The sequence below is a fragment of the Marinifilum flexuosum genome (assembly GCF_003610555.1).
Lineage (GTDB): Bacteria > Bacteroidota > Bacteroidia > Bacteroidales > Marinifilaceae > Marinifilum > Marinifilum flexuosum.
In genome coordinates this window covers 229,613-287,283 of record NZ_RAPQ01000012.1, presented here as the reverse complement: position 1 = coordinate 287,283, position 57,671 = coordinate 229,613, and the positions used below count along the sequence as shown (strand labels likewise).

Sequence of the window (57,671 nt, the reverse complement as noted above, 5' to 3'; positions counted from 1 at the left end):
GCATAGATAAAGAATCATACGATAAGATCGTAGAGAGTTTAGGTCGAAACCCTAATTTATTAGAACTACAGATTTATTCTGTTATGTGGTCAGAGAACCTGTCTTACAAAAGTTCTGTTTCATGGATATCCTCGTTGCCTAACAAAGGTGAAAATATTATTTCAGGTGCAAGAGAATCGAGTGCGGGAGTTGTTGATTTAGGGAATGGAGAATATTGTGTATTCAAAATGGGAACACACAATCACCCTTCTGGTATTGATCCATATCAGGGTTCTGCTACATGTGTTGGTGATGTTTGCAGAGACATTGTATCCCTTGGTGCCAAACCGCAAATTATTCTCAATTCGTTACGTTTTGGCGATTCTACTCTTGATAGAACAAAATGGTTGATGAATGAAATCATTAAGGGAATAAATGATTATTCAAATGTTCTCTATATAGAAGATATTGGAAGCGAAATATTTTATAATTCATCATATGATACAAACCCCATTGTAAATGTAATGGTGGCAGGACTTGTTTCAAAAGACAAACTTCTTTTCAATAGAAAACTGGAAGCTGGTCAAGCGTTGTTCATAGCTGGAAACCCAACCGGTTCAGAAGGGGTGTTTGGACAAAATGAGAGTTTTACAATTCCAAAAGGAAATCCGGATCTTGGAAATTCGTTAACCGAAGCTATTCTGAAACTTAACGAACAGGATGCTCTGGTAAGAGTGGAAAATATGGATATGGCAGGTATCATTAATTCATGTGCTGTTATAAGTGCTCATGCCCAAACAGGAATCGATCTTGATTTAAATAAAATACCTCTAAGTCAGAATGGAATTAATCTTGAGGAAGTGTTATTGTCGAGAACACAGGAGCGATTCTTGTTGGTAGCAGACAAGAAGAATACGGCTCTAATTAAGAAAATATTCGAAGATTACAGTGTAGTTTGTGAGGAAATAGGAGCATTAACAAGTAATAAATCCATAAGGTTTTTTGAGAGTTCCAAAATGGTAGCTGAAGTAAATGCAAGAGATTTGGTGATGGGATTTGGATCTCCACAAACAGATCGTAAATTTCATGATTTAGCTCAGGCTGATGCTATAGATTATCTTGAAACCATTCCAGAACCTGATAATTACTGGAAAGTAATTAATAAAATGGTGAACAATCCTAACCTTGTAATTAAGGAGCATCTTCAAAGAAGTATAGAGGACAGAGATAACTCACCATCCGATGCTCAAATCACATTTTTTGGAAATGATAAGAAAGCTGTTTGTTTTACGGTATCTGGTAACTCGGTGTACTCTCTTAATAATGCATACATAGGAGCACAAATTAATATTGCACGTGCTGCTAGGCGAATAGTTTGTTCGGGAGGAAAGCCATTAGCAATAAATGATTGCTTGAACTTTGGAAGTCCGCTTGAGGAGAATGTTTATTCTCAATTTGTGGCAACAATAAAAGGAATCGCAAAAGCAAGTTCTTACTTCGAAACTCCTGTGGTTGGTGGAAATGTAAGTTTTTACAACGAAAGTTCTGTTTTAGGAAAGCGAAAAGCCATAAATCCTACCCCAGTTATTGCCATGATGGGAGCATTGCCGAATAAGGGGAATCATATGTCATATATTTTTAGAAATAAAGGTGAAATGATTTTCTTAATTGGTAAATCAAGAAATGACATATCGGGTTCAGAGTATTTGTGTTCTTATCACCAAAAGTGTCAGGTGGGTATTCCGTTTTTCAATATTGAGGATGAAAAAGCAATTAATGAAACGGTAGCTAAATTAATAGAGACTAAGCTGATTTGTTCTGCTCACAGTGTTGAGCGTGGGGGATTGTTCTTTAATCTAATCGAGTCGTCGATGCCGCTTGGATTAGGTTTTGATATTACTTCGCCTGCCGAAGTTCGTATGGATGCCTTCTTATTTGGCGAAGCTCAGGGTAGAGTTGTAGTTTCAGTATCAATGGAAAATGAAAACGAATTTGTTGACATGATGATGGAAAGTGGTTTGCCATTTTCGACATTAGGACATATCACAAAAGGAGAGTTAAGAATCGATGACATTTCTTATGGCTATATTGAAGAATACAAGAAAATTTACATGAAAAATAACATTATCGGATAGATAATTGTTGAAAATATTAAGATTACAGATAACAAAGAATCATATAATGGTTCTTTGTTTTTCATTCACTATATTTGTGCGATCGTAAATTATTAACGATCGCATTGTTTTTGAAATCTATAAGATCTATTTACTAGATTTCCTCACTATTAACTAGAAAAGAAAGTTCGTGGTAAATCCATACAAAGATTTAGATAAAGGGAAGAAGGCGCAAGTTGCGCAGATGTTCAATAATATTGCAAAGAAATATGATTTTTTAAATCATGTTTTGTCGATGGGAATTGATAAGTTGTGGAGAAAGAAGGCGGTAAAGTTATTGAAACCTTTGCAGCCGAAAATGGTTTTGGATATTGCTACAGGAACTGGTGACTTTGCTTTGGCTAACCTAAAGTTGAATCCTGATAAAGTTGTAGGAATTGATATCTCTACCGAGATGTTGGCTGTAGGGAGAGAAAAAATTGCAAAGAAAAACTTATCGCATAAAATTGAATTATTGGAAGGAGATTCTGAAAATATTCAATTCGAGGATAACACGTTTGATGCAATAACGGTGGCCTTTGGTGTTAGAAATTTTGAAAACCTTGAAAAAGGATTGTCAGAAATGAACCGCGTGGTTCGACCTGGAGGTAAAGTGGTGGTTCTCGAATTTTCAAAACCAAGAAAATTTCCAATTAAACAGATTTATAATTTTTACTTTTTTAGAATTCTTCCATTTTGGGGAAGAATGGTGTCAAAAGATGCTTCGGCATATACCTATTTGCCCGAATCTGTTGATGCTTTCCCGGATGGTGACGATTTTCTAAAGATTTATGAAGCTTGTGGTTTTACCGAAACAAAACAGATAAAATTAAGTTTCGGGATAGCTTCAATTTACATTGGAACTAAACCCATACAATAATTTTATATTTTAGGGGTTATTACTAAAAATAAACGATCCAGATTGAAACGATTACTCTTAATACTGCTCTGTCTTTCCCTTTTTTCTTCTGCTTTTTCACAAAGTAGATATAAGCCTGAAAGCATACTGAATTACCAGAAAGTTGACCAAAAATGGTTGCACTTTGGTTTTACATTGGCCATAAATAATATGGACTTTGCCTTATATAATTCAGGGTTAACAGATGCCAGAGCTGAGCAAGTTGTTTTTTCCCCTGGATTTTCGGTAGGGATTGTTTCTGATTTGCGTTTGCATGAAAATTGGTCCTTAAGATTTTTGCCAGGCCTGGAGTTTGGAGAACGAACCATTAAGTATTCCAACTTGCCACAGGAAGATGTGACGGTTGAATCGGTTTTGGTGAATCTTCCTTTGATGCTTAAATATCGCGCAAAGCGATTGAATAACTATCGACCATATTTAATTGGTGGAGCCAGTTACAAGATTGATGTGCAATCGCAAGATGCTCTCGATCCTGAAAATAATATGCTGATTCGTTTAAATGCTACTGATGTTTATTTGGAGTTGGGTGCTGGTATCGATTTTTATTTGCCATACTTTAAGTTGGCTACCGAATTGAAATTTGCAATAGGTTTACGCGATATCATTAACCATAGCTATGATATTGAGAATCCAGGTTATGAGGCATACACAGATGCCATTCGTGGTATGAACTCAAAAATAGTTACATTATCCTTTCATTTCGAGTAATTTTTTACTCTTGCACTTTTTTACCATTTCACCTTTTTACTTTTTTACATGATTACTGAAATTGATATTGTTCTGAATCCCAAACAAGCTTCTGATGAATCTTTTTATAAGCCTATTCTGGCTCAAAAATTAAATATAAAGGTTGGTAGAATTAATGGAATTCAGATTCTAAGAAAATCTATAGATGCTCGGAGAAGAGATATCAAGATAAATATGAAGTTTCGTGTTGCAGTGGATGAAAAACTTCCTGTGGCTAAAGAATTGATATTTGATTATCCGAATGTAATGGGTAAGAAAAAGGTAATTGTTGTGGGAGCTGGTCCGGCAGGTTTATTTGCAGCTTTACGATTGGTAGAACTAGGATATTGCCCAATTGTTTTGGAGCGAGGTAAAAGTGTTGAAGATCGAAAGAAGGATTTGGGACAGTTGCACCGTACCAGAAATGTTGATCCAGACTCGAACTACTCTTTTGGAGAGGGTGGAGCTGGAACTTTTTCGGATGGCAAGTTGTACACTCGATCTAAAAAGCGCGGAAATCTGAAGAAAATTTTAAATGTGCTTCATTTTCATGGTGCTCAGGATGAGATTTTGTTTGAAGCTCATCCTCACATTGGAACCGATGTTTTGCCTAAGGTAATTGTAAATATTCGTAAGAGTATTATTGCAGCGGGTGGAGAAGTTCACTTTTCATGTAAGGTGACCGATTACTTGATGGATGCCAATAAAATTACAGGTGTGCAAACTCAGGATGGAAAAACTTTCGAGGGAGAAGCCGTGATTCTGGCAACAGGTCATTCGGCTCGCGATGTATACCGAAAATTAAATGAATCAGATATCGATATTGAAGCAAAATCTTTTGCAATGGGCGTTCGTATCGAACATCCACAGGAGTTAATCGACCAAATTCAATATCACAATCCAAACGGAAGAGGCAAGTATTTGCCAGCGGCCACTTACAGTTTTGTACATCAGGTTGAAGGGCGTGGCGTATATTCCTTCTGCATGTGTCCGGGTGGAGTAATTGTTCCGGCGGCAACAGGCGAAAATCAGCAAGTGGTAAACGGAATGTCATCCTCAGGTAGAAATACTGCCTTTGCCAATTCGGGAATGGCCGTTGAAATTCGAACCGAAGATTTAGCGGAATATGAGCAATTCGGTCCCTTGGCTGGATTGCATTTTCAGGAAGATTTGGAGGCACAATCATTTGTAGAAGGAGGTAAGAACCTAACGGCTCCTGCCCAGCGAATGAAAGATTTTGTTGAAGGTAGAAAAAGCGAAAGCCTGCCAAAAACATCCTATCATCCGGGTGTGGTATCTTCCGAAATGCACAAGTGGTTGCCCGAGCACATTGCTTACCGATTGCAAGAAGGCTTTAAGGCATTTGGCAGAAAATCAAGAGGGTTTCTTACCAATAAAGCGGTGATCTTAGGAGTAGAATCGCGTACATCCTCGCCAGTAAGAATTCCAAGAGATCGTGAAACTTTCCAGCACACCAAAATCGAAGGACTATTCCCTTGTGGCGAAGGGGCAGGTTATGCTGGCGGTATTGTATCGGCTGCCATGGATGGCGAACAATGTGCCGATGCGTTTGATAGGTATTACGCCAAGGAATAATCGGTTTTGCACATGGATTTTGCCAACTCCAGCCATCGAGAGCTTTTTGCCAACGGAAATTTCTACTTTCTGCTCGTCGAGAGCATATTGTCAGTGAAAAATTGAGTATCCTGCTTGTCGAGAGCATTTTTGCCAATGGATTTTGCCAACTCCAGCCATCGAGAGCTTATTGCCAATGGATTTTACCAACTCTTTCTGTCGAGAGCATTTTGTCAACAGAATTTTGATATTTTTTTCCGTTGAGGGCGTTTTGCCAGCGAAATTTTACCTTTTAAATTCACAGAGGGCAATTTGCCAATGCTTTTACCCTCAAAAAGAGAAAGGAAAAATTAAAATTCCCCTCTTCTAAACTCCGAGCAAATAATAGCGGTTGCCACCGATACATTCAACGATTCTGATGTTTCCTGATCGGTAGGGAAATTTGGAATGAATAGTTTATTGCTCACCAATTGTCCAACTTCTTCTGATATTCCCTGGCCTTCATTACCCATTACAATAAAACCTTTGCTTTGTAATTCGCACTTGTATATGGTTTCACCTTCCAAAAAAGTTCCATATACAGGAAAGTCCTTTGAATGGTATGTGGAAATCAAATCAGTTAAAGAAGTGTAGGTAACTTTAACTCGGGCAATAGCTCCCATACTGGCCTGTATCACCTTAGGATTGTATACATCTACAGTGTTTTTCGAGCAAAAGATATTCTTAATTCCAAACCAATCGGCAATGCGAATAATGGTTCCCAGGTTGCCCGGATCCTGAACATCATCAAGTAATATAGATAAGGAATTTTTTATGGTGTTTTCATCAATGTCACCAGTTGGAATCCTGAAAACGGCAAGCACCGGAGATGGTGTTTTTAAACTGCTCACCTTTTTCATTAGTTTTTCATCAGTTTCAACACGATTTTCTATCTGATTGAGATGCTCTGTAGTTGGTGCGTTTTTCCAATCAGGGGTATGTACCAGGTATGCAACTTTTATGTTGGTTTGTAGCAGGTCCATTACCAACTTATCGCCTTCGGCAACAAAAAGTTGATGAGAATCTCTATATTTTTTCTTTTGTAAGCTGGATATAAGTTTAATTTGATTTTTCGAAAGCACTGCTAAAAGCTTAAAAGTTAGTAAATCAGACTGTTTGTAATGGTGTTTTCAATGAATGAAAGCAATGCGCGTAATTGTTTCAGATGCATTACTAATTTTTAATTGATATAAGTATCTTTGTTGTAATTTAAACCGATAAATATTCAATTCATTCTTGAAAGCTATTCTAAAATACAAAAGTAGTTATTATTTCCCGATTTTACTTTTCTTTCTGAGTCTCCTACTTGGTGTCAGTTCTTGTTCAACCACTAAGTATGTTGGGGAAGATGAATACCTTTTAAATAAAGTTATTGTTAAAACCGATGACAGGTCAGTACCTACAAGTGATCTTAAAAAGAATATTAAGCAAAAGTCCAATCTAAAAATTCTTGGTACTTGGCGCTTTCATTTAGGACTTTATAATCTGTCTGGTAAGGATAAATCGAAAGGTTTTAACCGATGGCTTAGACGAATTGGAGAAGAGCCTGTAATTTATGAAGATTTTCAGACGAAAAGATCTGTAGCTCAGTTGCAGTTATACATGAAGAAAAAAGGTTATTACAATGCTGTGATAAAAGATTCTGTTGCTTTTAAAAAGAAAAAAGCAAAGGTATATTACACCATAACTGCGAATGAACCTTATCGATACCGTAAGTTATATCACCAACTTGATGAGTTGCCTTATAATTTTTTATCTCCATCGCAAAAATTAAGTGAGATGTCTGATTCTACTTTGGTTCGTGGCTTTGTGAATGAGGATAAAAAAGATACGAAACTTAAGCAGGGAAAAAAAGTAGACTCTGATGTGCTTGGAGAAGAGAGAATGAGGATTTTTAAGATGCTTAAGAACCAGGGATATTTTAATTTCTCGAGAGAGTATATTCATTTTATGATGGATAGTACGAAGAAAGATCATCAAATGGATGTTTTTGTTGGCTTAAAAAAACCATTGAATGAAAAGGCAACCAAAAAGTATCGAATTAATAAAGTTAAAATCCTTACTGAGTATGATCCAAAGCTAATACTGATGAATGATTCAATTTATTTATCGGAACTGGATACTTTGGTGCATAAGAATGTTGAGTTTATCTATAGAAATAAGCTTAAAATAAAACCTGATGTGATTCTATCCTCAATTCTTATAAAAAAAGGGGATTTGTATAATTTGAATTCTGTTTCTCAATCATATAGTAGATTACAGCAATTGAATCAATTTAAGTTTGTGAATATAAACTTTGATGAGGATACAAAGGCAAATGATGATGAATACGGTAATTTGAATTGTGTGATTCAATTGAGTCCGCACAATTTACAATTCTATTCTTTCGAATTGGAAGGGACCAATTCTTCTGGAAACATTGGATTTGCAGGTAATTTGAACTATCAGCATAAAAATTTGTTTGGTGGTGCCGAGGTGCTAGACGTTCAACTTTCTACAGCCAGAGAAAATGTGAAATCAAGTGAGCAAACGAATTTTAGTTCTTCTGAGTATGGTATCGTTTCAAAGTTGAGTATTCCCAAGTTTTTACTCCCATTTTTCGATGCTGAAAAATTCAGAAAATCATACAATCCACGAACCATATTTTCACTTTCCTATAATTTCCAGAAACGTCCCGACTATACCAGAACCATTGCCGATGCAAGTTTTGGGTACTTTTGGAAATCGTCGAAGTATTTACAACATACCTTTAACTTGATTGAGTTGAATTTTGTGGATGTGAAAGATTTAAGTGAGGATTTTTTGAATGATATCGACAATTTGTACATTCAGAACTCTTTTACTGATCACGTTATTGCCACTACAAGATATTCGGTAACTTATAACGATCAGAATATTAATCTCCCAAGAAATTACAATTACTTGAGGTTGAGTGCAGAGGTGGCGGGGAATACTCTGAAAACCATAGATAATATCTTAGGAAGATCAAAAAGAAATGATTACGATTCAGAGGGAAATCTTGAGGGAACTTACCATGACTTTTTAGGAATTAGATACGCACAGTATGTAAAAGGGGATATTGAATATCGATTTAATCAATACATCAACCGTGCGAATAATATGGTATATCGTGTTTTCTTCGGGATTGGTTATCCGTATGGAAATTTAGAGGTGTTGCCATTCGAGAAAAGTTATTTTTCTGGTGGGGCAAATGGAATTAGAGCTTGGCAGGCACGATCACTGGGGCCTGGTTCATATGTTGATGAAGGAGCTACTTATCCAAATAATACTGCCGACCTTAAAATTGAAGCGAATCTTGAATATCGTTTTAAACTATTTTGGGCATTGGAAGGCGCACTATTTCTTGATGCTGGAAACATATGGGCAATCTCAAAAAAGGATGATAGAAAGGGAGCCGATTTTAAATTCGACCGCTTTTATGAAGAAATTGCATTAGGTACAGGCTTTGGTACGCGCGTAGATTTAAACTTTATCCTTTTTCGTTTGGATTTAGGTTTAAAATTGAGAGATCCTTCAAGAGTGGGTAATGAGCGTTGGATTATAGCTAAACGTCCGTTTAAATTTAATCAGTTGACATTCAATATTGGTATTGGATATCCATTTTAAGTTGATTTTTTACGAAAATAAAGTGAACTTTATTTACATTCTTTAAAAATTTTCAATTGCATTCGTTTGCATAATTTTCTTATAGCCAAAACGGTGCAAAATAGATTATTTCTTTTTAACTTCGTGGTAAAATTCGACTTTCCGACGATTTTATAAGAACTATCCGATAAATTATATTATTATGAAACGAGTATTAGATGTTGTTAAACCGGGTGTAGTAACCGGTGATGATGTGCAAAAATTATTTCAGGTTGCTAAGGAAGAAGGTTTTGCAATCCCAGCTGTAAACGTAGTTGGAACTAACTCAATTAATGCTGCATTAGAAGCTGCCAAACAAGTAAATTCACCAATTATCATTCAGTTCTCGAATGGTGGTGCATCTTTCTTCTCAGGTAAAGGAATTAATGCAGAAGGACAAAGCGCTGCGATTATTGGAGCTGTTGCTGGAGCTAAGTATGTTCATGCAATTGCTGAGCATTATGGAATTCCAGTAATTTTACATACTGACCACGCTGCAAAAAAATTATTACCATGGATCGACGGTTTGTTGACTGCTGGTGAAGAGTTTTTTGCTCAAACAGGAAAACCATTGTTTAGCTCACACATGTTAGATTTATCAGAGGAAACTCTTGAAGAAAACATCGAAACTTGTGTAAACTATTTCGAGCGTATGAACAAAATGGGTATGACTATCGAAATTGAATTAGGTTGTACTGGTGGTGAAGAAGATGGTGTTGACAATACAGATATGGATAACTCATTATTGTATACTCAACCTGAAGATGTTGCTTTAGCTTACGAAGCATTATCTAAAGTATCTTCTCGTTTTACAATTGCTGCATCATTTGGTAATGTACACGGTGTTTACAAGCCAGGTAATGTTGTATTGACACCTAAGATTTTGGATAACTCACAGAAGTTTATCTCAGAAAAATATGCTGTAGCTGATAATACTGTTGATTTCGTATTCCACGGTGGATCAGGTTCAACTTTAGAAGAAATTCGTGAGGCAATTTCTTATGGTGTAATTAAAATGAATATCGATACAGATACTCAGTGGGCATTCTGGAACGGAGTACGTGAATTCGAAGCTTCGAAGCACGATTACTTGCAAGGTCAAATCGGTAACCCAGAAGGTGATGATAAGCCAAACAAGAAATTCTACGATCCAAGAAAATGGTTGCGCGAAGGTGAGGTTGCAATGAAAGATCGTTTAGTTATGGCTTTCGAAGACCTAAATGCTGTAGGACGTAACTAGTCTTAAAGATATTATAATCGTAAAGCTCGGATAATTTATCCGGGCTTTTTTGTTTGTACTTGATATAAAAAACAAAAGCATTTAGGAATTAGACCTAATATTTTGCAAATTTGAACTTGCCCTTATTTGTATATCAATAACCTTAAAATTTATCACATGTCTATTAGTAATCCTTCGGGACGCGATGTTTTTTCAAGTAAATTTGGTGTAATTGCAGCAGCCGCAGGATCGGCAGTTGGCCTTGGTAATATTTGGCGATTTCCATATGTAGCTGGAGAAAATGGTGGCGGTGCATTTCTTCTAATATATCTGGCTTTTATAATTGCTATTGGATTGCCTGTAATGTTATCCGAATTATTGATTGGTCGAAAAGCGCAAAAAAATGCATTTGGTTCTTTTCGTAAGCTTGCACCAGAATCAATGTGGTCTTTGGTAGGACTGATGGGAGTAGTTGCAGCTTTTTTAATTCTTGCATTTTATTCAACTATTTCGGGTTGGACTTTGGAATATTTGTATCAAGCAATAAGTAACGGATTTGCCCATGGTGATACCAAGACGATGTTTGATAATTTTAAGCAAGGAACCTTTCGTCCTTTAATGTGGCAAATGATTTTTATGGTCCTAACAGCATGGATTGTTTTCTCAGGTGTTAAAAATGGAATTGAAAAGTATGCAAAAATATTAATGCCTCTGCTATTTGTATTGATACTTGCAATGTGTGTGCGCTCATTATCCTTGCCAGGATCTTCTGCTGGTTTAGATTTCTTATTTAAGCCTGATTTCTCAAAGATATCAATGGGAGTTATCCTAGAAGCATTAGGTCAAGCTGCTTTTTCATTAAGTATTGGCATGGGGGCTCTAATTACTTATGGCTCTTATATCCAAAAACAAAATAATTTGGGGAAAACTGCAGTTCAGGTTACAGTTGCCGATACGATAATTGCAATTTTATCAGGTGTAATGATATTTCCAGCTGTTTTTGCATTAGGTTTTCAGCCTGATTCAGGAGCAGGATTGGTTTTCGAAGTGCTACCAAAATTATTCTTGGAAATGCCTGGAGGGTACTTTTTCTCAATTTTGTTTTTCTTCTTGTTATCTGTTGCTGCATTAACTTCTACCATATCGGTACTTGAAGTGGTTGTTGCATACTTTTCGGAAGAGTTAAATATCTCCAGAAAAAAAGCTACCGTAGTTGGTGCAGCTTCTATTTCTGTATTGGGTGTGTTTGCAACTTTGTCATTTGGAGATTTATCTGGAGTTCATATCTTAGGCCAAAGCATTTTTGGGATAATGGAATATACTGCTGCCAATGTGTTGCTGCCATTGGGTGCTCTATTAATTGTAATTTTTGTAGGTTGGAAGTTAAAACAAGCAATAGTGCGTGAGGAGTTGTCAAATGAAAATACTTTACGTGTGAAATATTTTAAAGTGTTCTTTTTTATAGTGAAATGGTTGGCTCCTATAGCAATAGCGGCTGTGTTTTTAAATGGAATTGGACTTTTAAAACTTGGATAAGATTAATCTTTTTTATAATATTGTTAAGCGTTATTTGTTTTCAAATAACGCTTTTTTAATATGTCGTTAAAAAAGATCATAAAAGAATACTTTTCTTATTCTACATCAGAGAAAAGAGGGTTATTGGTATTGGCCTTAATACTAATAACAGTATTTGTATTGCCGAAAATTCTTAATTCGGATTCTAAGCCAGATTCAGTGCCTAAGAAATATGAAAAGCTTGATAGTATAATGGCTGCGTTGAACAGTAAAGGCAAATTGAATAAGCCTGATTTGTTTTTGTTTGACCCTAATAAGGCTTCGGCTGATGAGTTTAAAAGACTTGGTTTAAGAGATTATCAAACCAGGAACATTTTAAAATATAGAGATAAGGGTGGAGTGTTTAGATCCAAATCTGATTTCCGAAAAATTTATGGTATTAAAGATGATGATTATAATAGATTGAAAGATTATATCAGCATTACTGTTATAATAAAGAAAGAAGAAGTTAGAAGTATTGTAAAAAAAAGAGTTCAATTCGAGTTGTTTGATTTTGATCCCAACACAATAACCAAAGCTGAATGGGAAAGATTGGGAGTGGATGGTAGAATGTCGAATCGTATAATAAAGTATTTATCTACTGGAGCTAGGTTTAAAAGAGCTGATGATATCGGTAAGATTTATGGCTTTGATTCTTTGCTTTTGGTAAGACTAAAACCATTTGTACATATAAAACCTTTAAAAGAGGAAAATGTAAAAATAGAATTGGTTGATTTGAATATGGCAGATACTTCTATTTTGAAAACACTTCCAGGGATTGGAAAAATACTTTCAAATCGAATTGTGAAATATAAAGATATGCTTGGTGGCTACATTTCTAAATCTCAGTTGTTGGAAGTATATGGCATTTCTGAGGAAACATTCCAATTAATTGAGAATCGAGTATGTGTATCGCCTGTTGTATTAAAAAAAATATCAATAAATGATTGTAATGCGAAATCATTAGGAAATCATCCATATATCAGCAGGAGGATGTCTTCAGATATCGTAAAATATAGAGAAAGAGTAGGGAAATTTAGCTCGGTGGGAGATTTAAAAACCAAACATTTATTGACTGATAGTGTTTTTAAAAAAATACAACCTTATTTAAGTCTAGAATAGTAGTTTTTGAATTTGCTTGAGAATAATTCCTTATTTTCTTAACTTTATATTTCCGTAAAAGGTCCTAAAATATTAGAATGGAGATAATTTCATTACTTTTTTCAAAATAAATTTGAATTATAATGATTGAATTAATAAATTTGCGGCTCACTTAGAAAAACATAAATATTAAAGGAGAAAATTATGATTGTTATTCCTATGAAAGAAGGCGAAAACATTGAAAGAGCCTTAAAAAAATTCAAAAGAAAATTTGAAAAGACTGGTGTAATCAAAGAGCTTAGAGGAAGACAGGTTTATAAAAAGCCATCTGTTAAGAGAAGAGAAGAGAAATTGCACGCAATCTACGTTCAAGCAATGCAACAAGCTGAAGATTGATTTTCTGTTGGATTAATTCCTTGATATCTTAATTTTTCGTATCTTGGGTTATCCTATTGGATAAATATCCTGGATGTATGAGTTTTAAGGAATCTTTTCTATCTTATTTACAATACGAAAAACGATATTCTGCACATACAGTTATATCTTATGACTGTGATTTGACTCAGTTTTTTGAATTTTATTCAAGTGCTGAAGATATACAGATTGAAGATATAACATTTAAAGATGTGCGTAGATGGATCGTTTTTTTAATGAACGAAGGTAAGACTTCGCGAACTGTAAATAGGAAGTTATCCTCTTTAAAATCATTTTTTAAATATTTGCTTAGAGAATCAGTGATTGATTCGAATCCGATGGATAGAGTTGTTGGGCCTAAGCAAGGAAAGAAATTACCTGGGTTTGTTGCAGAGCATGCAATGCAGGTGTTAAGAGAAGTGGATTTTGGAGAAGGATTTGAAGGTGTTCGAGATCAATTGGTGATCGAAATGTTTTATCAAACTGGCATGCGATTGTCAGAGTTGATGAATCTAAAAGAGTTAGATTTTGATCGATCAGCATCTTTAGTTAAAGTATTAGGAAAAAGAAATAGAGAAAGAATCATTCCGGTAAGTGAGGGTTTAATGAGACTTCTTGATCAATATTTGGATCAGAGATTTAAAACTTTCGGAAGCTTGGATGGTTTTCTTTTTGTAACTAAAAAGGGGGTGCCTGTTTACGAAAAGTTGTTGTATAGAATCGTTACAAAGCATTTGTCGAAGATTACAACAATGACCAAGCGAAGCCCACACGTTCTGAGACACACATTTGCAACGCATCTATTAAATAATGGTGCAGAATTAAATGCGGTTAAGGAGCTATTAGGGCATTCGAATTTATCGGCAACACAAATTTATACTCATACTACTTTTGAGCGTTTAAATAATATATATAAACAAGCTCATCCGCGAGCATAAATTTTGGAGGATTAGAATATGATTAACATTCAATCGATCGGTTTTGTTGCTGATGTGAAATTGGAAAATTTCATAGAAAATAAGCTTGGAAAAATAATTAAGCTCAATGGCGACATTGCTGGAGCTGAGGTTTTTCTTAGGGTTGAAAAATCTGATATTACCGAAAATAAGGTAGTTGAAATCAATCTTGATATAAAGGGTGCGAATGTATTTGCTAAAAAGCAAAGTAAAACATTTGAAGAGGCTGCTGATCTTGCTGCCGATGCATTGCGAAAGCAAGTTGTGAAACACAAAGAAAAACTAAGAGCAAAATAATTAGAAAAAACACCTGATTATTTTGTGATAAATTTAAAATATTTTTACATTTGCAAACCATTTTTAGGGAAAAGTACGCCTGTTAAATAGATGGTTTGCATTTTTTGCCGATGTAGCTCAGCTGGCTAGAGCAGCTGATTTGTAATCAGCAGGTCGTGGGTTCGAGTCCCTCCATCGGCTCAAAAATATTACATACTGGGGAGATACCAAAGTGGCCAACTGGGGCGGACTGTAACTCCGCTGACTTTCGTCTTCGTAGGTTCGAATCCTGCTCTCCCCACTGGTAAACGAAAAGAAACATTTTTGTTTCTTTTTTTGCGGGAATAGCTCAGTTGATAGAGCATCAGCCTTCCAAGCTGAGGGTCGCGGGTTTGAGTCCCGTTTCCCGCTCAAATACGTTTGCCGTTGTAGCTCAGGGGTAGAGCGCTTCCTTGGTAAGGAAGAGGTCACGAGTTCAAATCTCGTCAATGGCTCAAGAAATTTAAGATATTGTTTTTAATTGTTGTCTAATATTAATTAATATTTGGAGTTATGGCTAAAGAACATTTTGACAGGTCAAAACCACACGTAAATATTGGTACCATTGGTCACGTTGACCACGGTAAAACTACTTTGACTGCCGCTATTACAACTGTATTAGCAAAAAAAGGTTTGTCTGAAGTGAAATCATTCGATTCTATCGATAACGCTCCTGAAGAGAAGGAGAGAGGTATTACTATTAATACTGCTCACGTAGAATACCAAACTGCTAACCGTCACTACGCTCACGTTGACTGTCCAGGTCACGCGGATTACGTGAAGAACATGGTAACTGGTGCTGCTCAGATGGATGGTGCTATTTTGGTTTGTGCTGCAACTGATGGTCCTATGCCACAGACTCGCGAGCATATCCTATTAGCTCGTCAGGTAAACGTTCCTAAAATCGTTGTTTTCTTGAATAAAGTTGACATGGTTGACGATGCAGAGATGCTTGAGTTAGTTGAGATGGAAGTTCGTGAATTGTTGGATTTTTATGAATTCGATGGTGATAACACTCCTATTATTGCTGGTTCTGCTCTAGGTGGATTGAACGGTGAAGCTGAGTGGGAAGATAAAATCATGGAGCTAATGGAAGCAGTTGATACTTGGATTCCACTTCCTCCGCGTGATGTAGATAAGGCTTTCTTGATGCCAGTTGAGGATGTATTCTCTATTACTGGTCGTGGTACTGTTGCTACAGGTCGTATCGAGACTGGTATCGTAAAAACTGGTGAAGAAGTTCAAATTATTGGTCTTGGTGCTGAAGGTATGAAGTCTGTAATTACTGGTGTTGAGATGTTTCGTAAGATTTTGGACGAAGGTCAAGCTGGTGATAACGTTGGTCTATTGTTGAGAGGTGTTGATAAAGCTGCTATCAAGCGTGGTATGGTTATCTGTCACCCTAATACAATTACTCCTCATACTAAGATTAAAGCTGAGGTGTACGTATTGAAAAAAGAAGAAGGTGGACGTCATACTCCATTCCACAATAAATACCGTCCTCAATTCTACATCAGAACTCTTGATGTTACTGGTGAGATTACTCTTCCAGAAGGAGTTGAAATGGTAATGCCAGGTGACAACGTAACTATCAACGTTGAGTTGATTACGCCAGTAGCTTGTGATTTAGGTCTACGTTTCGCTATCCGTGAAGGTGGTAGAACTGTGGGTGCAGGTCAGATTACTGAAATTGTTGACTAATTGCATATTATAAAGATTGATCCGTGAACTCGGATCAATCTTCTTATAGACGGGTGTAGCTCAGTTGGTAGAGCACTGGTCTCCAAAACCAGGTGTCGGGAGTTCGAGTCTCTCCTCCCGTGCAAAGACAAATTGCCTTATGAAACTAAAAATTTATATTGAAGAAGTTTATAAAGAACTGGTTCAGAAAGTATCTTGGCCATCATGGTCTGAACTCCAAAGCAGTGCTATAGTAGTTATGATTGCTTCCACTATTATTGCTCTTGTGATATTCTTAATGGATATGGGGTTTAAGAATATGATGGATTTTATATACAATATGTTACACTAATAATTCCTTTTTAGAAAAAGATGGCTGAAATTCAAAAAAAATGGTATGTTCTTAGGACTGTTGGAGGAAAAGAAAAGAAAGTCAAAGAATATATTGATAGCGAAATTTCCAATCTAGGTCTAACGGAATATGTGTCACAGGTTCTCATTCCTACCGAAAAAGTTTTTCAGGTGCGAAACGGGAAGAAGATTAGCAAGGAAAGAATTTTCTTACCAGGCTATGTTCTAATCGAAGCAGCACTCGTTGGAGAGATTCCTCACATCCTTCGTAATATTACGAACGTGATTGGCTTCCTGGGGGATACGAAAGGCGGCGATCCTACACCTATGCGTATGTCAGAAGTGAACCGCATATTGGGTAAGGTTGATGAATTAGCTGGCAAAGAAGAGGAAATTAATATTCCTTACTATGTTGGCGAAATGGTTAAAGTGACTGATGGACCATTTAATGGTTTTACCGGTGTGATTGAAGAGGTGAATGCTGAGAAGAAAAAGCTGAAAGTAATGGTTAAGATCTTCGGACGTAAAACTCCTCTTGAGTTAAGTTTCATGCAGGTAGAAAAAGAATAATTAAATCCTTTAGAAAAGTAAAGCTATGGCTAAAGAAGTTGCAGGATTAATCAAATTGCAGATCAAAGGTGGTGCTGCAAATCCTTCACCCCCAGTAGGACCTGCGTTGGGTGCTAAAGGGGTTAATATCATGGATTTTTGTAAGCAATTCAATGCAAGAACTCAAGATCAGGCTGGAAAAGTAATCCCTGTTGTGATTACTGTTTATTCTGATAGTTCTTTTGAATTTATTACAAAAACTCCTCCTGTTGCTGTACAAATTTTAGAGGCTGCTAAATTAAAATCAGGTTCTTCTGAACCAAACCGTAAAAAGGTAGGTTCAATTTCTTGGGATCAAGTTCGCGAGATCGCAGAGGGGAAAATGAAAGATTTGAATGCTTTTAAAGTGGAAAGTGCCATGAGTATGGTTGCTGGTACAGCAAGAAGTATGGGTATCACAATTTCAGGTGATAATCCTCTTAATCAATAATTTTAAACACTGCAATTAAAATGGGTAAACTAACGAAAAATAGAAAGTTAGCTTCAGAAAAAGTGGATACTGATAAGCTATATTCTATCGACGAAGCAGCGAAATTGGTTAAGGAGATTACATCTACCAAATTTGATGCCTCAGTGGATATGGATGTTCGCTTAGGAGTTGACCCGAGAAAAGCTAATCAAATGGTACGTGGTGTTGTTACACTACCTCACGGTACTGGTAAACAAGTTCGTGTTTTGGTTCTTTGTACTCCTGATAAGGAAGAAGAAGCAAAAGCTGCAGGTGCTGACTATGTTGGCCTTGACGACTATGTTGCTAAGATCAAAGGTGGTTGGACAGACGTTGACGTAATCATCACCATGCCTACTGTAATGGCGAAAGTTGGTGCACTTGGACGTGTTTTAGGACCTCGCGGTTTGATGCCGAATCCTAAATCAGGTACAGTGACAATGGATATCGCTAAAGCAGTTGCAGAAGTGAAAGCTGGTAAGATTGATTTTAAGGTCGATAAGTACGGTATCATTCACTCTTCAATAGGTAAAGTATCTTTCGAAGCAGATAAAATCATGGATAATGCTAAAGAATTTGTTGGTATTATCAATAAATTGAAACCATCTGCAGCAAAAGGAACTTATATCAAGAGTGTTTACCTGTCAAGCACAATGAGTCTTGGAATTCAAATTGATCCAAGAACACTTGACTAATTAAAAATTTAATCAAGATCTTAGTAATCATGAAAAAGGAACAAAAAATTCAGATTATTGATAGCTTGACGGAAGAGATTAATGCGTCAAACCACTTCTATCTTACTGACATCTCAGAAATGAATGCTGAAGATACTTCGGCACTTAGAAGAGCATGTTTTGAAAAGGATATTAAGTTGGTTGTTGTAAAAAACACCCTTCTTAAAATCGCTTTGGAAAAGGCAGAAGGTGAGTTTGAAGGACTAGACAATGTACTTAAGGGAGCTACTTCTCTTATGCTTACAGAGACTGGTAACCTTCCTGCGAAGCTTATCAAAGAGTTCCGTAAGGAACATGATAAACCTATCCTGAAAGCGGCTTACGTTGAAGAATCGCTTTATATTGGTGATAACGAGCTTGAAGCTCTTACTACCATCAAGTCTAAAGAAGAACTTATTGGAGATATCGTTGCATTGCTTCAATCACCAATCAAGAATGTTGTGTCTTCTTTGGAATCAGGAAAGAATATCCTAGCTGGTGTTGTGAAAACACTTTCAGAAAAAGAGTAATATATTTAGAGTAATTAAATTTTAAAAACTGAAGGAAAAATGGCAGATTTAAAAAAGTTTGCAGAAGAATTAGTTAATTTGACTGTTAAGGAAGTAAATGAATTAGCTGAAATCTTAAAAGAAGAATACGGAATTGAACCAGCTGCTGCTGCTGCAGTTGTTGCTGGACCTGCTGCTGGCGCTGAAGGTGGTGCTGCTGAGCAAACTGAGTTTGACGTAATTCTAACTGCTGCTGGTGGTTCTAAACTAGCTGTAGTGAAATTGGTTAAAGAATTAACTGGTTTAGGTCTTAAAGAAGCTAAGGCTGCAGTAGATGCTGCACCAGCTCCATTGAAAGAAAAAGTTTCTAAAGAAGAAGCTGAAGCACTTAAAGCACAATTAGAAGAAGCTGGAGCTGAAGTTGAGCTTAAATAGAAGCACTAAAACCTATATATAAGGTTATTTGGTTTAGAGTTCCTAACCGGGACTCTAAGCCTTTTTGTTGTTTATTATCGTTTAGGTTCAATTAATTTTAAGTAAATGTCTTCAAATACTATTAGTCAAAGAATTAGTTTTGCTTCTAACAAGAATCAGCTTTCATACCCTGATTTTTTGGAAGTACAATTAAAATCTTTTCAAGACTTTTTTCAACTGGAAACGACTCCAGAGAAAAGAACGAACGAAGGATTATTTAAGGTATTTAGCGAGAATTTCCCAATTACCGATACCAGAAATAATTTCGTGTTGGAGTTTCTCGACTATTTTGTTGATCCGCCCCGTTACACAATCGAAGAATGTATCGAAAGAGGCTTAACTTATAGCGTACCGCTAAAAGCTAAGTTAAAACTTTACTGTACCGATCCTGAACATGAGGATTTCGATACAGTAATTCAGGATGTATACCTAGGAACTGTTCCTTACATGACTGAAAAAGGTACATTCGTAGTTAACGGAGCAGAACGTGTAGTTGTATCTCAGCTTCACCGTTCACCTGGTGTATTCTTTGGACAAAGTGTACACGCAAATGGAACCAAGTTGTATTCTGCCAGAATTATTCCTTTCAAAGGTTCCTGGATCGAGTTTGCTACCGACATCAATAATGTGATGTATGCATATATCGATCGTAAGAAAAAGCTTCCTGTAACAACTTTGCTTCGTGCAATTGGTTACGAAAGTGATAAAGAAATCCTAGAGATTTTTAACCTTGCTGATGAAATCAAGGTTTCTAAAACCGGTTTGAAAAAAATCGTTGGAAGAAAACTTGCCGCTCGTGTTCTTAAGTCATGGATTGAAGACTTCGTAGACGAGGATACTGGCGAGGTAGTATCTATTGAGCGTAATGAGGTGGTTATTGATCGTGAGACAATAATCGAACCAGAACATATAGAAGAAATTCTTGAATCGGGTGCAAAAACTATCTTATTGCACAAAGAGGAACAAAACCTTGCTGATTATGCGATTATTTATAATACGCTTCAGAAAGACCCTTGTAACTCCGAAAAAGAAGCAGTTCTTCACATTTATCGTCAGTTGCGTAACTCTGAGCCACCAGATGAGGCTACAGCTCGCGACGTGATCGATAAGTTATTCTTCTCTGATAAGAGATATGATTTAGGTGATGTTGGTCGTTACCGCCTAAATAAGAAATTAGGTTTGAACACTGATGGTGACACCAAAGTGTTGACCAAAGAAGACATTATTGAAATTATCAAGTACCTAATCAAGCTGTTGAATGCTCGTACTGATGTGGATGATATTGACCACTTGAGTAACCGTCGTGTTCGTACAGTAGGTGAACAACTTTATACTCAGTTCGGAGTAGGTTTGGCACGTATGGCCAGAACCATTCGTGAGAGAATGAACGTTAGAGATAATGAGGTATTTACTCCAATTGATTTGATTAACTCGAAGACGCTTTCTTCTGTTATCAACTCATTCTTTGGAACGAATGCATTGTCTCAGTTCATGGATCAAACCAACCCATTGGCTGAGATTACACACAAACGTAGAATGTCGGCCTTAGGTCCTGGTGGTCTTTCCCGTGAAAGAGCAGGTTTCGAGGTTCGAGATGTACACTACACTCACTACGGACGTTTATGTCCTATTGAGACACCTGAGGGACCAAACATTGGTTTGATTTCTTCTCTTTGTGTGTTTGCTAAAATTAATAATTTAGGTTTCATCGAAACTCCTTATCGTAAGGTTGCTGATGGTGGTGTTGATTTATCTTCTGCAGGTGTTGAATACCTATCAGCTGAAGAGGAAGAAGGATTGACAATTGCTCAGGCAAATGCTCCTTTAAATGATGATGGTAGTTTTGTAAATCCTAAAGCAAAATCTCGTAAAGACGGCGACTTCCCATTCGAGGAAATTGAGAATATTGATTTGATGGACGTAGCTCCTAACCAGATCGCTTCTATTGCTGCATCTTTGATTCCTTTCCTGGAGCATGATGATGCGAACCGTGCTTTGATGGGATCTAACATGATGCGTCAGGCAGTTCCTGTAATCAAACCTGAATCACCTATTGTTGGTACTGGTTTGGAAGGAGATCTTGTTCGTGATTCAAGAACTCAGATTAGTGCTGAAGGTACTGGTGTTGTTGAGTTTGTTGATGCAAATAAAATTGTTATCAAATACGATCAAACTGAGGAAGAAGCATTTGTTAGTTTCGAAGGAGATACCAAGACTTATAATATTCCAAAATATGGAAAAACCAACCAGGGTACTACGATTGACCTGAAACCAATTGTTACAAAAGGACAAAAGGTTGAAGAAGGACAAATTCTTACTCATGGTTATGCAACTCAAGATGGTGAGTTGGCTCTTGGACGTAACTTGAAAGTGGCATTTATGCCTTGGAAAGGTTACAACTACGAGGATGCGATTGTAATTTCAGAACGTATCGTTAAGGATGATGTATTTACATCAGTTCACGTTGATGAATACACTCTTGAAGTTCGTGACACGAAACGTGGTATGGAGGAATTAACTTCTGATATCCCTAACGTTAGTGAAGAAGCAACTCGTAATCTTGATGAAAATGGTTTGATTCGTATTGGTGCGAATGTTGAACCAGGTGATATCTTAATTGGTAAGATTACTCCTAAAGGAGAATCAGATCCATCACCAGAAGAGAAGTTATTGAGAGCGATCTTCGGTGATAAAGCGGGTGATGTTAAAGATGCTTCGTTGAAAGCTTCTCCATCATTACGTGGTGTGATTATCGATAAGAAATTATTCTCTCGTTCTGTTCGCGATCGTAAATCGAAACAATCAGATAAGCCATTAATCCAAAAATTGGATGAAGAATTGGCATCACAAATCACCGCCTTACAAGCTAGATTGGTTGAAAAACTATTCACTCTTGTAAATGGTAAAACTTCGCAAGGAGTTAAAGATTATTTAAGTGTAGATGTTATTCCTAAAGGTGTTAAGTTCACTCAGAAATTGTTAGCTGATATTAATTTCTTGGAAATTAATCCTAACAAGTGGACAACTGATAAGGATAAGAACGAAACAATCAAAAAGCTTTTACACAATTATATTATCAAGTTCAAAGAGCTTGAAAGTATCAATAAGCGTAAAAAATACAATGTAACCATTGGTGATGAAATGCCAGCAGGTATTATTCAAATGGCGAAAGTATATGTAGCTAAGAAACGTAAGCTTCAGATTGGTGATAAAATGGCAGGTCGTCACGGTAATAAAGGTATTGTTTCTCGTGTTGTAAGAGACGAGGATATGCCATTCCTTGAAGATGGAACTACTGTTGATATCTGTTTGAACCCACTGGGTGTACCTTCACGTATGAACTTGGGACAGGTATTTGAAACTGTACTAGGTTGGGCAGGTATGGAGTTAGGATTGAAATTTGCTACTCCAATTTTTGATGGTGCGTCATTGGATGAAATTACAAGTTATACTGATAAAGCAGGTGTTCCTGCATTCGGTAAAGCATATCTTCACGATGGTGGAACAGGTGAGCGTTTCGACCAGCCTGCAACGGTAGGTGTGATCTATATGCTGAAACTTGGTCACATGGTTGATGATAAGATGCACGCACGTTCTATTGGACCATACTCACTTATTACTCAGCAACCACTTGGTGGTAAGGCTCAGTTTGGTGGTCAGCGTTTTGGAGAGATGGAGGTTTGGGCACTTGAGGCATTTGGTGCTGCTCATATTCTTCAGGAAATCCTAACCGTTAAGTCGGATGACGTTGTAGGTCGTGCTAAAGCTTACGAATCTATCGTTAAAGGTGATCCAATGCCAAATCCGGGTATTCCGGAATCTCTAAACGTGTTACTACACGAATTAAGAGGTCTTGGCTTGAGCGTAAAGTTAATTTAAGCCTTATATTATAAAGTGAATGTTCGAATTTTCGATCATTCACTTTTATAGAATAATATTGTTAATTTCCTAATTTTCAACATATGGCATTCAGAAGAGATAAACAAGTAAAGAGCAATTTTACAAAAATCTCTATCAGTCTTGCTTCTCCAGAAGAAATTCTTGAAAGATCAAGTGGAGAGGTTTTAAAGCCTGAAACCATCAATTATCGTACTTATAAGCCGGAACGCGATGGATTATTCTGTGAAAGAATTTTCGGTCCCGTTAAAGATTATGAGTGTCATTGTGGTAAGTACAAGCGTATCCGTTATCGTGGTATTGTTTGTGACCGTTGTGGTGTTGAAGTAACAGAAAAAAAGGTTAGACGCGAAAGAATGGGACACATTCAGTTGGTTGTTCCTGTTGCGCACATCTGGTACTTCAAATCATTACCAAACAAAATTGGTTATCTTTTAGGATTACCTACCAAAAAGCTTGACACAATTATTTATTACGAAAGATACGTGGTAATTAATCCAGGTGTTAAATCAGCTGATGGTATTAAATATTTAGATTTTCTAACGGAAGAAGAATACTTGGATATTCTTGACGAACTTCCAATGGAAAATCAATTTTTGGATGATGATGATCCAAATAAGTTTATTGCTCAAATGGGAGCGGAAGCTTTGTATAGCTTGTTAGGTCGTTTAGATCTTGATTCATTATCATACGATTTACGTCACAAAGCAAATACAGAAACTTCTCAGCAACGTAAAAATGAAGCATTGAAGCGTTTGCAGGTAGTTGAAGCTTTCCGTGAGTCACAAGGAGTAAACAATCCGGAATGGATGATTGTTAAAGTTGTTCCTGTGATTCCACCAGAACTTCGTCCATTGGTACCATTGGATGGTGGACGTTTTGCAACTTCAGACTTGAACGATTTGTACCGAAGAGTAATTATTCGTAACAATCGTCTGAAAAGATTAATTGAAATCAAAGCTCCGGAAGTAATCTTACGTAACGAGAAACGTATGCTTCAGGAAGCGGTTGATTCATTATTCGATAACTCACGTAAATCTAATGCGGTTAAGACAGAAAATAACCGTCCTTTAAAATCTCTTTCAGACTCATTGAAAGGTAAGCAAGGTCGTTTCCGTCAAAACTTGTTGGGTAAGCGTGTTGACTATTCAGCTCGTTCGGTAATTGTTGTAGGACCAGACTTGCAAATGCATGAATGTGGTCTTCCAAAAGACATGGCAGCGGAATTGTACAAGCCTTTCGTAATCCGTAAACTGATTGAGAGAGGTATTGTAAAAACTGTAAAATCAGCTAAGAAAATTGTAGATAGAAAAGATCCTGTAGTTTGGGATATCTTGGAAAATGTACTGAAAGGACATCCGGTTCTTCTTAACCGTGCTCCTACTCTTCACCGTTTGGGTATTCAGGCATTCCAACCTAAGCTAATTGAGGGTAAAGCAATTCGTCTACATCCACTTGCTTGTACTGGGTTTAACGCCGACTTTGATGGTGACCAGATGGCGGTTCACTTGCCACTTGGTAACGAAGCAGTATTAGAGGCTCAAATGTTAATGTTGTGTTCTCACAATATTTTGAACCCTGCTAATGGTGCACCAGTTACAGTTCCTTCTCAGGATATGGTATTGGGTCTTTACTACATTACCAAACCTAGAAAAGGAAGCAAAGGGGAAGGATTAACTTTCTATTCTGCAGAAGAGGCTATGATTGCTTTCAATGAGAAAGCTGTAGATCTTCACTCTGTAATTAAAGTGAAAGTTAAAGATTTAAATGAAAATGATGAATTGGTAGATACTATTGTTGAGACTACTATTGGTCGTATCATTTTGAATCAATTTACTCCTGAAGGAGCTGGATTTATTAATCAGTTGATTACTAAAAAAGCACTTCGTGATATTATTGGATATGTATTCAAGAAATGTGGGGTTGATGCCTGTGCGAAATTCTTGGATGATATCAAGTCCTTAGGATACCGTAAGGCATTCGAAGGTGGTCTTTCGTTTAACTTGTCAGACGTTATTGTTCCGGCAGAGAAAGAAGATCTTGTAGCTGAAGGTTATGCTCAGGTTGAGGAAGTGTTGAATAATTATAACATGGGTTTCATTACCAATAATGAAAGGTATAACCAGATTATTGATATTTGGACGCATGTTAACGCTAATTTGACGCAAACATTGATGAACCAGTTAATTGCCGACAATCAAGGTTTTAACTCGGTTTACATGATGCTTGATTCTGGAGCTCGTGGTTCTAGGGAGCAGATTCGTCAGTTGGGTGGTATGCGTGGTTTGATGGCTAAGCCTCAAAAATCAGGTGCTACCGGTGGTCAGATTATTGAAAATCCGATTCTTTCGAACTTTAAGGAAGGTCTTTCTGTACTTGAGTACTTTATTTCTACTCACGGTGCGCGTAAAGGTCTTGCGGATACGGCATTGAAAACTGCGGATGCGGGTTATCTTACTCGTCGTTTGGTTGATGTTGCTCAGGATGTTATCATTAATGAGAGAGACTGTGGAACGTTAAGAGGTTTAACTGCTACAGCGATTAAGAATCAGGAGGAAGTTGTTGCATCTCTAAGTGAAAGAATTCTTGGTAGAACTACTGTACACGATGTATATCATCCAATTTCAGGTGAATTAATCGTGAAGTCAGGGGTTGAGATTACAGAAGAGATTGCTCAAACAATTGAAAACTCTCCGATTGAACGTGTTGAGATTCGTTCAGTACTTACTTGTGAGTCTAAACAAGGGGTTTGTGCTAAATGTTACGGACGTAACCTTGCAACAGGTAAGGCTGTTCAGAAAGGTGAAGCAGTTGGTGTTATTGCAGCTCAGTCAATTGGAGAGCCGGGTACACAGCTTACACTTCGTACCTTCCACGTAGGGGGTACTGCGGGTAACGTTTCTGCTGAAAACTCTGTTGAATCGAAATACGATGGTTACGCTGAATTCGAAGAATTAAGAACTGTAGAGCATACTCCAGAAGAAGGAGATAAGCATGATGTTGTAATTGGTCGTTTGGCTGAATTACGTATTATCGATAAAAACACCAACATTACTTTGACTACTCATACAATTCCTTACGGATCTAAATTGTATATCAAGGATGGTCAAGATGTTAAGAAAGGTGACTTGATTTGTGAATGGGATCCATACAATGCTATGATCGTTACTGAATTCTCAGGTAAGGTTACTTTCGATAACTTAATTGAAGGTGTTACTTTTAAAGAAGAATCGGATGAAGCTACTGGTTTTGCTGAGAAAGTAGTTGTAGAATCTAAGGACAAGACAAAGAACCCAAGTGTTAAGATTTTAAACTCAAGCGGTGAGGTATTAAAATCTTATAACTTACCAGTAGGAGCTCACATTTCCGTTAACGAAGGAGAGATGGTTGTTGCTGGTCAGTCTGTTGTTAAAATTCCTAGAGCTCTTGGTAAGGCAGGTGATATCACCGGGGGTCTTCCACGTGTTACTGAGTTGTTCGAGGCTCGTAATCCATCTAACCCAGCTGTTGTTTCTGAGATTGATGGTGAGGTTACGTTTGGTAAAATTAAGCGTGGTAACCGCGAGATTGTTGTTACAACCAAAACAGGAGATGTTAAGAAGTACTTGGTACCTCTTTCAAAACAAATCCTTGTTCAGGAGAACGATTATGTAAGAGCGGGTACTCCATTATCAGAAGGTGCTACAACTCCAGCTGATATTCTATCGATTAAAGGTCCTACAAAAGTTCAGGAATATATTGTGAACGAAGTACAGGATGTATACCGTATGCAGGGTGTGAAGATTAACGATAAACACTTTGAAATTATCGTTCGTCAGATGATGCGTAAGGTAGTTATTGCTGATCCAGGAGATACTAAGTTCTTGGAGAAACAAGTAATCGACAAGATGGAATTCATGCGTGAAAACGATGAGATTTTCGGTAAGAAAGTTATTGTTGATGCAGGAGATTCAGATGAGTTGAAAGCTGGACAGATTGTAACAGCAAGAAAACTTAGAGATATTAATTCTATCTTGAGACGTCGTGATGTGAAATTGGTTGAAGCTCGTGAGGCTATCGCTGCAACTTCTACTCAGATTTTGCAAGGTATTACAAGAGCTGCTCTTCAAACTAAGAGTTTCATTTCTGCTGCATCGTTCCAGGAGACTACTAAAGTGTTGAATGAAGCTGCAATTAGCGGTAAAATGGACAAATTAGAAGGTCTGAAAGAGAACGTTATTTGTGGTCACTTGATTCCTGCAGGTACAGGTTTAAGAGAATACAAAGATGTTGTAGTAGGAGCGAAAGAAGAGTACGAAAAGCTTCTTGACAATAAATCAGAATTCTAAATATAGGACTCTAAATATTGAAGGGTGTTTCCATTGGAAACACCCTTTTTTATTGTTTAGAATTAGCAGCACATTCAAAATTAATTTCCTAATTTTACCAGAGTAGATAAGAAATTAATAAAAATAGATACATTATGAGTGATAAGAAGCCTTCAGGACAAATAGATATTCAATTAACAGAAGAAGTGGCACAGGGAACTTATTCTAATTTAGCTGTAATTACACATTCGAGCTCTGAATTTGTGGTGGACTTTGTTAGAGTTATGCCAGGAGTACCTAAAGCTGATGTAAAATCAAGAATTATTTTGACCCCTGAACATGCAAAACGTCTTCTATTGGCATTGCAAGATAATATTCACAAGTTTGAGAGTATGCATGGCCCAATTAAAAATGTGGATGAAAACCATGGACCACAAGGACCAGTGATTCCTATGAATTTTGGCCCTACTGGGCAGGCATAAAAAAAGGAAGTATTTAGCTTCCTTTTTTTATATTTCAGATAGTTTTAATACTGAATGTTTTGCACTTCTTTTATGAGCTGCAACAAGAAACCATGAAAAAACTAGCAATGCGATAATAATGCCTACTGCGTAACCTATACTAGTATCAATTGCTAACCCTCCGTTTTTATTAGGGGCAACTAATATAAACGTAGCGCAAATGGCTGTCATAAATGTTGCAGGTAAACTAATGATGAAATGATTTTTCTTTTTCTCTACCAAATACATGGACGCTGTCCAAAGCATTACCATGGATAACAATTGATTAAAAAGACCAAGGAATTTCCAGATGGTACCAAAGCTTAGCTGAGAAAGTATAAATCCCAATACAAAAAGCGGAATGGATACGAGCAATCTACTCTTCAAAGATTTTTGCTCTAACTTAAAGAAATCAGCAATCATCAATCGAGCACTTCTAAAGGCGGTGTCTCCTGTTGTAATAGGGCAGGCAATTACACCAACAATGGCGAAAATTGCTCCAACTTGCCCTAGCCAGGAGTTACAAATCTCGTTTACAACCCAAGCCGGATTACGTCCAGAGGCAATTGTATTATTTAAATCTGTTGCTGTTCCAAAATAGTTCATTGCAGCGGTAGCCCAAATAATTGCTACAATTCCTTCAGCAATCATGGCACCAAAAAACACAGGACGACCATAGCTTTCTTTACGCATGCATCGTGCCATCATAGGTGATTGGGTAGAATGAAATCCAGAAATGGCCCCACAGGATATTACAATAAACATCATTGGATACAAGATGTTTTGAGTAGGATTGATATGCATATTTTTTAACTGGTCAACAGATAGCTCATTTAGGTGAAAACTGCCATTGAAACCATTGTATAGCATGATGCCCGCTATACTAAATGCCATAATTAATAATGCAGCTCCAAAAATTGGATAAATCTTACCTATAATTTTATTGATTGGCAGTAAAGTTGCGATTAAATAATATCCAAAGATCCCATAAAGCCAATAGTGCAAACCTCCACCAGTTAAATCTTTTAATAATCCTGCCGGTCCAGTTACAAATGCTACACCAACCATTATTAATAATGAAAATGTAATGACTGCCAGAATTACTTTGGCGATTATTCCTAAATATTTCCCAACAATTTCGGGTAAGCTTGCACCATCGTTTCTAATGGATAACATTCCCGAAAAATAATCATGTACCGCTCCCATAAAAATACAGCCAAAAACAATCCAGATGTAAGCAACAGGGCCATACATAGCACCTAGTATTGCTCCAAAAATGGGACCTAGGCCTGCAATATTTAAGAACTGAATGGTGAACATTTTCCAGGTTGGCATTGGAATGAAATCTACACCATCTTCAAGTCGAACTGCTGGAGTTTTAATTTTATCATTGGCTCCAAAGAAGCGTTCTATAAATTTTCCATAAATAAAGTATCCAATTACTAATGCAGCAATTGCAGTTAAGAATGTAATCATAGCTCAATTCAATTTGAAATCAAAATTAGCGTTTTTTAATAAATGGTATTATGAAACGAACATGTAAATTTTAATCTTAAAAATTACACACAGGGTAATGATTAAAATTTCTTGAGAGTTCCATGTGACAACTAAAAGGTAATTTAGACACATGAAATAGCTATCTTCTAATAAAGGGAGCATTTATTAGAAGAGTTTATCTATTATTAATAAACGATTTATTTCTTTATTAAAGACTCGCTTATTTTGAATTTGCCAATTAATCTTAGGTGGGTTTTCATCAATAATCACTAATAAATATTTGTGTTATAATGGGCTGTGATCATGTAGTATAATAGAGGATTAGCAAGTCTTTTATAAATCATTTTTCGAATGTAATTAAGATTTGTTTTAAATATTCGAATCTTTATATTTGCTAAGCTCTGAATTTTACAAATTCAAGTGTAAAAAGAGCAAACCTGAATATAGAAATAATAATTAGTGATTAGTTGATTTACTTAGATACAGAATAAGGAGTGATTATTTTATTTTGGGGTATCTCAATAAATTAACGTCAAAACTGATGTAAAAACACATATAGAATGAAAGGTTTAAAAATTGTTGTTCTTGCGAAGCAGGTTCCTGACACCAGAAATGTTGGGAAGGATGCTATGAAAGCGGATGGAACTGTGAACAGAGCGGCTTTGCCGGCAATCTTCAACCCTGAAGATTTGAATGCATTGGAACAAGCATTACGTTTAAAAGATAAGTACGAAGGCACAGAAGTTACTCTATTAACCATGGGACCAGGTAGAGCTGCGGAAATTATTCGTGAAGGTCTATACCGCGGAGCCGACAATGGTATCCTTTTGTCTGACCGCGCATTTGCTGGTTCTGACACATTGGCTACTTCATACGCTTTGTCATGTACCCTTAAGAAAATGGGTAAAATTGATATTATTATTGCTGGTCGTCAGGCAATTGACGGTGATACTGCTCAGGTAGGTCCTCAAGTTGCTGAAAAACTAGGATTTCCACAAATTACTTATGCAGAAGATATTGTATCAGCTGAAAAAGGTAATGTTGTTGTAAAACGTCGTTTAGAGCGTGGTGTCGAAACCGTTGAAGGTAAAATGCCAATGGTTGTTACAGTTAATGCTTCTGCTCCTGAATGTCGTCCTCGTAATGCGAAGTTTGTAATGAAATACAAGCATGCAAGAGCAGTTTCTGAAATGCAAAATGCAACAGAAGACTATATTGCATTACACAGCAATCGCCCATACCTAAATATTGGCGAGTGGAGTGTAAATGATATCGATACGAATTCGGAAGAACTTGGTTTAACAGGGTCTCCTACAAAAGTGAAATCTATCGAAAACGTAGTTTTCCAAGCTAAAGAGGCAAAGGTTCTTGAGCCAACCGATGCTGATATGGGTGAGTTAATGAAAGAATTAATTGCTAACCACACTATTGGATAAATCAGTTATCAGTTACCAGTTGTCAGTTATCAGTTATAATTTTCACTGTTTACTGCTTACTGTTTACTGTTCACTGAAAAAGTGAAATTTAAAAAGATTATACCGTGAATAACGTATTTGTATATTGCGAAATAGAAGAAGGTCAGGTTGCAGATGTGAGTCTTGAACTTCTTACAAAAGGTAGAAAGTTAGCTGACGATTTAAAATGTGAGTTAGAAACTATCGTAATCGGACATGAATTAAAAGGTGTGGAAAAGCAAGTTATGCCTTTCGGTGTTGACAAGGTGTGGGTTGCTGATGATAAGCGCTTGTATCCTTATACAACCCTTCCTCACACTTCAATCCTTGTAAAATTATTCGAAGAAGAAAAACCACAAATCGCTTTGATGGGTGCAACAAGCATTGGTCGTGATTTGGGACCTCGTGTTTCTTCTGCTCTTCACTCTGGTCTTACAGCTGACTGTACTAGTCTTGTAATTGGTGACCACGAAGACAAGAAAAACAAGAAAGAGTATAAAGACTTGTTGTATCAGATTCGTCCTGCATTTGGTGGTAACATTGTTGCAACCATTATTAACCCTGATTGTCGCCCACAGATGGCAACTGTTCGCGAGGGTGTGATGAAGAAGGAAATTGTTTCTGATGCATACAAAGGAAAAGTTAAAAATATCGATGTAGAAAAATATGTGAAGCCAGAAGACTTTGTAATTAAAGTAATTGAGCGTCACATGGAGAAGTCAAAAGTTAATATCAAAAACGCTGGTATTATTGTAGCTGGTGGTTACGGTGTAGGTTCAAAAGCGAACTTTAATTTGTTAACAGAATTGGCAGAAGTTATTGGTGGTGAAGTAGGTGCTTCGCGTGCTGCTGTTGATGCTGGTTTTGCTTCTCATGAGCGTCAAATTGGTCAAACAGGTGTTACTGTACGTCCTAAGTTGTATATCGCTTGCGGTATCTCAGGTCAGATTCAGCACACTGCAGGTATGGAAGAATCAGCAATGGTAATTGCGATCAATACCGATAAGAATGCACCAATCAACGCTTTCGCTGATTACGTAATTACTGGTGATATTGCAGAAGTATTACCTAAGATGATTAAGCAATACAAAGAAAATACGAAGTAATCCGTATTTCTGTTAGCTTGAATTATTAACACAAAAACATCAAAAGAAATGGCTAATTTCTATAGAGATAATGAGGATATGAAGTTCCACTTGGAGCATCCTTTAATGAAAAAAATTGTTGCACTTAAAGAGCGCAACTTCGAAGATAAAGACAAGTACGATTACGCTCCTCTTGATTTTGAGGATGCAATGGATTCTTACGATCGTACTTTAGAGATTGTTGGTGAAATTTGTGGTGACATTATCGGTCCAAACGCTGAAGGTGTTGACCAAGAAGGCCCACAGGTTGTAAATGATCGTGTAATCTACGCTAAAGGTACTGCTGAAAACCACGAAGCTTTAACTAAAGCTGGTTTAATTGGTATGTCTCTACCACGTGAATATGATGGGTTGAATTTCCCAATTGTACCTTACGTAATGGCTGCTGAATTGGTATCTCGTGCCGATGGTGGTTTTGCTAACATCTGGGGACTTCAGGATTGTGCTGAAACTATCCACGAATTTGCATCTAAAGAGCAAAAAGAGAATTACTTGCCTCGCTTTGCTAAAGGTGCTACTGCTGCAATGGATTTGACTGAGCCAGATGCTGGTTCTGACCTTCAGGCTGTACAGTTGAAAGCCACTTACAACAAAGAAGAAGATCAGTGGTATTTGAACGGTGTGAAGCGTTTCATTACCAACGGTGATGGTGATGTTTCATTGGTTTTGGCTCGTTCAGAAGAAGGAACTACTGATGGTCGTGGTCTTTCTATGTTCATCTACGACAAGAAACACATGGCTGTTAAAGTTCGTCGTATCGAGCACAAAATGGGTATTATTGGTTCTCCAACTTGTGAGTTGGTATTTACTAATGCTCCTGCTGAATTGGTTGGTTCTCGTAAAATGGGATTGATCAAATATGTAATGTCATTAATGAACGGTGCACGTTTAGGTGTAGGTGCTCAGTCGGTAGGTATTGCTGAAGCAGCTTATCGCGAAGGTTTGGCTTACGCTAAGGAACGTCGTCAGTTTGGTAAAGCAATTATCGAATTCCCTGCGGTTTATGAAATGCTTACTAACATGGAGGCTAAGTTGAATGCTTCTCGTTCGGTATTATATGAAACATCTCGTTTTGTTGATGTTTACAAATCATATTTCCACATTTCTCAGGATCGTTCTTTAGATAAAGAAGAGAGAATGGATATGAAAAAATATCAGAAATTAGCTGATGTATTTACTCCATTATTGAAGTTATTTGCTTCGGAATTCTGTAACGAGATTGCTTACGATTCATTGCAAGTTCACGCTGGTTCGGGTTATATGAAAGATTACCCAATTGAGCGTTTGGTTCGTGATGCTCGTATTACCAATATCTATGAAGGAACTACTCAGTTACAGGTTGTTGCTGCTATTCGTGGGGTAACTACTGGTGCATATTTAGGTCAAATCAAAGAGTACGAAGCTTCTGATTTGAACCCTCAGTATGAGTACCTAAGAACTACTTTAAAAGCGATGACAGCTAAGTACGAAGAAGCTGTAGCAAAAGTAAATGAAATTAATGCTACTGCTGATCACAATGATTTCCTTGATTTCCATGCTCGTCGTTTGGTTGAAATGGCTGGTTACATTGTCATGGGATACTTGTTGTTGACTGATACTACAAGAAATGATAAATACCATGCATCATGTGAAGTATTCGTTAAAATGGGTAAAGCAAAAGTTGCTTCTTACCTTGAATACATCATGTCTTCAGAATTGAAAGATCTAGGTATTTTTAAAAAATAAGTAAGCTTTGTGCTTATTGATATAAAGAGGCTCCCTTTTGGGAGCCTCTTTTTGTGTTAATTCAATGTTAACTTGAATTAATGATTTTTTAAAACTCCAAGTCTTGTTACTTGTTAGAAAGAGCTTAGTTTTGCTGCTGTTATTAAGAAAATATGTCGACACAATTTCAATAAAGTTACATGCTGCAAAAAAACGATGTAGTCTTTAACTTGTTGAGATTATTTATTCTAAATCTAATATTAGTATTTATTATTTTTAGAATGCTAATCGATAAATTAAACAATCATTTTACTAAATCTCAAAATGAAAAAACACTATCTACTCTTTTTCTGTTGTTTACTAATGGCAGGAAGTCTATTTGCACAGGATGCATCAAAGCTAAATTTAGGTGTTAATAAAGGATCTCTTCAACTTGCTAGCGAAGATGGAAACTTTAAATTTGGAATGGGAGGACGCGTTTACATGGATGCCGCAGCCTATTTCGATGATAAGACTGATTTGGGATCAGGATCGGAAGTAAGAGATATTCGTTTATTGATGAAAGCCGACCTCTGGAAAAAATGGAATGCAAAAATTAATATTGGCTTTGCCGATGGAGCGGTTTCGCTTAAAGATGTTTGGTTGATGTATAAAATCAACAAGAACAGTTTTGTTAGAGCAGGACATTTTTTGGAACCTTTTGGAATTGAGCAAACCGAAAGTTCGAAAACAACCAAGTTTATGCATGCTGCCAGTACAATTGAAGCTTTTCGTCCGGGAAGAAATTTAGGATTCTCTTATGCTACTTGGAGTAAGAAAATATTTTGGGAAGCTGGTTTGTTTGGAAGCGATACCAATAACAAAACTGAAGGTGATGAAGGATATGGCTTAACCTCTCGAATTGCATTTGCACCAGTTCAAACAGATGGTGGATTGTTTCATATTGGTATGTCTGGAATTTATAGAACTGCCAATTCAACAGGATTTAATGATCAAGGTGAAGAAAATCCAAAATCGATTCGTTATCGTTCAAGAGCTGCAACACATATTGAGAAACGCCGATTTATTGATGCGAAAGTTGCGAATGCTGAAAGCCAGTGTAAATTAGGATTTGAAATGATTGCAGCTACAGGTCCGATTTCAATTCAAGGAGAATATATTTCTGCTAAGGTGAATCGAAAGTCAAATTTCGAAGATTATTCTGCGAAAGGTTTCTATACACAAGTCGGATGGCTTGTAAAAGGTGGCAACTACAAATACAAAATGAAATCAGCTCGTTTGGCAAAACCAGGTCCAGGTTCGGTGGAACTTTTGGCGCGTTACAATCAAACCGATTTAAACGATAGCGATGCTTTGATAATGGGAGGTAAGCAAAAGGATATTACTGTTGGTGGTACCTGGTATGTAAATCACAACATATTGGTAAAATTCCACTTTACGAATGTTGACTTGGATGAGAATTCTCTAAATGGAGAAGAAAATTTCAACATGATTCAAACCCGTTTACAGTTTTCGTTCTAAGGAGATAAAACTCGTATAATTGATAGCAGCAATGTAAAAGGATTCACATTTACATTGCTGCTATTTTTTTATGCGGCATTGATCGTGTTTATACCCTATCTACTAACAATCCATAAATAACCGGAACTGTATGACTGCTAATTTATTCTTAGATTGGATATCTTGGAAATGCAAGGCGGTCAACCTAATTGTAGAATTGCAATCTTGGAAGTACTAAGCGATCAAGCTAATTGTAGAATTGCACTATTAGAAGAGCAAGGTGGTCCCCAATTGTAGAATTGGATTATTGAAAGTCCAAACCAGGGAGTTAAAGCACATAGTGAAGACAAGTATTATAATTATATTTGTTGCATGGATAAATCGCAAGCCGAAGAAGAAAAAGAATTTATTAAAAGGATTTTTATTGATGAAATAGGACGACTTCAAAAGGAAGGATTCTATTTCTTTTCGTTTATCATTATGGGACAAGCCATTGAAGCCTTAGGATGCTTTATGGATAACAAGCCATTAAAAGCTCGTGCCCAATCATCAAAACGATTTTCAAAATCATTAAATATCCTTATGGGGAATGAATATAGGGCTGTGAATAAAGATCATTGGTTGTACGATAAGTTGAGAAACCAGCTAACACATTCTTTTGTGCCAAGTAAATCTTTGTTGCTTTGCTCAAGAGCCGATCAGCCTGAAGAGGCAGATCATCTTGATTTTTTAGATGACAGATTGGTTTTGGTTGCCGAGGATATGTATGAAGATTTAGTGAAAGGATGCGAAAAGCTATTTAAAATGATTGATAAAGGAAAAGTGCCTTTAAAGAAAATTGCTGCATCGCCCGAGGAATTGGGCCTTAAATAATACTATGAGTAAGATTAACAAAGTTGTAATTCTGGGAGCAGGAAATTTGGCAACACAATTGGCCATTGCATTACACGATGCAAGTGTGAATATCATGCAGGTATATAGCAGAACCATGCAATCGGCTTCAATTTTGGCCGAGAAAGTTAACTCTACTGCGCTAAGTGATGTAAAGAATCTGGTTGTAAATGCCGATTTGTACATTTTTGCATTAAGCGATAAGGCTTTGCAGCCGGTATTAGATCAAATGCCAATACCAATTGGTGATGTTGTACATACTGCAGGAAGTATTCCAATGGATATTTTTGATGATTACACCGAATGTTACGGTGTGTTTTATCCACTACAAACATTTTCAAAAAATCGGAAAGTTGATTTTTCAAGCATTCCCATTTGTATAGAATCCAATAATTTGGGTTTGCAAGAGGATTTGATGGAGCTGGCAGAAAGAATTTCGACTAATATTCACCTGATTGATTCTGAGCAAAGAAAGCAATTGCATTTGTCGGCAGTATTTACCTGCAATTTTGCCAATCACATGTACAGTATTGGGCAAAAGCTGTTGGCAGAGAAGGATGTGGATTTTGATTTGTTGAAACCACTCATCAAGGAAACTGCAGAAAAGGTACAGGAGCTTGATCCGGTATCTGCTCAAACCGGACCTGCCATCCGATTCGACAAAGAAATAATGACAAAACACGAGAATGAGCTAAAAGATTTACCTGATTTTCAAAAAATATATAGATTTGTCAGTGAAAGCATTTTTACGATGCATTCAGAAAAGAAATAGAACAATTTACACACATAAAATATGGCTTTTTTTAAGGAAGATTTAATGAAAGTAAAGGCTTTCATTTTTGATGTTGATGGAGTGCTTTCAACCGAATCGATTGTGATTGATTCCAATGGTGAAATGTTGCGTACAGCAAACACTAAGGATGGTTATGCTATTCAGTATGCAATAAAGAAAGGCTATCCTGTAGCCATTATTACCGGTGGTTTTTCCGATGCTGTTGAAAAGCGTTACCAAGGTTTGGGAATGACCGATATTTATATGGCTTCAAAGAACAAAATGAAAGATTTCGAAGATTTCATTTCAAAACATGATTTAGATCCGGACCATATCATGTATATGGGCGATGACTTGCCTGATTTTGAGGTGATGAAGAGAATTGGGGTTCCTACTTGTCCTGCAAATGCAGTTGAGCAAATTAAAGCAATATCAAATTACATTTCAGATAAAGATGGAGGATATGGATGTGTGCGCGATGTAATTGAGCAGGTGTTAAGAGCTCACTCAAAGTGGTACGAATCTGATACAAATATACAAAGCATCTAAAACAATTAAGAATTAGTAATTATCAATGAATAATACCTTGAGTATAATAATGGATAGTTACAAATGAGATATTGATTCGGTAAATAGCTAAAATCATGAGTAATTTTTTGAAACTAATTCGTTTTCCAAATCTGCTAATTATAGCATTGGTTCAGTATGTAATGCGCTATTTTATTATAGAACCAATTTTGGGGATTAATAGAATTAAGCTACAGTTTTCCGATGTTGATTTTGCCATTTTGGTTTTGGCAACTGTTACTATGGCGGCGGCCGGTTATATTATTAACGATTATTTTGATACAAAGGCTGATCGTTTTAACAAGAAAGATGTAATCGTAGGAAGAAAGATTACCAGAAGAATTGCTTTGGCAATGCATCAGGTATTAACTGGCATTTCAATTTTGCTTGGCGGATATGTATCTTACAGTGTAGGACATTGGCAGTTCGTGTTCATATTTTTTATGGCTGGGGGTTTGCTTTGGTTTTATTCAACTTCGTACAAGTATTACTTTTTGTTGGGAAGTATCCTTATGGCAATGGTTGTTGCAACGGTACCCTTACTGGTTGTAATTTATGAAATACCACCTTTGAATAAAACTTATGCTGATGTTTTGCTGGCTTCTAAAACCAACTTTAATTACTTGATGTATTGGGTTGGAGCATTTTCATTTTTTGCCTTTTTTGGAGTGTTGATTGGTCAATTTATCCGAGATATGCTTTCCTTAAAAGGAGATCGGGAAATAAAAAGAAAAAGTTTGCCTGCAGTAATTGGTTTAAAATGGACAAAAGTGATTATTGTAGCATTGATATTATTCTTATCAGTATCAGTTTTTGGTGTTTGGTATCAATTCTTAAATGCTCCTGTGGATAAAATTACACCATGGTATTTTGGGATACTGATCATTTTACCACTGATTTTATTAGCATATCGAGTAGCTAAATTTAAAGAAGGAGAACTTTTTAAACTAGGTAAATTTTTACTTCGATTCGCATTTCTGGCAGGGATATCTTATGCCTTTGTTGTCAATTATATTGTTGAAAAATTATAATGATTAGTTATGGAATCAATTCATAATTCATCACTTATAACTCATAATTATTAGAACCATGTTGAATAATCTTAAAGATTATCATTTAATACTTGCATCTCAATCTCCGCGTAGACATCAAATGTTAAAGGAGTTGGGATTAGAATTTGAAATCAGGACAAAAGATGTTGATGAGGTGTATCCTGAAGCATTGTCTCCTGAAGAAATTCCTGTTTACTTGGCTGAATTAAAGGCCTCCGCATTCGAATCTGATTTTACAAACAATGAATTGGTAATTACGGCAGACACCATTGTATGTATTGATGATTGGATTCTGGGAAAACCTAAAGATAGAGAAGATGCATTTAAGATGTTGAGTGCATTATCAGGAAGATCACATCAGGTGATTAGTGGAGTTTGCTTAAAAAGTAAAGAGAAAAAAGTGAGTTTTGCCACTACTTCCAATGTTCACTTTAAAGAGTTGTCAATACAAGAAATAGATTATTACATCGATAATTATAAACCTTTCGATAAAGCTGGAGCCTATGGCATTCAGGAATGGATTGGTTTTATTGGCATTGATGGGATCGAAGGATCCTATTTTAATGTTGTTGGTTTGCCAATTCAACGATTGTATGAAGAGTTATCAAAATTTTAAACAACTATACTAAAACATAGACCATTATGAGGAAAATTAGTTTGCTTCTATTATCAGCATTATTGCTTATTGGAAGCACTGTGAAAGCAGATGAGGGAATGTGGATTCCTATGCTTTTAAAGAAGTATAATATTGAAGATATGCAGAAAGCTGGTTTCAAGCTAACTGCTGAAGATATTTATGACATTAACCAGGCTTGTTTAAAAGATGCTGTGGTTGGCCTTGGGAGAGAGGGAAGACCTTTCCGTCACTTCTGTACTGGTGAATTGGTTTCAGACCAAGGTTTGATGATCACCAACCACCACTGTGGATATGGTGCAATCCAATCGCACTCAACTCTTGAGCATGACTATTTGAAAGATGGTTTCTGGGCCATGAGTCGTGAAGAGGAATTGGCTAATGAAGGAATTACAGCTTCGTTTTTAATTCGCATGGCTGATGTTACAGCAAAGGTATTGGATGGTGTAACTGATAGCATGAAAGAATCTGATCGTCAAAAGCTAATTGAAAAACACATTAAAACTATTGTGGAAAAGGCTGAAAAAGATACTCACTACAGAGCAAGTGTGAAAGCTTATTTCAACGGTAATCAGTATTTTATGGCAGTATACGAAATCTTTAAAGATGTACGTTTGGTAGGAGCTCCTCCTTCAGCAATTGGTAAGTTTGGTGGTGATACTGACAACTGGATGTGGCCTCGTCATACTGGTGACTTTTCAATGTTCAGAATCTATGCAGGAAAAGACAATAAGCCTGCTTCATTTTCGAAAGATAATGTGCCTTTACAACCTAAGCAGTCATTCAAAATTTCATTAAAAGGAGTGAATCAGGATGATTTTACTATGGTTTTTGGATACCCGGGAACAACGACAGAATACCTGACATCTTATGCCTTAAAAATGATGACAGAGGTTGATAATCCTCATAAAATTAAAATCAGAACCAAGAAATTGGATTTGATGCGCGCGGATATGGATGCTTCGCCAATGGTTAGAATTCAATATTCGGCTAAATATGCTGGTGTTGCAAATTCTTGGAAAAGATGGCAAGGCGAGATTAAAGGATTAAAGCGATTGAATGCAATTGAGAAGAAAGAGATTCTTGAGAAGAAATTTGAAGAGTGGGCAAACTCTACTCCTGAATTTAAGAAGAGATATGCAGGTATTCTGGCTAAAATGAAAGCTTATTACAACGAAGTAACTCCACTTAGTTTGGCTAGGGATTATGCAATTGAAGCAGGATTAAGAGGAGCTGAAACTGTTGGTTTAGCTGGTAAATTCAAAACATTATCAACTCTTAAGAAAGAAGATGCTGCTAAAGCTCAACCTGAATTAGAAAAACTGAAAAAGGAAAGCGCAAAATTCTTTAAGAACTTTAACCTTCCAACGGAGAAGAAATTATTGGCAGCAACTTTAAAGATGTATAGCGACAATTTATCCGATGAGTTTTTACCTGAGGAGATAAAGAATATCAAGAAAAAATACAAAGGAGATTTTAAGGCTTATGCAGAAAAGGCTTTCGCAAAATCGATATTCGCCAGTCAACCTAAATTGGATCAGTTTATTGAGAATTATAAAGTTTCTCAAGCTAAAAAATTAAGCAAGGATCCATTGTTTGTGTTATCAAATAGCATCTCGTTTTTCTATGGCTCTAAAATAGCACCTGATTACAATAAAATCATGGATCAGATTGATAAGCTACAGCGTACTTATATGGCTGGTTTAATGAAAATGCAACCTGAAAAGGTATTCTACGCTGATGCCAATTCAACTTTCAGAGTTCACTATGGTAAAGTTTCTGGTTACAAACCAAGAAATGCCGTAAGCTATTCTCACTACACAACTTTGGAAGGAATCATCGAGAAAGATAATCCTGAAATTTTTGATTACGATGTACCTCAGAAATTAATAGATCTTTATGATTCAAAAGATTTTGGTGATTATGCGAATGCCAAAGGTGAAATGCCTGTTTGTTTTGCAGCTACCAATCACACTACAGGAGGTAACTCAGGTAGTCCGGTTCTGAATGCAAATGGAGAGTTGATCGGATTGAATTTCGACCGCGCATGGGAAGGTGTGATGTCTGATTTAATGTACGATCCTGAGATTTGTAGAAATGTATCTCTTGATATTAGATATGTTCTGTTTATTGTAGATAAATTTGCGGGAGCAGGTTATTTGCTTGATGAAATGAACATTGTAAAATAAAGCAAGATTTTAAGTGTAAAAAAGGAATTACCGATTGAGTAATTCCTTTTTTTTTGTTTGATAATTAAACAGACATGAAAAGAAAACTAAAGTTGATGTTGTTTGTCTGTTTGTAATAATTAACTATAAAGTTAATATTCTATTTTAGAAATTACGAATCTTGTTTATAGATTATTGGTTGGTAAATTTTATCTTCTTCTCACTTATTTTCTAACTAATTGCATGGTAGATAGTAATCCTTTAATGGATTAATAAAAAGAATTGGGTTTCTTTTTTTGCGCAGGAATGTTTTGATCTCGTTGGGGCCAAAATATTTATTTAGTAATCCATCATTTTTTTGAGATAGGAGAACCATTAAATCAGAATGGAACTGTTCTGAAAATGAATAGGCGTCTTGCCTCAACCAGTTACTACTTCTCTCTGATTTAACAATTTTATAATCAAACTTGAATTGCTCATACATTCTCTTTGTGAAAATTAGTGTAGCTTTAATTTTTCGTTGAGCTGATTCAGCCTTGTGATTGGCAACAAATAAATGAATTACTGCTTGATTAAAGCGTCCAAAATAACTTGCCCAAATCATTTTTTCTTTTGTTTCTCTTTTAAAATCAACTGGTACAGTTATATTTTGGTAATTACACTTTACCTCGCTTTTTTCTCCTAGTAGTATGCTTGGGATTTTAGCCTTGTATAGATATTTGAAAACTTCATTCCTTTTAAAAGTTGAAAGTTTACCTTTTGCAAACTCAGTAACTATAAAAATAGCTTCCAGTTGTTTTATTGTGTTATTAGGTTCAAGCGCCAAGTTTCCTAATGATATTTCTTTGTAAGCTATGTTTTCCGTATTCAGTTCATCGATTAAACTTATTGGTAGCTTTTTATCGGAAGTGTTTTTAGAAATTTGGGTAAATGCTATCTCTGTTTTAAATATGGATGCTAGCTTAAATGCATGCACTATGGCTTTTCTGATATAATTTTGATCTTGAATTAAGACCAATATATGTTGTGTTTTTCTTCCCATTAATTAAAGAAATAATTTGCTAATTAAGCCAAATGTTTTCTGATATCTGACGAATATACTTAAAAAAAACTCCTTCTTAATAATAACAAGCTAACAGTTTAATCTTAATTTCTAAATATGTTTTGAAAATTAAGACTTAAAAACACGATCGTATTTTTATTTAGAATTGATAGTTTATAGGGTATTATTTAGACTAATTATGTATTTGATTAAAATAAATCTATTCCTTTAAATATCATTTATTAATATACCTCAAATTCTTATCTTAGTGCCATTAAGAAAGATTGAAAAGATAAACATAACTTAATACTGCAGTAATGGTGAAAGTGGCAGATATGGTTGATAGACTTAATGCACGTGTTATTTGTGGAAGCAGTGATATGGATCAAGAAATTCAATTTGGATTTGCTTCGGATTTAATGAGTGACGTACTAACATTAGATACAGAAAATCTTCTTTTAATAACGGGTTTAAATAATCTGCAGACCATTCGTACATCTGAAATGTCTGATATATCTTTCATTTTATTTGTAAGAGATAAGAAAGCGACAGAGGAAATGAAAGAATTGGCATGTGAGAATGAGATTACTTTAATCGAATGTGGACATTCAATGTTCAGAGCTTGTTCAATTTTAAATGAGATAGGTTTACAACCTGTATATTAATAGACGGGAATGGAATTTAAGTTTGCAATAGAGGGTGGTAATTTTTCTAAAGCAGGATCAGCTTCAAGTGAAGTGAAAAAAATCCTTAAACAGCTAAATGTAAATCCTAAGATTATAAAGAGAACAGTTGTTTCATTGTATGAGGCGGAAGTTAATGTTGTAGCTCATGCATTTGAAGGCAATATGAACGTGGATATCGACACTGACAAGATTGTCGTAAAGATTGAAGATAAAGGTCCAGGAATTCCAGATATTGATCAGGCCATGCAAGAAGGATATTCTACAGCTTCTCCACAGGTAAGAGAAATGGGGTTCGGTGCCGGAATGGGATTGCCAAACATCAAACGTAATTCTGATCAAATGAATATTACTAGCAAGGTTGATGTTGGTACAGAGCTTGAAATCATAAATTATTTCGGATAGAATAATGGAGCAGATTCATTTTTATCACGCATTAAAAGTAGTTGATGAAGTGTGTATGGGATGTACACACTGTATGAACGTATGCCCAACTGCTGCTATTCGTGTAAAAAATGGTACTGCTGATATTAATAAAAATGCTTGTGTTGATTGTGGTGAATGTTTGAAAGCTTGTCCTGTTAATGCGATTATTGTGGAGCAGGATGACTTTACTCAAATATTCAACTACAAACAGAGAGTAGCTCTTTTGCCTACTGTTTTATTGGGGCAATTTCCAGATGACGTTTCTGAGGTTCAAATCTACAATGAAATCAAAGACCTTGGATTTACGCATGTTTATGAGGTGGATGGTGCTGTTGATGTATTGATTGATTCTACTAAAAAATTTATGCACAAGCATCATCAGGAGAGACCTTTTATATCTAGCTTTTGTCCAGCAATTGTTAGATTGATACAGGTTAAATTTCCAGCTCTTGTGGATAATATCATTCAGTTAAAACCTGTAATTGATATTTCAGCTCAGTTTTATCGCAAGAAACTACAAGATAAAGGATATGCCCAGAAAGAAATAGGGATTTTTTACGTGACTCCTTGTGCTGCAAAAATTGCAGCGGTAAAAAGTCCTGTAGGAGAGGAGAAATCTTTAATAGATGGAGTTATTAATATGGATTTCATCTACAATAAGGTTCTGCTTAGTATTAAGAATAGTAAGAAGGAAACAAAAAAATACCCGGAAAATATACATATGTCTCGAAGAAGCATTGGTTGGACGCTAACAGCGGGTGAGGCATCAAGGTATTCAGGAAGGTGTTTGGCTATTGATGAGATACATAATGTAATTGAGGTTTTGGAAAAGTTGGAGAACGAAGAAATAACCGATGTGGACTTTTTGGAACTTCGAGCATGTGATCACTCTTGTGCAGGAGGAGTACTAGCTGCCGAGAATCGTTTTCTTGCAATTGAACGCTTGAGAAAACGTGCTGCTTGGTATCATAGAAACAAGCCTATGATTATGCCGGAAAGAGAAATTGATTTGTATAAAACATACCTTCAGGAGAATATTGGAATAAATAAAGTGGAACCACGATCGATTTTAAGTTTAGATTCGGATATGATGGTTGCCATGAAGAAGATGAAGAAAATCAATCGTATTATGAAAGTTCTTCCCGGAATCGATTGTGGAGCTTGTGGGGCACCACGCTGTCAGGCTTTGGCGAAAGATGTGGTTCAGGGAAAGGCTAAGATGACACAATGTGTTTTTCTTCAAAAGATGTTAACCAAAGAAGGTTTAATATCTCCTCAGGAATCATTTGATATTTCAGAAGACACTTGGGGGAAAAGCAGGTTTGAAAAAAAGAATTTAAACGATCATTAATACCATGATAGTACAAGATATAGTTGAAAAGTTAGGACTGAAAGTTTGTTCAGGAGCAAATGGATTGAATCGTGAAATAGAAGGAGGTTACACTTCGGATTTGTTAAGCGATGTTATGGGAAATGCAGATGAAAACCATGTTTGGGTGACATTGCAAACTCACAAGAATATCATGGCAATTGCTTCTTTAAAAGAATTGGCAGCCATTGTTTTGGTAAAAGGTTATGAACCAGAAGCAGATGCTGCAGAACAAAGTAATGAGGAAGGAATTCCAATTCTTTCTTCAGAGGAGGAAGCTTTTGAGCTAACAGGAAAACTATATGAAATCATAAATCAGGCAAAATAGAATGAGAAAGTACCGGGCAGATTTGCATACGCATACTGTTTTATCTCCCTGTGGAGACTTGGAGATGAGCCCGGTTAATATTGTTCAAAAAGCCAGTGAACGTGGAATTGACATATTGGGAATAACGGACCACAATTCGACCTTGCATGCACCGCTAATTAAAGAATTGGCTGCAAAGGAAGGAATTATGGTCTTGATGGGAGCAGAGGTAACCACCAAGGAAGAGGTACATTGTTTGTGCTTTTTTGAGGATGAGGTAAAACTTTCTGAATTTCAGAAATACTTAGATCAGCACTTACCAAAAATACCTAATGATGAAAATAAATTTGGATATCAGGTGGTAGTAAATGAGAAAGAAGAAATTGTTGATGAGGTAGAATGTCTCTTGATTTCAGGGTTGAGTCAGAGTATTGAAGAAATTGAAAGAAAAGTTCATGATTTAGAAGGATTATTTATTCCTGCTCATATCAATAAAATGATGAACAGTATCATAAGTCAATTAGGGTTTTTACCTGCCGATTTGAACGTTGATGCATTGGAACTCTCTCATCATATAACAAAAGAAGAGTTCTTAAAAAAGAATAAGTATTTGAGCAAATACAACTTTATTACAAGTTCGGATGCTCATTATATTGAAAATATAGGCAATACGTGGACTAATTTTTTTATGGAAGAATTAAGTTTTTGTGAAGTAAGGAAAGCGTTGAGATCAGAAAAAGGCCGAAAAGTAGAGATTGAAAAATGAAAGATTTGTCGATGCATATTATGGATATCATCCAGAATTCAGTGAGAGCTGAAGCATCTTTGGTTGAATTGAAAATTACAGAAAGTATGAAAGAAGACTTGTTTTCAATCTCAATTAAAGACAATGGCTTTGGAATGTCTGAAGAGATGCTGGCAAAGGCGATTGATCCATTTTTTACAACCAGAACCACACGAAAGGTTGGGTTGGGCCTGCCTTTGCTAAAGCAAAATGCGGAAATGACAGGAGGAAGGATGGAAATCAGTTCGAAAGAAGGTGTTGGGACTGAATTGGAAGCAACTTTTTCTCACAAACACCTTGATCGTCCTACATTAGGAGATATAGCGGGAACAATGGTTTTGTTGGTAGGAGCGAATCCGGAAATGGATTTTATTTATACGCATATTACCGATGAGGGTGAATATATTTTTGATACGAAAGAAGTAAAGGAAGTTTTGGACGATATGCCGGTTTCAGATCCGAATATCATGCAATACTTAAAGGAAATGATTAAAGAGAACCTAAACACAATATTATATAGATAATTAAATTCTAACCTTTAATAATTTGAGATTATGGCAAAAGTTAAATCCCTTGCAGATCTGAAGAAGATAAAAGAAGAGCTGCATGCAAAGATGGATCTTAGGGAGAAGAGCAACGATCCGGAAGCTCAGGTGCAAATTAAAGTTGGTATGGCAACTTGTGGAATTGCATCAGGAGCAAAAGAGGTAATGGAGTTTCTAATTGAAGCTACAGCCAAAAGAGGTATTAATTCTATTGTTACGCAGACAGGTTGTATGGGATACTGCTATGCAGAACCAACAATTGAAGTAACAATGCCAGGTAAAGAACCTGTTGTTTTTGGAGATGTTGATCTTAAGAAAGCTGATGAAGTTATTGAAAAGTACATCAAGCAGGGTGAATTAGTAGACGGCATTATTCCTGTTAACTACAAAACTATTGACAACAACTAACAAAAGAAAACGCAATTATGGAAAAGTATAAAATGCATATTCTTATTTGTGGAGGTACAGGATGTCGTGCATCTGCAAGTGAGGCTATTCAAAATAATCTACAGGATGCTCTAAAAGCTAAAGGGCTTGAAGAAGAAGTTCAGGTAGTAATGACAGGTTGCTTTGGATTTTGTGAAAAAGGACCGATTGTAAAAATTCTTCCTGATAATACCTTCTATATTGAAGTGAAGCCTGAAGATGCAGAAGAAATTATCGAAGAGCATATTATTAAAGGACGTAAAGTAATGCGTTTACTTTATACCGATCCTGAAAAGAAGGAAGTTGTTAGTGACTCTAAGCATATGGGATTCTATAAAAAGCAGATTCGTATTGCATTGCGTAACTGTGGTTTTATTAATCCTGAAAATATCGATGAATATATTGCTACTGAAGGATACGCAGCTCTTGGAAAGTGTTTAACTGAGATGACTCCACAGTCAGTAATCAATGAAATTAAGGACTCTGGACTTCGCGGACGAGGAGGTGGAGGTTTCCCAACAGGTTTGAAGTGGGAATTTGCTTCTAAAAACGATGCTGATCAGAAATATGTAGTTTGTAATGCTGATGAGGGAGATCCAGGAGCATTTATGGACCGTTCTATCCTTGAGGGAGATCCACACTCAGTACTAGAGGCAATGGCTATTTGTGGTTACACAATGGGTGCTGATAAAGGTGTGATCTATATCCGTGCTGAGTATCCACTGGCAATTGAACGTTTGAAAGTGGCTATCGCTCAAGCTAGAGAATATGGTTTGTTAGGTAATGATATTCTTGGTTCTGGTTTCAACTTTGATGTTGAAATGCGTTATGGAGCTGGAGCTTTCGTATGTGGTGAGGAGACTGCATTGATTCACTCTATGGAAGGTCTTCGTGGTGAGCCTACTGTTAAGCCTCCATTCCCAGCGGAATCTGGTTATAATGGAAAGCCTACAAACGTAAACAACGTTGAAACTTTTGCTAACATTCCTGTTATTATTAATAAGGGTGCTGGTTGGTTCAACAAAATTGGTACAGAAAAATCAACTGGTACTAAAGTATTTGCTTTGGCAGGTAAGATTAATAACGTAGGTTTGATCGAGGTGCCAATGGGAACTACTCTTCGTGAAGTAATTTACGAAATTGGTGGTGGTATCAAAGATGGTAAGAAATTCAAGGCTGTTCAAACAGGTGGTCCATCAGGTGGATGTCTGACTGAAAAACACTTGGATACACCAATTGATTTTGATAACCTTCTTGCTGTTGGTTCTATGATGGGATCAGGTGGTATGATTGTAATGGACGAAGATGACTGTATGGTTTCTGTTGCAAAATTCTACCTTGACTTTACTGTTGAAGAATCATGTGGTAAGTGTACTCCATGTCGTGTAGGTAACAAGCGTTTATACGAATTATTGGATAAAATTACCGAAGGTAAAGGTACCAAGGAAGATCTTGATTTATTGAGAAACTTAAGTACTGTAATTAAAGATACTTCTCTTTGTGGTTTAGGACAGACATCACCAAATCCTGTTCTTTCTACAATTGAAAACTTCTACGATGAATACATTGCTCACGTTGAGGAACATAAGTGTCCATCAGGTCAGTGTAAGGCATTAATGCAATATGTAATTGATCCTGAACTTTGTGTTGGATGTACTCTTTGTGCTCGCAACTGTCCGGTTGATTGTATTGCCGGAGATCGTAAGGAAGCTCACATTATCGATACAGCTAAGTGTATCAAGTGTGGTGCTTGTATGGAGAAATGTAAGTTTAATGCGATTAGCATTCAGTAAGGAGGATCTTAAAATGGAAAAAATGATCAAATTAACCATTGATAATAAACAAATAGAAGTACCTCAGGGAACTACTATTTATGAAGCAGCAAAGGAGTTAGGAATTGAAATTCCAACGCTTTGTTATATGCACTTGGGTGATATGGGCATTGAACACAAGCCTGGCGGATGTCGAATTTGTGTTGTTGAGGTAGAAGGACGTCGTAACTTGGCACCTTCTTGTAACTCAAAATGTGAGGAAGGAATGGTTATTCATACTCACAACATGAGAGTGTTAAATGCTCGTAAAACTGTAATGGAGTTGATGCTTTCTGATCACCCATTTGATTGTTTGGTTTGTGCAAAATCAGGAAATTGTGATTTGCAAACCATGGCGCACCAGTTTGGCGTACGCGAATTACACTACAAAGGTGAACAGTCAACTTATAAAGTAGATTACTCTCCATCTATTATCCGTGATATGGATAAGTGTATCATGTGTCGTCGTTGTGAAACAATGTGTAATGATGTACAAACTGTAGGAGCTCTTTCTGCAGTAAACAGAGGTTTTGAATCTGTTGTAGCTCCAGCTTTCGAAATGGATTTAGAGAAATCAACTTGTACTTATTGCGGTCAGTGTGTAGCTGTATGTCCTACAGGTGCATTAACTGAGAAAGATCACACGAATCAATTGATTAGAGATCTTGCTGATCCTAAGAAAACTGTTGTTGTACAAACAGCTCCTGCTGTACGTGCTGCTTTGGGTGAAGAGTTTGGAATGGAAGCTGGTACTTTGGTTACCGGTAAAATGGTTTCTGCATTACGCAGATTAGGTTTCAATAGCGTATTCGATACTGATTTTGCTGCCGATCTTACAATTATGGAGGAAGGTACTGAGTTGCTTGAGCGCTTGCAGAAACACCTTGATGGAGATAAGGATGTTAAACTTCCTATCTTAACTTCATGTTGTCCAGGTTGGGTGAACTTTTTCGAGCACCACTTCCCAGATATGAAGGATATTCCTTCAACAGCTCGTTCTCCACAGCAAATGTTTGGCCCTATTGCTAAAACTTATCTTGCAGATAAGATGGGTGTGAAGCGTGAGGATATGATTGTTGTATCAATTATGCCTTGTTTGGCTAAAAAGTATGAGTGTCAGCGTGACGAGTTTAAAGTAGATGGTGATCCTGATGTAAACTATTCAATTTCTACTCGTGAGTTAGCGAATTTGATTAAGCAAGCTAATATGGATTTAACAACTCTTCCAGAAGAAGATTTTGATAATCCACTTGGTGAATCAACTGGTGCTGGTGTAATCTTCGGTGCTACAGGTGGTGTAATCGAAGCTGCTGCTCGTACTGCTTACGAAGTTTATACAGGAAAAACTCTTGAAAAGGTTGATTTCGATGCATTGCGTGGTATGGAAGGTATCCGTAGCGCAACTGTAGATTTCGATGGTCTTCCAATTAACATTGGTATTGCTCATGGTTTAGGTAATGCACGTAAACTTCTTGAAGATATCAGAGATGGTAAATCACAATATCATGCAATTGAAATTATGGCTTGTCCTGGTGGTTGTATTGGTGGTGGTGGTCAGCCATTACACCATGGCGATTCTTCAATTTTGAAGAAACGTGCAGCTGCTCTTTATCGCGAAGATGAAGGAAAAGCAATCCGTAAGTCACACGAGAATCCATACATTATTAAATTGTATGAAGAATTCTTGGGTAAACCATGTAGTGAATTATCTCATAAGTTGTTACATACTCATTACTTCGATAAGAGTAATGAAATCGAGATTGAATAAATTATTTTGAACCATCAGGATTTGAAATCCAACAATATAAGGAGTTTATATTATGGCAAAAATTAAATTAGCAAAATCCAAAGTGGATAAGCTTGTGGAGATTTGCAAATCATTTAATAATGAAGGAAGCGAGTTGATTAATGTGCTTCATAAGGCTCAGGAGACTTTTGGTTACCTGCCTGCAGAAGTTCAGGAAATCATTGCTCGTGAATTGAATGTAGCTGTTGCTCACGTTTATGGTGTTGTAACATTCTACTCATTCTTTTCAATGGTACCTAAAGGAGAATTCCCAATCTCAATCTGTATGGGAACTGCTTGTTATGTAAGAGGTGCCGAAAAAGTATTGGAAGAATTCAAGCGTCAGCTTGATGTGCCAGTGGGAGAAACCACAGAGGATGGTAAATTCTCTATTAGTTGCTTGCGTTGTGTAGGAGCTTGTGGTTTAGCGCCAGTTGTTACTATCGGCGAGCGTGTTTATGGACGTGTTGCTGCTGGTGATGTAGCAGATATCATCAAAGAGTATCAATCGTAAATATCTGATTTGATATAAAATTAAACCCTCCGGTAGTTTTGCCGGAGGGTTTTTTGTTAACGTTTATTAACAAGTAAAAGTTAAAACTTGTTAAATAAATTATAAATTAACATCAATATATTAGATTTTTTCTGTGCTATTCTTGTTTTAAGCAGCTAAACTTTATTGTAATTAGGTCTACTATAAAGTTACTTAAATGCTTTTAAATGATAGAAGTTTTATGACAAACTTGTATTTGCTCAGTAATCTCAAGTTTCTTCATATTAAGTTATAAAAAAAAAGCCGTTTCAAATTCGAAACGGCTTTTGAGATTATAAGATTAATTTCTAGTTATCCTTATCGTCTTCATCCATTGTAGGATTGAATTCCCACATGTCATCATAGTAAGTTCCAGTACCAACAACTGTACCAGTAGTAATAAAACCTCTATTGTTTAATGTAAATGCAACAGCATCCTCTCTTGAATACACTTCAGGGCTTTCAAGTGCTGTTTTTTCATCCCACTCATCTCTAGTTGGGTTATACTCCCATACTTCTCTTGATAAGCCAGAATTTCTACCAGTTGCAATATAACCTTTGCCATTGATTACAAATGAAACAGCTTGTGAACGTTGTACATCTTCCCAACGGTTGTCATCATCAAGATCTTCTTTTCTGGTCCATCCATTAAATGTGTTGGTAACTTTTGCAGGATCGTATTCCCAAACATATTTCATGCTGTTTTCTCCTGAAACGATATATGCTTTGTCATCGATAACAAATGCAGTGGAGTTTTTAGCTTTTTCTCCATCATATGCAATTTTAGTCCAACTTCCATCAAATTTATAGAAGTCTTTTAAGTTTGTTCGATCTTCACCTTCTTGAAATCCGTAACCAGTACCAACATATCCAATACCATTAATTGTAAAAGCAATAGCACCTTGTCTTGCTGATGGTCCACCAGTCATATCAACAGCAGTGGAATTCCATGTGTCTGTAGATGGGTCAAATTCGTAAAAATCACCTAGCCTTTCATCATCATCATCTACTCCAAGACCAACATATACTTTTCCGTTAGCTTCGAAAGCTACAGCTTCTCTTCTTGCTGCTCCAGGGAAATCACTCTGAACTTTACTCCATCCATCTTGAAGGCTGTACTTGTAAAACGTCTTTAATGCGTCTTTTCCATCATAACCTGTACCAACGTAAGCGTAATCACCAATTACGAAGCTTACTGCACCGCTTCTAGCACGTCCTTCAAATGAAGAACTTTTAATCCAGTTACCCACTAAATCATTATCGCTACCACAGCTGGTAAAAAACAGAGATAATGCAAATAATACTATTAATAGTCGTTGTTTCATTTGTTATGATTTTATCAATTAATTTTTAATTTCTTACTAGTGTTTAAAACATCCTAAATTATGTAGACGACAAATATAAAATAAAAATCCATAAGTTCATTTTCAGATAGTAAAAATAAGCGGTATTTAACAAATTTTACCAATTAAAGAATAAATTCGATAGTCTCAATATTTTATTTATATTTGTGCGTTATCCAAAAATATGACAAAGGTTGATAATTAATCATAAGTTGCAATTCACTCCTTAAGTTATATGATTAATATTTTAAATTATGAGAATGAGAACAAACCAAGTATTTTTATTGCTGTTAACATTAAGTTTTTTTGTTGGTTGTAACTCTAACAACTTTGAAGAACATCAGATAGGTGATAACCTTATTGATGAAAGTTCAGAAGTTGTTCTTATTGATAGTCTTACGATAAAAAGTTCAACTGTAATCTTGGATTCTGTGATTACATCAAGATTCAGTAATGCTATCCTTGGGAGATATCAAGATGAATTTCTTGGTGATGTAAAATCGGAGTATTACGGCGTGCTGGACTTTAAAGGAGGGTTTCCCAAGCCTGTTAAAAAAGTGGATAATGTATCTGTAAAGGTTCCTATAAGATTTGACTCATTGGTTTTTATGGCATATCCTAATAAGGAATATTTTGGCGATACATTAAAGGTACAGCGTTTGATAATTAATAGATTAACCGAAAATATCAAGTTGCCAGATAATGAGAACTTCTTTTATGCTCATTCTAAATTCGATTATAATGAAACACCTTTATTGGATACAGAATTCTTCCTCAATCCAGTCAAGCAATCTGATTTTGATGATGTGATAGATTCTCACGGTAAAAATCAAGAGATCGATTATTATGGAGAATATTATGGTAAAGGAATTTATATAAAAATGGATGACGAAGAAGCAATTTCATTGGGGGAGGAAATTGTAGAATTAGTAAATGCAGAAAGTGATACAGTTGTAGAGCCAAAACATTGGCACAAATACATTAAGGGGTTGGTTATTCGTTCAGGGGATAATAATAGTGTAATGTGGAAAGTTCCAATTGGAGATAATAAAGTGCGATTAAGATTATATTATAGTGAAACGGACTATGAAGAGGCTGGTAGGCAAAAGTTTCATGACTTTCCTATTGTACTAGCTGGAACAGATGAAAGTTGGACTTTTACAAACTATTTATCCGATAGGTCGTCTACTCCACAGCAATTGGATAAATTGGAAGAGCAAAAAAATGATTTAGAATCTGATGAAACAGATAATTTAACCTTTATACAAGGTGGTGTGGGGCTGTATACTAAAATTAATATTCCTTACATAGAAAATCTAAAAACACTTGGTATAACGGGAGGAGTTTTAAGGGCAGAGTTGAGAATGTATCCGAAGAATAATAGCTTTGATGATGAATTATTTCCTTTGCCGCCTGCAATAGATGGTCAAACGAACTTGTTGTTATACAATACAAATGAAGATAATGAGTTCAAATCAACTTTACCAGGATCGAATAATACGCCTTTGAGTTTTGTTCTTATGAAGAATTATCAAAATAAGAACGAGACATATTATACGGCTGATTTAACTTCTTATGTGAATAATATTCTCGTAAACGGTAAAGAATATGAAGATGCTATTTTGATTGGATTTCCATTGGAGAGTGTTGGTAATACTTATGATCGTTTAATTATTGAAGATGATCCAAGTTCGGATTTTAGAATTAGATTGAAGGTTACATACGTAATTCAACGATAAATAAAAGAGTTAAGAAAAATATTTACAAAATATATATGGCTAGATTGATGAAAAGCTTAAAATCTGTTGGTAAAATCTGCTTTTTGATAGTAATTGGATTGATCTATGTGTCCTCTGATCTGTCAGCACAAAATAACACAAGTTCTCCGTATTCTTATTATGGCTATGGAGAATTGATGACTCAAGATATTATTAACCCTGCAGGGTTAGCAAGTCTATCATATAGTGATGGAGGTGTTCTAAATATAAATAATCCAGCTGCACTTTCTCAGTTAGATAGTTTGAAGTTTATATTTCAATTTGGAATGACTGCTAAATTTAGTAAGCTAAAGCAGGGGAATGATGATGATACTTTTAATGACTTAAATTTTTCGAAATTAGCATTTGGTTTTAGGGCGGCACCTGGTTATGGTGTAGCAGTTTCATTAGTTCCATATACAAGTTTAGGTTATGATATTACTAATATAGAATATGTAGAAGGAGGATCAGACTATATAATTCGTTCCTTAAAAGGAACCGGAGGCCTAAATCAATTAGTATTGTCAAATGGTTTTAGAATTACGAAGAACTTGTCTTTAGGCGTAAATGGGATTTATATATTTGGAAATAATAGTCGAGATGAGTCAATCATTCCTAGAGGAGGTGGTGCTTCAACTTACTTAAATAGCTCAAAATTAATATCAACTGGATTGAATTTTAATGTTGGTGCACAATATCAATTCAATTTTGTGGATAACTCTATTATTTTGGGAATGAAATATCAACCTAAGGTAGGGGTTAGAGCTAAAAGAGAAGTTGAAGTGGTGAATTTGGGTGTAATAAAATACAATGATACTGATCGTGGAAGATATGATGTTCCTGAGGTTTATAGTGTATCTTTAGGGATGAAAAAAGGTAAACAACTTTGGGTGGGAGCCGATTATCTGCTAGAAAAATGGAGCGAAACTAAAAAATTCGAGAAGGAGAATCAATTGGTTGATCGTAATAAGTTTTCACTTGCAACCATATATAAAGCAAATGATGGTTATGCAACCAAGTTCTTCAAGAAGTTAACCTATCGTTTCGGTGCATTTTATGATACTGGCTACATGAGAGTGCGAGATGAACGAATCAAAACAAAAGGATTTAGTTTTGGTGTAGGTATGCCATTGGCAAGAGGAAAAGGAATGATTAATATGTCATTTGAATTTGGACAAATGGGCTTAACTGCCAATAATCTGGTGAGAGAAGATTATGGACGAATTAATATTGAATTGAACTTGTTCGAAAATTGGTTTATAAAGAGAAAATATCATTAATAACATATCAGATATAAAAATAAAACCCTTGGAGAAGCCAAGGGTTTTTTTTGTGTTTGAATTTTAAATAGAAAATTTGGACCTCAAACTCCAATTTGTAATCATTTCAAAATAATAATGATTAATTTTGTGCTGAAAACTAACAAAATACTATACAACTCAAATGTTGTTTAGCACTTGAGTTGAAGATATACAGCGAATAACATGAAAATGATCTACAAACCTCAAGAGTATCGGATTAAAGATGAGAGGATGAAACCTTTTATCGATGAATCTGAAATTTGGGAAATGCTTGAAGAAGCTGACGCATCTAAGGAAAATGTTCGTCGAATTATTAAAAAGTCACTTGATAAGAATCGACTGAGTTTACAGGAGACTGCGGCTCTTTTGAAAACTGAAGATCCTGAATTAATTGAGGAAATTAAAGAAGGTGCTCGTACCTTAAAGGAGAGAGTTTATGGTGATAGAATAGTAATTTTTGCTCCTTTGTACATTGGAAATAAGTGTACCAATAATTGTACTTATTGTGGGTTTAGAGCATCTAATAAAAAGCAAAAAAGAACTACTCTTTCACATGACCAGATTATTAGCGATGTAAAGGCATTGGAAGATAATGGGCAGAAGCGTTTGATATTGGTGTATGGTGAACATCCAATGTATGATGCGGATTTTATTGCGGATTCCGTGAAAACGGTTTATAAGGTGAAATCTGGCAACGGTGAAATTCGTCGTGTGAATATTAATGCTGCTCCTTTGGATATAGAAGGATATAAGAAAGTGAAAGAAGCTGGAATTGGGACTTATCAGATATTCCAGGAAACATATAACAGAGAGGCTTATTCGCGTTACCATATCAGTGGTAAGAAGGCAGATTTTGATTGGAGACTTACAGGTTTGGATCGTGCACAAGAGGCATTAATTGATGATGTCGGAATTGGTGCCTTGTTTGGACTTTTCGATTGGAAATTTGATGTGATGGGCTTGGTTCGCCATGTAAATCACTTCGAGGCGTGTTACAATGTTGGTCCACATACTATTTCATTTCCTAGAATTAAAGCAGCTTCGGATTCTACGATTGATCCAAAATTTGAAGTAAGTGATGGAGATTTCATTCGTTTGGTTGCAATTTTAAGGCTGGCGGTCCCATACACAGGATTAATTTTAACAGCTCGTGAAACTCAAGAGATTCGTGAAGAAGTAATCCGACTAGGAGTATCGCAAATTGATGCAGGTACCAATATCCAATTGGGAGGGTATAGCGAGGAATCCAGAGAAGAGCAGAAGTTAGATCATGAACAATTCGAGATTGGTGATACCAGAAGTCTTGGAGAAGTAATTGATGAGCTTTTAGACAAGCAATACTTGCCATCATTCTGTACGGCTTGTTATCGTAAGGGAAGAACAGGTGAACATTTTATGGAATTTTCTGTTCCTGGCTTTATCAAGAGATATTGTACTCAGAATGCAATTCTTACTCTTGCTGAATATCTGGAAGATTACGGTACTCCTGAAATGAAAGAAAAAGGATATAAGTTAATCGAACTAAAGAAGAAAGAGCTAAAAGATACCCAAAAAGTTGAGCAGCTTGAGGAGCGTCTCGAACTTGTTAAAAAAGGGGAGCGTGACCTTTATTTCTAATTGTTTCATTGGGTTTTGAGTTTATAAACTAGTGCTTTTTTCGTAACTTATTAAGGCACTATTCTCTAATTCAAAATTCAGTAACGATGATTAAATCAACAATTCGAATTTTTGGGATTCTTATCCGGGATAAGGATAAAGAAGAAGGTTGTGTTCAAGAAATTCTGGCTCGATATGTTAACTCGATAAAAACCAGGTTAGGTATTTATGAGGTTGAGCATGCAGAAAGTCACCCTTATGGTCTGATCTTAATTCAGGTAATTGGCTCAGAAAAAGATATGGATCGGTTCGAAAAAGAAATTTACGCAATTGAAGGTGTTGAGATTCAACACATGTTTTTTGAACCTTAATCTAAAAGAAAATGTCCGACAATTGTCGGACATTTTCTTTTAGATGGCTTTTTCCAAATCAATATAAAAGTTCGCTCCTTTTCCAGGTTCACTTTCGCACCAAACTTTTCCTTTCATTGCTTCCA

General features: G+C 36.2%; 50 protein-coding genes and 5 tRNA genes (2 of these 55 running past the window's edge). 50 read left to right on the top strand and 5 right to left on the bottom strand.

Annotated elements, in window-relative coordinates; translation table 11 throughout:
* From BXY64_RS19360 to BXY64_RS19345, 4 genes are all read left to right on the top strand, one after another.
* Nucleotides 1-2,114: the 3' portion of an AIR synthase related protein gene (locus BXY64_RS19360; protein ID WP_120241615.1), read on the top strand. Its footprint begins 43 nt before the window's first position; only the last 2,114 of its 2,157 coding nucleotides appear in the window; its start codon lies beyond the left edge, outside the window; the stop codon is at nt 2,112-2,114.
* A gap of 169 nt (nt 2,115-2,283) precedes the next feature.
* Complete coding sequence (ubiE, locus tag BXY64_RS19355; RefSeq protein ID WP_211334554.1) at nt 2,284-3,012, top strand: bifunctional demethylmenaquinone methyltransferase/2-methoxy-6-polyprenyl-1,4-benzoquinol methylase UbiE; 729 nt, start codon at nt 2,284-2,286, stop codon at nt 3,010-3,012.
* Nucleotides 3,013-3,054: 42 nt separating this feature from the next.
* On the top strand, nt 3,055-3,759 hold the full coding sequence (porT, locus tag BXY64_RS19350) for a type IX secretion/gliding motility protein PorT/SprT (RefSeq protein WP_170150713.1): 705 nt from the start codon (nt 3,055-3,057) through the stop codon (nt 3,757-3,759).
* A 48-nt stretch (nt 3,760-3,807) separates the two neighbouring features.
* On the top strand, nt 3,808-5,373 hold the full coding sequence (locus BXY64_RS19345; RefSeq protein ID WP_120241613.1) for an NAD(P)/FAD-dependent oxidoreductase: 1,566 nt from the start codon (nt 3,808-3,810) through the stop codon (nt 5,371-5,373).
* 329 nt (nt 5,374-5,702) lie between these two features.
* Here the strand turns inward: BXY64_RS19345 and BXY64_RS19340 are convergent, their stop codons facing one another.
* Complete coding sequence (locus tag BXY64_RS19340; protein ID WP_120241612.1) at nt 5,703-6,473, bottom strand: TrmH family RNA methyltransferase; 771 nt, start codon at nt 6,471-6,473, stop codon at nt 5,703-5,705.
* A gap of 154 nt (nt 6,474-6,627) precedes the next feature.
* Here BXY64_RS19340 and tamL point away from each other — a divergent pair, with 154 nt between their 5' ends.
* From tamL to BXY64_RS19230, 22 genes are all read left to right on the top strand, one after another.
* On the top strand, nt 6,628-9,018 hold the full coding sequence (gene tamL / locus BXY64_RS19335) for a translocation and assembly module lipoprotein TamL (RefSeq protein WP_120241611.1): 2,391 nt from the start codon (nt 6,628-6,630) through the stop codon (nt 9,016-9,018).
* Between the two features lie 181 nt (nt 9,019-9,199).
* Nucleotides 9,200-10,276, top strand: coding sequence for a class II fructose-bisphosphate aldolase (fbaA, locus tag BXY64_RS19330; RefSeq protein ID WP_120241610.1), 1,077 nt, complete (start codon nt 9,200-9,202; stop codon nt 10,274-10,276).
* 156 nt (nt 10,277-10,432) lie between these two features.
* Nucleotides 10,433-11,791 (top strand): sodium-dependent transporter, encoded by a 1,359-nt coding sequence (locus tag BXY64_RS19325; protein WP_120241609.1) that lies wholly within the window; start codon nt 10,433-10,435, stop codon nt 11,789-11,791.
* Nucleotides 11,792-11,851: 60 nt separating this feature from the next.
* The gene (locus BXY64_RS19320) at nt 11,852-12,931 is read left to right on the top strand and encodes a helix-hairpin-helix domain-containing protein (protein WP_120241608.1); all 1,080 of its coding nucleotides are present in this window, start codon (nt 11,852-11,854) and stop codon (nt 12,929-12,931) included.
* A 183-nt stretch (nt 12,932-13,114) separates the two neighbouring features.
* The gene (rpsU, locus tag BXY64_RS19315; RefSeq protein WP_120241607.1) at nt 13,115-13,306 is read left to right on the top strand and encodes a 30S ribosomal protein S21; all 192 of its coding nucleotides are present in this window, start codon (nt 13,115-13,117) and stop codon (nt 13,304-13,306) included.
* A 77-nt stretch (nt 13,307-13,383) separates the two neighbouring features.
* Nucleotides 13,384-14,262 (top strand): tyrosine-type recombinase/integrase, encoded by an 879-nt coding sequence (locus BXY64_RS19310; RefSeq protein ID WP_120241606.1) that lies wholly within the window; start codon nt 13,384-13,386, stop codon nt 14,260-14,262.
* Nucleotides 14,263-14,280: 18 nt separating this feature from the next.
* The gene (gene hpf, locus BXY64_RS19305) at nt 14,281-14,577 is read left to right on the top strand and encodes a ribosome hibernation-promoting factor, HPF/YfiA family (protein ID WP_120241605.1); all 297 of its coding nucleotides are present in this window, start codon (nt 14,281-14,283) and stop codon (nt 14,575-14,577) included.
* 106 nt (nt 14,578-14,683) lie between these two features.
* Nucleotides 14,684-14,757 (top strand) — tRNA-Thr (locus BXY64_RS19300).
* A gap of 17 nt (nt 14,758-14,774) precedes the next feature.
* Nucleotides 14,775-14,857 (top strand) — tRNA-Tyr (locus BXY64_RS19295).
* Between the two features lie 37 nt (nt 14,858-14,894).
* Nucleotides 14,895-14,967 (top strand) — tRNA-Gly (locus BXY64_RS19290).
* Between the two features lie 11 nt (nt 14,968-14,978).
* Nucleotides 14,979-15,050, top strand: a tRNA-Thr gene (locus BXY64_RS19285).
* A 58-nt stretch (nt 15,051-15,108) separates the two neighbouring features.
* Nucleotides 15,109-16,296 carry an elongation factor Tu gene (gene tuf, locus BXY64_RS19280; RefSeq protein WP_120241604.1) on the top strand — a complete coding sequence of 396 codons (1,188 nt, stop codon included), beginning with the start codon at nt 15,109-15,111 and terminating at the stop codon, nt 16,294-16,296.
* A gap of 49 nt (nt 16,297-16,345) precedes the next feature.
* Nucleotides 16,346-16,418 (top strand) — tRNA-Trp (locus BXY64_RS19275).
* Nucleotides 16,419-16,435: 17 nt separating this feature from the next.
* Nucleotides 16,436-16,627, top strand: a complete 192-nt coding sequence (gene secE, locus BXY64_RS19270; RefSeq protein WP_120241603.1) for a preprotein translocase subunit SecE — start codon at nt 16,436-16,438, stop codon at nt 16,625-16,627.
* Between the two features lie 20 nt (nt 16,628-16,647).
* On the top strand, nt 16,648-17,196 hold the full coding sequence (nusG, locus tag BXY64_RS19265; protein WP_110360379.1) for a transcription termination/antitermination protein NusG: 549 nt from the start codon (nt 16,648-16,650) through the stop codon (nt 17,194-17,196).
* Between the two features lie 25 nt (nt 17,197-17,221).
* Nucleotides 17,222-17,665, top strand: a complete 444-nt coding sequence (gene rplK, locus BXY64_RS19260; RefSeq protein ID WP_054716163.1) for a 50S ribosomal protein L11 — start codon at nt 17,222-17,224, stop codon at nt 17,663-17,665.
* Nucleotides 17,666-17,685: 20 nt separating this feature from the next.
* On the top strand, nt 17,686-18,378 hold the full coding sequence (gene rplA / locus BXY64_RS19255; protein ID WP_120241602.1) for a 50S ribosomal protein L1: 693 nt from the start codon (nt 17,686-17,688) through the stop codon (nt 18,376-18,378).
* Nucleotides 18,379-18,407: 29 nt separating this feature from the next.
* On the top strand, nt 18,408-18,926 hold the full coding sequence (rplJ, locus tag BXY64_RS19250) for a 50S ribosomal protein L10 (protein WP_120241601.1): 519 nt from the start codon (nt 18,408-18,410) through the stop codon (nt 18,924-18,926).
* A 39-nt stretch (nt 18,927-18,965) separates the two neighbouring features.
* Nucleotides 18,966-19,340 carry a 50S ribosomal protein L7/L12 gene (gene rplL, locus BXY64_RS19245; protein ID WP_120241600.1) on the top strand — a complete coding sequence of 125 codons (375 nt, stop codon included), beginning with the start codon at nt 18,966-18,968 and terminating at the stop codon, nt 19,338-19,340.
* Between the two features lie 105 nt (nt 19,341-19,445).
* The gene (gene rpoB / locus BXY64_RS19240; RefSeq protein ID WP_120241599.1) at nt 19,446-23,258 is read left to right on the top strand and encodes a DNA-directed RNA polymerase subunit beta; all 3,813 of its coding nucleotides are present in this window, start codon (nt 19,446-19,448) and stop codon (nt 23,256-23,258) included.
* Nucleotides 23,259-23,341: 83 nt separating this feature from the next.
* The gene (gene rpoC, locus BXY64_RS19235; RefSeq protein WP_120241598.1) at nt 23,342-27,604 is read left to right on the top strand and encodes a DNA-directed RNA polymerase subunit beta'; all 4,263 of its coding nucleotides are present in this window, start codon (nt 23,342-23,344) and stop codon (nt 27,602-27,604) included.
* A 134-nt stretch (nt 27,605-27,738) separates the two neighbouring features.
* Nucleotides 27,739-28,065 carry a DUF3467 domain-containing protein gene (locus BXY64_RS19230; protein WP_120241597.1) on the top strand — a complete coding sequence of 109 codons (327 nt, stop codon included), beginning with the start codon at nt 27,739-27,741 and terminating at the stop codon, nt 28,063-28,065.
* Nucleotides 28,066-28,092: 27 nt separating this feature from the next.
* Here the strand turns inward: BXY64_RS19230 and BXY64_RS19225 are convergent, their stop codons facing one another.
* Nucleotides 28,093-29,559 carry a carbon starvation CstA family protein gene (locus BXY64_RS19225; RefSeq protein ID WP_120241596.1) on the bottom strand — a complete coding sequence of 489 codons (1,467 nt, stop codon included), beginning with the start codon at nt 29,557-29,559 and terminating at the stop codon, nt 28,093-28,095.
* Nucleotides 29,560-30,140: 581 nt separating this feature from the next.
* Here BXY64_RS19225 and BXY64_RS19220 point away from each other — a divergent pair.
* The 10 genes from BXY64_RS19220 (at nt 30,141) to BXY64_RS19170 (ending at nt 41,488) form a co-directional block, all read left to right on the top strand.
* Entirely contained in the window at nt 30,141-31,016 is an 876-nt protein-coding gene (locus BXY64_RS19220; protein ID WP_120241595.1) for an electron transfer flavoprotein subunit beta/FixA family protein, read from the top strand.
* A gap of 104 nt (nt 31,017-31,120) precedes the next feature.
* The gene (locus BXY64_RS19215) at nt 31,121-32,140 is read left to right on the top strand and encodes an electron transfer flavoprotein subunit alpha/FixB family protein (protein WP_120241594.1); all 1,020 of its coding nucleotides are present in this window, start codon (nt 31,121-31,123) and stop codon (nt 32,138-32,140) included.
* 48 nt (nt 32,141-32,188) lie between these two features.
* A complete protein-coding gene (locus tag BXY64_RS19210) occupies nt 32,189-33,904 on the top strand; it encodes an acyl-CoA dehydrogenase family protein (protein ID WP_120241593.1) in 1,716 nt (571 codons plus the stop codon).
* Nucleotides 33,905-34,207: 303 nt separating this feature from the next.
* On the top strand, nt 34,208-35,404 hold the full coding sequence (locus BXY64_RS19200; RefSeq protein ID WP_120241591.1) for an OprO/OprP family phosphate-selective porin: 1,197 nt from the start codon (nt 34,208-34,210) through the stop codon (nt 35,402-35,404).
* A 351-nt stretch (nt 35,405-35,755) separates the two neighbouring features.
* Complete coding sequence (locus BXY64_RS19195; RefSeq protein WP_120241590.1) at nt 35,756-36,256, top strand: hypothetical protein; 501 nt, start codon at nt 35,756-35,758, stop codon at nt 36,254-36,256.
* Nucleotides 36,257-36,260: 4 nt separating this feature from the next.
* Entirely contained in the window at nt 36,261-37,046 is a 786-nt protein-coding gene (locus tag BXY64_RS19190; RefSeq protein WP_120241589.1) for a Rossmann-like and DUF2520 domain-containing protein, read from the top strand.
* Between the two features lie 21 nt (nt 37,047-37,067).
* Entirely contained in the window at nt 37,068-37,595 is a 528-nt protein-coding gene (locus BXY64_RS19185; protein ID WP_120241588.1) for a KdsC family phosphatase, read from the top strand.
* Nucleotides 37,596-37,690: 95 nt separating this feature from the next.
* The gene (locus BXY64_RS19180) at nt 37,691-38,644 is read left to right on the top strand and encodes a UbiA family prenyltransferase (protein WP_120241587.1); all 954 of its coding nucleotides are present in this window, start codon (nt 37,691-37,693) and stop codon (nt 38,642-38,644) included.
* Between the two features lie 58 nt (nt 38,645-38,702).
* A complete protein-coding gene (locus BXY64_RS19175) occupies nt 38,703-39,281 on the top strand; it encodes a Maf-like protein (protein WP_120241586.1) in 579 nt (192 codons plus the stop codon).
* A 26-nt stretch (nt 39,282-39,307) separates the two neighbouring features.
* Nucleotides 39,308-41,488, top strand: coding sequence for a S46 family peptidase (locus BXY64_RS19170; protein WP_120241585.1), 2,181 nt, complete (start codon nt 39,308-39,310; stop codon nt 41,486-41,488).
* Nucleotides 41,489-41,702: 214 nt separating this feature from the next.
* Here BXY64_RS19170 and BXY64_RS19165 read toward each other — a convergent pair whose 3' ends face one another.
* A complete protein-coding gene (locus BXY64_RS19165) occupies nt 41,703-42,509 on the bottom strand; it encodes a hypothetical protein (protein ID WP_120241584.1) in 807 nt (268 codons plus the stop codon).
* Nucleotides 42,510-42,826: 317 nt separating this feature from the next.
* Here BXY64_RS19165 and BXY64_RS19160 point away from each other — a divergent pair, with 317 nt between their 5' ends.
* The 10 genes from BXY64_RS19160 to BXY64_RS19115 are packed head-to-tail and all read left to right on the top strand — an operon-like array spanning nt 42,827 to nt 51,160.
* Nucleotides 42,827-43,174 (top strand): hypothetical protein, encoded by a 348-nt coding sequence (locus BXY64_RS19160; RefSeq protein ID WP_170150712.1) that lies wholly within the window; start codon nt 42,827-42,829, stop codon nt 43,172-43,174.
* Nucleotides 43,175-43,183: 9 nt separating this feature from the next.
* Nucleotides 43,184-43,597: an ATP-binding protein gene (locus tag BXY64_RS19155; RefSeq protein ID WP_120241583.1), complete on the top strand. Its 414-nt coding sequence runs from the start codon at nt 43,184-43,186 to the stop codon at nt 43,595-43,597.
* Nucleotides 43,598-43,601: 4 nt separating this feature from the next.
* A complete protein-coding gene (locus tag BXY64_RS19150) occupies nt 43,602-44,969 on the top strand; it encodes a [Fe-Fe] hydrogenase large subunit C-terminal domain-containing protein (protein WP_120241582.1) in 1,368 nt (455 codons plus the stop codon).
* Between the two features lie 4 nt (nt 44,970-44,973).
* The gene (locus BXY64_RS19145; RefSeq protein ID WP_120241581.1) at nt 44,974-45,315 is read left to right on the top strand and encodes a DRTGG domain-containing protein; all 342 of its coding nucleotides are present in this window, start codon (nt 44,974-44,976) and stop codon (nt 45,313-45,315) included.
* Nucleotide 45,316: 1 nt separating this feature from the next.
* A complete protein-coding gene (locus tag BXY64_RS19140; RefSeq protein ID WP_120241580.1) occupies nt 45,317-46,060 on the top strand; it encodes a PHP domain-containing protein in 744 nt (247 codons plus the stop codon).
* Nucleotides 46,057-46,602, top strand: coding sequence for an ATP-binding protein (locus BXY64_RS19135; RefSeq protein ID WP_120241579.1), 546 nt, complete (start codon nt 46,057-46,059; stop codon nt 46,600-46,602). Before BXY64_RS19140 ends, BXY64_RS19135 begins: the two co-directional genes overlap by 4 nt.
* A gap of 30 nt (nt 46,603-46,632) precedes the next feature.
* On the top strand, nt 46,633-47,031 hold the full coding sequence (locus BXY64_RS19130; RefSeq protein WP_110360354.1) for a (2Fe-2S) ferredoxin domain-containing protein: 399 nt from the start codon (nt 46,633-46,635) through the stop codon (nt 47,029-47,031).
* 17 nt (nt 47,032-47,048) lie between these two features.
* Complete coding sequence (locus BXY64_RS19125; protein ID WP_120241578.1) at nt 47,049-48,842, top strand: NADH-quinone oxidoreductase subunit NuoF; 1,794 nt, start codon at nt 47,049-47,051, stop codon at nt 48,840-48,842.
* A gap of 22 nt (nt 48,843-48,864) precedes the next feature.
* A complete protein-coding gene (locus BXY64_RS19120) occupies nt 48,865-50,628 on the top strand; it encodes an NADH-dependent [FeFe] hydrogenase, group A6 (protein WP_282016658.1) in 1,764 nt (587 codons plus the stop codon).
* A 52-nt stretch (nt 50,629-50,680) separates the two neighbouring features.
* On the top strand, nt 50,681-51,160 hold the full coding sequence (locus BXY64_RS19115; RefSeq protein WP_120241577.1) for an NADH-quinone oxidoreductase subunit NuoE family protein: 480 nt from the start codon (nt 50,681-50,683) through the stop codon (nt 51,158-51,160).
* A 326-nt stretch (nt 51,161-51,486) separates the two neighbouring features.
* On the opposite strand, the gene BXY64_RS19110 is transcribed toward BXY64_RS19115, so the two are convergent.
* The gene (locus tag BXY64_RS19110) at nt 51,487-52,503 is read right to left on the bottom strand and encodes a Kelch repeat-containing protein (protein WP_120241576.1); all 1,017 of its coding nucleotides are present in this window, start codon (nt 52,501-52,503) and stop codon (nt 51,487-51,489) included.
* Nucleotides 52,504-52,781: 278 nt separating this feature from the next.
* On the opposite strand from BXY64_RS19110, the gene BXY64_RS19105 reads away from it, so the two are divergent.
* The 4 genes from BXY64_RS19105 (at nt 52,782) to BXY64_RS19090 (ending at nt 57,546) form a co-directional block, all read left to right on the top strand.
* Entirely contained in the window at nt 52,782-54,260 is a 1,479-nt protein-coding gene (locus BXY64_RS19105) for a DUF4270 family protein (protein ID WP_170150711.1), read from the top strand.
* 35 nt (nt 54,261-54,295) lie between these two features.
* On the top strand, nt 54,296-55,558 hold the full coding sequence (locus BXY64_RS19100) for a porin family protein (protein WP_120241574.1): 1,263 nt from the start codon (nt 54,296-54,298) through the stop codon (nt 55,556-55,558).
* A gap of 204 nt (nt 55,559-55,762) precedes the next feature.
* Entirely contained in the window at nt 55,763-57,196 is a 1,434-nt protein-coding gene (gene hydG / locus BXY64_RS19095; protein WP_120241573.1) for a [FeFe] hydrogenase H-cluster radical SAM maturase HydG, read from the top strand.
* Between the two features lie 86 nt (nt 57,197-57,282).
* Nucleotides 57,283-57,546, top strand: coding sequence for a hypothetical protein (locus BXY64_RS19090; RefSeq protein ID WP_120241572.1), 264 nt, complete (start codon nt 57,283-57,285; stop codon nt 57,544-57,546).
* A gap of 39 nt (nt 57,547-57,585) precedes the next feature.
* Here BXY64_RS19090 and BXY64_RS19085 read toward each other — a convergent pair whose 3' ends face one another.
* Nucleotides 57,586-57,671: the 3' end of a sensor histidine kinase gene (locus BXY64_RS19085; protein WP_120241571.1), read on the bottom strand. The gene runs 3,712 nt beyond the window's last position; 86 of the gene's 3,798 nt are visible here — the last part of the coding sequence; its start codon lies beyond the right edge, outside the window — the gene reads right to left on this strand; its stop codon occupies nt 57,586-57,588.

Coding starts and splice junctions, on each gene's coding strand:
- BXY64_RS19345 (WP_120241613.1), top strand. CDS start 3,808: ATGATTACTGAAATTGATATTGTTCTGAATCCCAAACAAGCTTCTGAT.
- fbaA (WP_120241610.1), top strand. CDS start 9,200: ATGAAACGAGTATTAGATGTTGTTAAACCGGGTGTAGTAACCGGTGAT.
- BXY64_RS19325 (WP_120241609.1), top strand. CDS start 10,433: ATGTCTATTAGTAATCCTTCGGGACGCGATGTTTTTTCAAGTAAATTT.
- BXY64_RS19320 (WP_120241608.1), top strand. CDS start 11,852: ATGTCGTTAAAAAAGATCATAAAAGAATACTTTTCTTATTCTACATCA.
- rpsU (WP_120241607.1), top strand. CDS start 13,115: ATGATTGTTATTCCTATGAAAGAAGGCGAAAACATTGAAAGAGCCTTA.
- BXY64_RS19310 (WP_120241606.1), top strand. CDS start 13,384: ATGAGTTTTAAGGAATCTTTTCTATCTTATTTACAATACGAAAAACGA.
- hpf (WP_120241605.1), top strand. CDS start 14,281: ATGATTAACATTCAATCGATCGGTTTTGTTGCTGATGTGAAATTGGAA.
- tuf (WP_120241604.1), top strand. CDS start 15,109: ATGGCTAAAGAACATTTTGACAGGTCAAAACCACACGTAAATATTGGT.
- secE (WP_120241603.1), top strand. CDS start 16,436: ATGAAACTAAAAATTTATATTGAAGAAGTTTATAAAGAACTGGTTCAG.
- nusG (WP_110360379.1), top strand. CDS start 16,648: ATGGCTGAAATTCAAAAAAAATGGTATGTTCTTAGGACTGTTGGAGGA.
- rplK (WP_054716163.1), top strand. CDS start 17,222: ATGGCTAAAGAAGTTGCAGGATTAATCAAATTGCAGATCAAAGGTGGT.
- rplA (WP_120241602.1), top strand. CDS start 17,686: ATGGGTAAACTAACGAAAAATAGAAAGTTAGCTTCAGAAAAAGTGGAT.
- rplJ (WP_120241601.1), top strand. CDS start 18,408: ATGAAAAAGGAACAAAAAATTCAGATTATTGATAGCTTGACGGAAGAG.
- rplL (WP_120241600.1), top strand. CDS start 18,966: ATGGCAGATTTAAAAAAGTTTGCAGAAGAATTAGTTAATTTGACTGTT.
- rpoB (WP_120241599.1), top strand. CDS start 19,446: ATGTCTTCAAATACTATTAGTCAAAGAATTAGTTTTGCTTCTAACAAG.
- rpoC (WP_120241598.1), top strand. CDS start 23,342: ATGGCATTCAGAAGAGATAAACAAGTAAAGAGCAATTTTACAAAAATC.
- BXY64_RS19230 (WP_120241597.1), top strand. CDS start 27,739: ATGAGTGATAAGAAGCCTTCAGGACAAATAGATATTCAATTAACAGAA.
- BXY64_RS19225 (WP_120241596.1), bottom strand. CDS start 29,559: ATGATTACATTCTTAACTGCAATTGCTGCATTAGTAATTGGATACTTT.
- BXY64_RS19220 (WP_120241595.1), top strand. CDS start 30,141: ATGAAAGGTTTAAAAATTGTTGTTCTTGCGAAGCAGGTTCCTGACACC.
- BXY64_RS19210 (WP_120241593.1), top strand. CDS start 32,189: ATGGCTAATTTCTATAGAGATAATGAGGATATGAAGTTCCACTTGGAG.
- BXY64_RS19200 (WP_120241591.1), top strand. CDS start 34,208: ATGAAAAAACACTATCTACTCTTTTTCTGTTGTTTACTAATGGCAGGA.
- BXY64_RS19195 (WP_120241590.1), top strand. CDS start 35,756: ATGGATAAATCGCAAGCCGAAGAAGAAAAAGAATTTATTAAAAGGATT.
- BXY64_RS19190 (WP_120241589.1), top strand. CDS start 36,261: ATGAGTAAGATTAACAAAGTTGTAATTCTGGGAGCAGGAAATTTGGCA.
- BXY64_RS19185 (WP_120241588.1), top strand. CDS start 37,068: ATGGCTTTTTTTAAGGAAGATTTAATGAAAGTAAAGGCTTTCATTTTT.
- BXY64_RS19180 (WP_120241587.1), top strand. CDS start 37,691: ATGAGTAATTTTTTGAAACTAATTCGTTTTCCAAATCTGCTAATTATA.
- BXY64_RS19175 (WP_120241586.1), top strand. CDS start 38,703: ATGTTGAATAATCTTAAAGATTATCATTTAATACTTGCATCTCAATCT.
- BXY64_RS19170 (WP_120241585.1), top strand. CDS start 39,308: ATGAGGAAAATTAGTTTGCTTCTATTATCAGCATTATTGCTTATTGGA.
- BXY64_RS19165 (WP_120241584.1), bottom strand. CDS start 42,509: ATGGGAAGAAAAACACAACATATATTGGTCTTAATTCAAGATCAAAAT.
- BXY64_RS19160 (WP_170150712.1), top strand. CDS start 42,827: ATGGTGAAAGTGGCAGATATGGTTGATAGACTTAATGCACGTGTTATT.
- BXY64_RS19155 (WP_120241583.1), top strand. CDS start 43,184: ATGGAATTTAAGTTTGCAATAGAGGGTGGTAATTTTTCTAAAGCAGGA.
- BXY64_RS19150 (WP_120241582.1), top strand. CDS start 43,602: ATGGAGCAGATTCATTTTTATCACGCATTAAAAGTAGTTGATGAAGTG.
- BXY64_RS19145 (WP_120241581.1), top strand. CDS start 44,974: ATGATAGTACAAGATATAGTTGAAAAGTTAGGACTGAAAGTTTGTTCA.
- BXY64_RS19140 (WP_120241580.1), top strand. CDS start 45,317: ATGAGAAAGTACCGGGCAGATTTGCATACGCATACTGTTTTATCTCCC.
- BXY64_RS19135 (WP_120241579.1), top strand. CDS start 46,057: ATGAAAGATTTGTCGATGCATATTATGGATATCATCCAGAATTCAGTG.
- BXY64_RS19130 (WP_110360354.1), top strand. CDS start 46,633: ATGGCAAAAGTTAAATCCCTTGCAGATCTGAAGAAGATAAAAGAAGAG.
- BXY64_RS19125 (WP_120241578.1), top strand. CDS start 47,049: ATGGAAAAGTATAAAATGCATATTCTTATTTGTGGAGGTACAGGATGT.
- BXY64_RS19120 (WP_282016658.1), top strand. CDS start 48,865: ATGATCAAATTAACCATTGATAATAAACAAATAGAAGTACCTCAGGGA.
- BXY64_RS19115 (WP_120241577.1), top strand. CDS start 50,681: ATGGCAAAAATTAAATTAGCAAAATCCAAAGTGGATAAGCTTGTGGAG.
- BXY64_RS19110 (WP_120241576.1), bottom strand. CDS start 52,503: ATGAAACAACGACTATTAATAGTATTATTTGCATTATCTCTGTTTTTT.
- BXY64_RS19105 (WP_170150711.1), top strand. CDS start 52,782: ATGAGAACAAACCAAGTATTTTTATTGCTGTTAACATTAAGTTTTTTT.
- BXY64_RS19100 (WP_120241574.1), top strand. CDS start 54,296: ATGGCTAGATTGATGAAAAGCTTAAAATCTGTTGGTAAAATCTGCTTT.
- hydG (WP_120241573.1), top strand. CDS start 55,763: ATGAAAATGATCTACAAACCTCAAGAGTATCGGATTAAAGATGAGAGG.
- BXY64_RS19090 (WP_120241572.1), top strand. CDS start 57,283: ATGATTAAATCAACAATTCGAATTTTTGGGATTCTTATCCGGGATAAG.